The sequence below is a fragment of the Streptomyces sp. NPDC056948 genome, from assembly GCF_042674225.1.
GTDB classification, from domain to species: Bacteria; Actinomycetota; Actinomycetes; order Streptomycetales; family Streptomycetaceae; genus Streptomyces; species Streptomyces purpurascens.
This window is the reverse complement of record NZ_JBHUQX010000015.1, coordinates 1-45075: the sequence shown is the minus strand read 5'-3', so window position 1 is coordinate 45075 and position 45075 is coordinate 1. Positions and strand designations below refer to the sequence as shown.

The following is a 45075-nucleotide window of genomic DNA, read 5'->3' as shown; positions in this document are numbered from 1 at the left end:
GCGCAGCGCGCTGAGCGACCGTCTGCGCACGGACTCGGGCCTGCGTCTCTTCGCGGTGGCGGATGGGCTGCCCGATGCCCTGGACGATCTCGTCTTCCAGGCGACCCGGACCGATGTCAATGATCGCCTAGGCTCGGTGGAGGAATTCCTCGACCTCCTCGACGAGGCCGAACGCGCCAGCGTGCTGCCGGACTCCCCGGCCTCGACCGGTGTCGACCCGTTGGAGGCGCTGCCCGGTCAGTCACTCGACGCCGAATGGTCGGTCCGGCGGGTTCTCGGCACCGGGGCCACTGCCCGTGCGCTGCTCGTGGAGCGCGCGACCGAGGACGAGGACGGGCACGTCCAGATCGACGAGCACGTCTTCAAGGTGGCGCTCGACGAGGAGCGTGCGGGCAGACTGCGGGCCGAGGAGCGAGTGCTCGGCACGGTCGGTGGTGGAGCGGTCGTCCAGTTGCGCGGACAGGGCCTGCGGGAGATCGGCGGGCGTACGGTTCTGGAGCTGGAGTACGCCGGCGAGCAGTCTCTCGGTGAGCGACTCCGAGGCCAGGGCCGTCTCACTTACCACGAGCTGGAACGCTTCTCGGACGATCTGTTCCACGCCCTTGACCAGCTCGCCGGTCATGGGGTGCGCCACCGTGACATCAAGCCGGACAATTTCGGTGTCCAGCGCCGCAAGGACCGTACCTGGCAGCTGAAGCTCTTCGACTTCTCACTCACCGATGCCTCTGACCGGGACATCAAGGCCGGTACCCGTAATTATCTCGACCCGTTCCTCGGGTCGATGCGCCGCGCCCACTACGACGATCACGCTGAGCGGTACGCGGCGGCCGTCACCCTTCACGAGATGGCCAGTGGCGAGCGACCGGTGTGGGGCGACGGGCAGAATGACCCGCTCACCAACGAATCGGCAGCCCTCCGCATCGCGGTCGAACTCTTCGAACCGGCATTGAGCGAGGGGCTCGCACGCTTCTTCCGTAGAGCCCTGCACCGCGACACCGAGCACCGCTTCGAGACCCTCACACAGATGCGGGACGAGTGGCGGCAGGTGTTCCGCACCGCGGACTCGACTGGCCCCACCACCACTCCGACCACGGTCGGCGCCACCTCCGAGGACCCGGAGAGCGACCGGGACAGGGCAGCGGCAGCCGCCGACACCACGACACTCCTGGAGGCCGCCGGTCTGTCTCCCCGGGCGGTGTCCGTCGCGAACGACCTGCACGCCTACCGTGTCGGTGATCTGCTGAACCTTCAGCCGTACGTCATCTCCCGGGCGCGCGGCGCAGGTGCGCTGGTCCGCAAGGAACTGAACCGGCGGCGCAAGCAATGGGCGGCAGCGCTCCTTCCGGCCTCCGACGGAAGGTCTCCGCGGACCGCGTCCGTCGATCGCGCGGTGGCGGATGTCGTCACGGCGGACGGCTCGGCTCCGGAACGGATCCTGTCGATAGACGAGATGGCAGCCCTGCTCACCCCCGAGCCGGGACGCAAGGGTTCGCACCGCGAGGGCGTGGTCCGGCTCACGCTCGGGCTTCCGCCCGAGGAGGGCGGGCTGTCTCCGCTGGGCGCCTGGCCGGTGCAGGCACGCATTGCCGAGCACCTGGGTATCAAGCAGCCGCCGGTCTCGCGGCACCATCGGATGGAGATCAAACAGTGGGCCGAGGCGGCCTGGCTCGCACCGGTACGGGCTGAGCTGGTCGACATCGTCACTGCCGCCGGGCGCGTCATGACCGCTGTGGAGGCTGCCGCCGAACTGCGTGCCCGCCACGGAGCGGACAGCGACACCAGTGAGCGGATCCTGGCCAGATCACTCGCTGTGGTCCGGGCCGCCGTCGAGGCCGAGACCGCAGATGTGGTGGGAGGGGGCGACAGTGCGGGGACCGAGAGCGCGGTACCGCATGAGCCCCGGCTCGCGGTGCACCGGCGTGGCGAAGCGATCCTCATCGCGGCCGAGTCGCTTCCCGGAACCGAGGATCCGAGCCCCCGTGAACTGGCCGACTACAGCGCTCTATTGGGGGCTTGTGCCCATCAGCTGGCCAGGCGTGACCCATTGCCCAGCCGTACCGAGGTCCTGCGTGATCTGCGTGCAGTACCGGTTCCCGACGGCTTCGCCCCACTCGCGGACACCCGACTCGTGGCACTGGCCGCCGCGGTCGCCGCTCGGACCGCGGTCACCCCGCGCCTTGAGCTGTACCCGCAGGATCTGAGTCTGGAGCGGGCACTTCGCATCTCCCAGGCGGGAGCCGGTGTCCGGCACGACCGGGGCATCATGGTCCCCGGTCTGGTCGCACGGTTGCGGGCACGGTTCCCCGACCTCGACCTCCTCGCGGGCGGCCGCGAGCCGACCCATGTGGAGCTCGAGGACGCGCTCGAAGCGGCACGCTTCGATCTGCGGTACGACCACACGACCTTGACGTTCTTCCCGCGCAGAACCGCACCGCCCGCGGGCCGCACCTCAACCGGCTTCCACACCAGCTATCTTCCGCCCCGCCCGATCTCGCGCTCGGACCGGGAAGACCCGCACGGTGCATTGCGTGCCAGCCTCACCGAGCGGGCCGCGCGCGGCGGCTTCCTCGCCTTGACGGTGAAGCGCGACGTGCTCGTCGGGACGGCGGAGCGGGTGGCGGCGACCTTCGAACCCGAGGGTGTCGTCGCGGTTGATGTCGCGGGCATGTTCCTGCGTATGCTGCGGGAGCTGGCGGACGAGAAGGGCCAGGACTGGCAGAAGTTCCTGCGCGCCGACAGCAGTTCGGCCCCCGGCCGCATCAAGCCCGGCCTTGCCTCTTTCGCACGCGTCGTCTGGCAGCGGATAACGGACGCCCTCCTGGAGCGGGCCGCCGAGCCCCGGACGATCCTCTTCCTTTACGACGCCGGCCTCGTCGCCCGCTACTGGGACGAGGGCGGCCATGGCTTCCTGACCCGTCTTCAGAGTGCGGCACGCCGACCGGCGACCGTCCCGTACGGCCTGTGGCTGCTGTGTCCGGTCGAGACACGGTCGCAGCAGCCGCGCCTGGACGGGCGGACGGTCGAGGTGATTGCGGGCGATGGAGAGAAAGAGCACCTGGATGCGGAGTTCGTGAAGGCGCTCGGGGAGCCGCTCGGTCAGGACGGCTGAACTGTCGGGTGCCCGGCTCGGGAGCGCTCAGACCTTGCTGCGTTTGACGCCGCCCTTGCGGCCGATGTTGAAGGCGAGCCGGTAGATGTCGGGGAGGTCGACGGAACCGTTGGTGCGGTAGGTGACCACACCGAGTGTCTCCAGTTCGGCGAGGAGCGCGACAGGGCTGTCGGGGTGCTGGGGCCCGCTTCCTGCCTTCTCACCCTCCAGTACCTTGCGGAGTTCGGCCGAGAAGCCTCCCGAGCTCCATGCGTACTGGACGTTGGACGGTTCCATCGGTACCTGTGTGCCGGAGAGGAGCTTGATCGACAGTGCTGCCCAGGCGAGGTCGTCCTCGAGTTCCCGGACCCGGGTGTTGGCCGCATGGCTGAGGCTCTCGCGGATGGCTTCGTAGTACAGAGGTAGCGGATGGGTGGCATGTGCTTCGGCGGTGATCTGAGCTGCTTTCCGTAGCGTGGAGAGCAGGGTGCGTGGACTGATCCGGCCGAGACCGTCCTGCAGATGGTTCGGGATCCAGGTGTAGGTGTGTCCCTTGCGGCGGTCCGTTCCCATGAAGGGGCCGGCCAGCGTGACGAAGAGGCGTTCCTGCGCCTTCTGGTCGGCGAGTACCTCGACCGGGGCGATGTGGCGGCCTTCCTCGAAGCGCCATTTTCCTTCGGTGGAGTCCCTGAACGCCTTGGCCTGGTCCGAGGCGTGGTTGCCGAGCTGGTGGAAGAACAGCCCGTAGAGGTTCTCCCGGCTCCAGGAGAGGTCGGCGGCGTTCGCGTCCAGTTTCGAGGCGTCGGCGAAGTTGCGAGGTGCGCTGTCGTACATGTCAGGGCGTACGAAGATCTTGGCGCGCAGAGCGGTGGTGGAGAGGCGGAGTTCCAGGGCGACCTCGAACAGTCCGGAAAGGAGCAGATCGATGTGCCGGCGTTCCGAATGGAGATGGTCCAGGTCGTCGAAGAGGAGGATCAGGGTCTTGTTCTGCTCACGGGCTTCTCGGTCCGCCTTGCGCAGCGCGCTCTCGTACGCGTCTCCGTTTCGGGCGGTCCATCGGATGCGCTCGATCCAGCTGTCGAGTGCGACGACCTGAGGCACCTTCAGTGCCATGAGGACGACCGCGGACCACAGATCCTTCGGCTCCAGGTTGTCCTCCTTGCCGAAGTCCTGGACGAGGGAGGCAATGGCACGCTTCCCGGGGAAGACCGGCTCGTCACCTCCGTTGAGGCCGAAAGCGGTGAGGACCTCGGTGTGGCTGAGCCTGGGCATGATGTAGGAGCGGGCGGCCACTTCGCGAAGGACTGGGTCGGTCAGCGCCTTCGCCCAGTACGTCTTGCCCGTTCCGCGTGCTCCGCGCACCACGGTGACATCCGGGGCCAGCGCCTCCCGGTGGGATGACGGCGTGAACATGGTGTGCAGGTCAGGGGTGGTGGTGTTGGCGTCCGGTGCGCCGCGGAGCGCCTCGACGATGAGGTTGCGGCGGGCCAGGGTCTTCGGGTCCGTCATGCGAGATCCTCGTACGGGTCGTGGACCAGTTCTTCCACTGCGCTGAGGAAGTCCCGATAGGCGGCACGGACGAACGGGAGTTTCGTCCAGTGGGGGCTGCGCTGCGGATCGAGCCCCACGAGGTCGTTGCCGAACAAGATGGGGACGGGGGCGTACGGCTTGTCGTCCACGTCGCCCTCGACCGGGAGGTACGGCTCGGGGGTGTCGTCGTCGGGCAGGTCGTACAGGGTGGCCACGAACGCGTCGTAGGCGTGTCGGCGCAGCGTGTTCAGACGGTCTATGTCTCCGGCGGAGTGGAACATCGCTGCCACGATGTGCAAGCGGTCTCGCATGACGCGCGCCTGGTCGGGCTGTTTCTTCCACTGTTCGAAGAGCATGCGGTAGCCCTCCCAGGTGGAAGGGTTGTCGACCGCGAAGAGCAGGGCGTGGTCGCAGAGCCGGGTCAGTGTCACGGCAGCGATGTCGTGGATTCCTGCCCTGCTGTCGAGGAGCACGACGTCGGGAAGACGACCGTTCTTCTTCTCGGTCTGCTGCTCGCAGGCGGCGATCGCATCCTCAAGACGCTGTGCGAAAGGCCTGGGCTTTGCGCCCGGAACCTCGGGAGGGAGGTCGCTGTAGATGCGGTTGAGCTTGGCGAGGTAGTCGTACGGTTCCGCGTTGCGCGGGGTGCCCGAGGCCGAGGCGAGCCAGATTTCTCCGTTGCCGTCCTTCGGGGTGAGGGAGGATTTCGCGAGTAGATCGAGTCCGTCCGCGTTACCGACTGCCGACTCCACCAAGTGGTCCACGATGCCGTGCCGGGAGGCCGCACGCGGGTCGGCGAGCAGGTTCGAGACGCCTGGTGATTCGAGGTCGAGGTCGACCACGAGCACGCAGTTGCCCAGTTCGGCCAGGTGTCGGGCCAGCACTGCGGTCGCGGTGGACCGGCCCACCCCGCCTTTGAACCCGTACAGGGCGATACGGGGCCATGCTCGCGAAGAGACCGGCTCCGGGCCTGTGCCGGGGCCGGACCAGTCGGCGCCGACAATGGTGCGCTCCAGCACGCCGACGCGGCCTTGAAGGTCCTCCCCCCGCTCCTCGAGGACGATCAGTTCGGGTGCGTCGAAGAACGTGTCCGCGGAGAACATGGCGGCGGCCGTCTGTACGGGATTGTGCGCGGCGAAGGGGCCGAGCTGCTCACGGAACGCCTGTCGGAGCTGAGTGAGGCGGTCGGAGTCCGGTGCGAGCTCGTCGTCCCGGTCGTCGATCAGCAAGGTGGAGCGGCCGGACAGGTCCCGTACGAGCACGACGTCGTGACCGTCCGCGGCAGTGGTTCGGGCGAGAGTGCACGCCTGCTCCCACGCGTCGTCGAATCGGGTGGATTCCGTCATGACGTCCAGTCGCTTCCTTGGGTCACTTCGCCGAGTCGTAGGCATTGATCAGGCCGAGCACAGTCGCCAGGTGGCGGGGAAGCCGCCCCGAGGGGAAGCCGTCACCGTCACGGTATCGGTGGTAGACGTCCCATTCGTCGGACGGGGTGCTGAACGGGTTCTGGGCCGGAAGCTGCTGACGGATCAGGCTTCCCCGATGGCCCGACGCTATGAGCTGGAGATGGTCCCAGACCTTGGGCATGTGCTCGTGCCAGGTGCGCCTGTCCTGCGGAGTCTTCTGGGAGTACGGCTTCCCGTACGGGGTGTCCTGCTTTGCACCGAAGAAATCCATCAGCATCGCCTTGACCACGCACTCCGCGGCCAGGCCGGCGAGGTGGTCGGCGGGACCGGTGAGCTTCGCATCCTTCGACAACTGCAGCGCTGCCTTGTAGTGGTCGTGTCCCGCCTTGAGGAAGGTGTGCGGGGGAGGCATCGGGATGGTCGGGGCCGTCACGGCGATCACTTTAATGGTGAGGGCAGAGGGTACGGGGAGGTTTTCCGCACGTGGGGCACCTGGCCCGTTATCAAGGCTGGCAGGATTGAAGGGCCTGGCCGCGGGATGCGCGGCGGGCAATGATGCGGTGCGGTGAGAAAGAAGCGGAACGTGACTGTGGAGACGGCGGGTACGGCAGGCCTGGACAAGGAGGCCCTGGTCAAGGACCTCAAGCGGCAGGTCCTCGACCTGGAGGACGACCTGCGTGCCCGCAGCGAGACGGTCGACGAGTTCCGCGAACGTCTGGAGGAGGAGTACCAGCAGGCCAAGAAGGCCAAGCGGATCGCGGCCCCCTACGCCGCCTGGCGCGACGAGCGGGTCACGCAGGCCGCGGCGGCCTGGGTCCTCGCCTGTGTCTTCGTCCGCTTCTGCGAGGACAACCGACTCATCGAGGAGCCCTTCCTCGCCGGCCCGGGTGAGCGTCTTGCCGAGGCGGAGGCCCGCCACGACCACTTCTTCCGCGAGAATCCCCAACTCAACGACCGCGACTGGCTGATCGCCTCTTTCCGTCACCTTGCCGGAACGAACGCCGCCGCTGCGGGCCTCTTCGACGAGAACCACAACCCGCTGTGGAGCATCACCCCCAGCTACGACGCGGCGACGAAACTGCTCGCGTTCTGGCGCAGGTGGGGCGCGGCGGGCGAGATCCGTTACGACTTCACGGACCCGGACTGGAACACCCGGTTCCTCGGCGACCTGTACCAGGACCTGAGCGAGCACGCCCGGAAGACGTACGCGCTGCTCCAAACCCCGGAGTTCGTCGAGGAGTTCATCCTCGACCTGACCCTGGAGCCCGCGATCGAGGAGTTCGGCCTCAACGCGGTACGGGAGGACCCCCTGGAACCGGACGGTGAGCCGCTGCGCGGGCTGCGGACCATCGACCCGGCGTGCGGGTCCGGGCACTTCCTGCTCGGCATCTTCCACCGGTTGTTGGACAAGTGGCGTACGGCGGAGCCGGGTACGGACGACTGGACCCTGGTGCGGCGCTCCCTGGAATCCGTCCACGGCTGCGACAAGAATCCGTTCGCGGCGAGCATCGCGCGCTTCCGGCTGCTCGTCGCCGCGATGAAGGCCGCTGGTGTGCACAGGCTCGCGGAGATGCGGCCCTTCCCGATCAACGTGGCGGTCGGCGACTCGCTCCTTCACGGGCGGGGCGCGGCCGGCATCCAGACCGAGATCGACCTGGACTCGCTGTTCGCGGAGGCGGTCGTGGGGCGTGAGGACGGGGAGGCGTACGCGTACGCGACGGAGGACGTGTGGGAGTACGCGAAGCGGGCGGATCTGCTGGGGCGGGGCTCGTATCACGTGGTGGTGGGGAACCCGCCGTACATCACGGTGAAGGACAAGCAGGAGAACGAGAACTACCGGGCTGCGTACAAGGACGTGTGCGCGGGGACGTATGCGCTCTCCGTGCCGTTCGCGGCGCGACTGTTCGACCTGGCGGTCAGGGGGCCAGGCGGACGGCTCGGAGGGGGCGGGTTCGTCGGGCAGATCACGGCGAACTCCTTCATGAAGCGGGAGTTCGGCAAGAAGCTCATCGAGGTCTTCTTCCGGAACCGGGTCGAGCTGTCGCATGTGATTGATACGTCGGGGGCGTACATCCCGGGGCATGGCACGCCTACGGTGATTCTGGTAGGGCGGAACCGGATTCCTAGTCCCGAGCGGACGGTTCGGGCGGTGTTGGGGGTTCGGGGGGAGCCAGTGCAGCCGAACAAGGGGAAGGAAGCGGAGGGGCACGTATGGCGGGCCATTGTGGAGCAGGTGGGGCGGCCGGGGAGTGAGTCGGACTGGGTTTCGGTGGAGAACACGGTCCGGCTAGGGTTCGCAAAATATCCTTGGTCACTTGCTGGCGGCGGTGCTGGCAGCGTCTTTGATGCAATTGATGCAGAGCGAGTAAGGCTTTCAGATTGGGAAGCCGACCTAGGATTTGTGAGTATTACTGGCGACGATGATTCGTTCGTTGTTCCGCGACACGTAGCTTCGCGGGATGAACGGTTCATGAATCGCCCCTTGGTTTCCGGAGAGGTGGTTCGCGACTACAGAGTGCTTGATAAGGATGTCGTCCTTTGGCCTTACAGCCAGAAGCTAAAGCCGGTAGATCTACCTGCCGAATCCCCGATGGTTCGTCGTCTGTGGCGGACGCGCAGCTACCTTAATTCGCGCAAGCGATTCGGTATCGCCATCCAAGACATTGAAGGGATCCAGTGGACCGAGTTTCGAGAATTCTACTCACGCCGTCTGGATCCGCCCGTCTTTCTTACTTATCCATTCGTTTCCACTCATAACCACTTTTCCCTCAACCGGCGAGAGGTGGCATGTATTCGAACAGCTCCCGTGATCAAGTTGCCAGTTGGGGTGATCGAGGATCGATACCTGGAGCTACTGGGGGTGCTCAATTCGTCGACGGCTTGCTTCTGGTTGAAGCAGGTTAGCCATGATAAGGGGAGCCAGTCAGGAACTGGTGGATTCATGCATGACGAATGGGAGCGGTTCTACGAGTTCACTGGAACCAAGCTTCAGGGGTTCCCCCTTCCAGGAGCTCTGCCGCTTGAGCTTGGGCGCTCCCTGGACCTTTCGGCGAGCGAGCTGGCGGACAGCGAGCCGGATGCTGTAGCTGGGCGCGAGACTCCACTTCGCGCCAACCTTGATCAGGCGCGTCGGGGTAGCGAAGCTGCCAGAGGGCGGATGATCGCACTTCAGGAAGAGCTCGATTGGACTGTCTACGGCCTCTACGGCTTGCTGACTCCGGCTGAAGTGGACCGGGTGACTCTGCCCGCCTCCTACGAGGTTCCCGAAGTCGCTTTGGGCGAGCGGGCTTTTGAGATCTCGCTTGCCAGGCGCGTGGCTGAAGGAGAGACGACAACTGTCTGGTTCGACCGCCATGGTGCGACCCCGATCGTGGATATCCCTGGGCATTGGCCGGACGAGTACAAGACTGTGGTGCAGGCGCGGCTTGACATCATCGCCTCGCGAACAAAGGACATTGGCCTGATCGAGCGGCCTGAGTGCAAGCGACGGTGGGCCGCCGAGTCGTGGGAGAAGAAGGAGCGAGCCGCGCTGCGGACCTGGTTGCTCGACCGGTGCGAAAGCAGTGAGCTCTGGTACGAGCTGCGGGACGGGATGAAGCAGCCGCGGTCGATGACGGTCAATTACCTTGCTGACCGATTGAGTTCGGATGCGGACTTCGTGTCTGTAGCGGCTCTGTACGCCTCTGACCATCTCGGCATGCCGGATCTCCCGCTTGCGCAGGTACTCACCGAAGTCATCGCCGATGAACACGTGCCGTTTCTCGCGGCCTTGCGCTACAAGGACTCAGGGCTACGCATCCGCGCACAGTGGGAGCAGGTCTGGGCGGACCAGCGGGAAGAGGACAAGGACGGTGTGGGCAGGGACATTGACCCGCCGAACAAGTACAAGACGTCCGACTTCCTGCGGTTCTCTTACTGGACGAACCGCGGCAAGCTCGATGTGCCCAAGGAACGCTTCATCTCGTATCCCGATGCGAGCCCGGACGGGGATCCGACGCTGATGCTCGGGTGGGCCGGGTGGGATCACAAGGATCAGGCGCAGGTGCTGTCGCAGTTGATCGATGCCCGGACCAAGAGGGACGGCTGGGGCACCGAGCGGATCGTTCCGCTGCTCGCGGGGCTGCGGGAGGTCATGCCGTGGGTGAAGCAGTGGCACGGTAAGCCGGACGCGGAGTGGGACGACGAGGTGCCGGCCGAGGTGCTTGAAGCCGACTATGAGGCGCTGTTGCGCAGGCACGGTGTGGGTGAGGCGCAGTTGGAGGCGTGGCGGCCGGTGAAGAAGCCGCGCGGACGGAAGGCTGCCGCGCCGAAGAAGGAGCCCGTCGAGCAGGTCGAGTTGGGCGAGGAGTAGGGGAGCAGGAGCCTCATGAGGCGGCAGGGATCTGCCGCCTCACCTGCCCAGGCGTCAGGATCCGGACGCGTACGTAGTGAAGGCCGACCAGGCATCGGGCGTCACGGTGAAGGGGCGGAGGGCGGTGTCCTTGGAGTCACGGACGTGGACCCCGTCCAAGCGGACGGCGACCTCGATGCAGTTGTCGCCTTCGCTTCCGCTGTAGCTGCTCTTGAACCAGTCCAAGTCTTCAGTAGTGCTCATAGCGCTCCTCGCATCTGTTCCAGCAGGCTCACCGTAGCCCGGCAATCCAGGGCCTGGGAACGCAGCTTGCCATAGCGTTGGAGAAGCACGCTCACGTCGTCCGGAGCAGTGATCAGGCTGCTAGAGCGCTGGCCTTCGACGTAGCCGATCCACTGGTGGCCAGGCCGCTCTGCCAGGTACATCTGACCGTCGACGCCGGTGTGGTCTTCCTGGCGAAGGGGCATGACCTGGATCTCCACGTTGCGTTGGCTGCCAATGTTGAGCAGGTGGTCGATGACATTGCGTGTGACCTCGGCTCCTCCCAAGTGACGTTCGAGGAGCGCTTGTTCGATGACGAAACTGAAAGCAGTGTTCGGCCGCTGAGCGAGGAGCTGCTGACGGTCCAGCCGAGCGGCGACCTCGCGTTCAAGCTGCTCCTCGGTCACAGGTGGCAGCCTGCGGTCGAAGATCGCCCGGATATACCCCTCCGGCTGCAACAACCCCGGAATCCCCCGGCACTCATACGCGTACAGCGTGATCGCTTCCTCCTCGATCCCCGCCCACTGCAGGAACCACGACGCCAGCCCGGCCTTCCTCCGCAGGCTCCTCGCCGTCGCCGTCAGGACCTTCTCCGCGACCGGTCCCAGCACCTCGCCGGCCCGGCATGGCAGGTTCTCCGGCGGGAACCGCTTGCCCTGCTCGAACTTGGCGATGTACGCCGCCGAGTACCCCACGCGGGGTGCGAACTCCTCCTGGGTGAGGCCCCCGGCCTCTCGGAGGGCCTTCAGCGCGGCCCCGAACGTCTTGAGGCCGTCGGACAGTTCGGGGCCACCGCCTGCCGATGTGCCGCTGTCGTGGTCCGCCGTCATCGCCGCCCCGCCTTTCGCGCCCGGTCAACCTGTCCATGGTTACGGGGAGTTACCCGACCAGTCCAGTGTGTGAACCCATACAGATGGATCTGTACCAGTGGCGTTCCTGTCACCTGCGGTGAATTGCCCGGAAGGCTGGGCCCATGACAGCTCCGCAGGCTCAACCGCCTGTAACCGTACGTGTGTTCACCCAAGCGTTCCCCGCGACTTCCCTCGGCGCGAGCCTCGCGCGCCGGTTCGCATTGGCGCAGCTCGGCGACTGGGGTATCCCGCCCGGCGCTCCGCTCCACGACACCGTCGCCCTGCTCGTTGCCGAGTTCGCGGCCAACGCCGCCCGCCACGGGCGGGTGCCGGGGCGGAACTTCGAGCTGCGCCTGCTGTACGAGCACGAGACCGCCGTCGTACGGATCGAGGTCTCCGACACTCACCCGCGACGCCCCGATCCCTCGGCCGTCGGCATGGCCGACCTGGACGCCGACGGCGGCCGGGGGCTCGCCCTCATCGAGGCCGTCGCCCACCGCTGGGGTGTCGACGACCGGACGGGGCCGGGCAAGACCGTATGGGCGGAGACCGAGCCGGTCGGGTCGTGAAGAGCGACAACGGCAGGGAGCGGATCAGGCGGACCGCCGCACCGCGGGCGCCTGTGCGACCAGCGCCCGCAGTTCCTCCCGCCCGCTCTCGACGACGGCCAGGAGTTCCGCGGGGCGGACCTCCGGCGGCAACGGGACATCGGCCACCAGGTCGAGCACCGTGCACGGCGTGTCCAGCCAGCGCCTCAGGGCCAGCCAGTGCTCGGCGAGGTCCGCGTCCAAGGACGGGTCCCACGGGTCGGCCGCGTACGGAGTGCGGTCCTCGCCGTATGCGTGCAGCAGGCCGGAGCGGCGGACCAGGCAAGGGAAGCAGAGGCCGCAGTGCGGCAGGCGACGCAGCCGGGACCGCCCGTGTTGCCGCACGGGAGACGTGCCGCAGCTCAGCGTCGCCTCCAGGGCTTCCTGCGGCAGGCCGGCGTCCCGGGCCGCTTCGCACACCTGACCCTTGGTGAGTGCCGCGAAGGGGTTGACGACCCGGACCGCCTGCTCCGGCCGGTCCGCGATCGTCTCGATGATCCGGTTGAGATGGTGCAGCGTCCACGGATGCACCGAGCGGGTGGAACAGGCGCCCCAACGGGCGGCGGACAGAGGCGGGTTGAGGGCGAGTTGGCCGTTCTCCGGGATGTGGACGAGAGGGACGTGCTCGGCCGCGGCCGCATGTACGGCCGTGGCGGCGTACAGCAGACCGCGTGAGCGGGTGGAGCGTTCGAGGGCGAAGGTGGCGTCCTTGGGCTTGCGTACGGTCTGGCTCTGCTCAAGGCGGCGCAGGTCGCGTTCACGCCGCCGGGACACGGCTTCGAACACGTAGTCCTGGAGCGACTCGAAGTTCCGCTCCTCGAAGGTGACCAGAAGCAGGGCGCGCGGGCTGCGTACCGTGGCGCGCTGGGCCGCCCACCCGAGGGAGTCGAGGCCGCCGGAGAACAGAGCCACCTCACCGGCGTACTCCTCGGGGCCGAACGGGAGCGGGCGGGATCGGGGCCGCGCGTTGGCGTCGTAGGGGCGGAACTCGACCTCCCAGCGGTCGCCCGTCACGGTCGTGAGCAGCGCGGTGAGGTGCGGGAGAGCGCGGGTCCACGCGTCGGGAGCGGTGACCGGGACGGAGAGGCGGATGTGCCGGGTCCAGCGGTCGAACGTCTCCTCCCGCGAGGTGCAGCGGTCCGCGGCGAAGACGGCACGGGCCACCCGCTGGAGGTCGTCCGCCCAGTCCGGGGCGGGAGCGAGGAGGTGGCGGCGGTCGGGTGCGCGGGCAGGGGACTCCCAGTACAGGGCGTCGCTCAGCGGCTGCCAGCCGGGGCCGGGCGCCGGAGCACCAGGGTGGGAGAGCCAGAAGTGGAAGGCCGGTGTCTCGGTCATGCGGCAGGTGTCCCCTCGCTCGGTGCAGCGTCCGGACCCTCTTCCAGGGCGGAGCCGGACGGGGTCACCAGGCCGAGCGCGGCGCCCACCGCCCGAGGGACCAGACCCCGCGCGACCTGCGCGAGCGTGCCGACCGCCGGATCCTCGAAGGCGGTGACCGCGTCCTCGGCCTGCTCCACCGCGTTCTTGAGATGTTCAGCCTCCTCGCACGGATTTGGCACCAGGTGCAGTACCTGTTCGGCGACCCAGTCCGCGACGTGGTCCTCGGGATCGGCCAGCGGCAGCACCGGGACCACGATTTTGATCTTCTCGGCGATGACGCCGCGCAGGAACTCGGCCACGACGTCCGCGAAGAACCACTGGTAGATCAGGCAGAGCAGGTCGCCGGACCAACCCTTGCCGTCTGCGGCGAGCGCCTCTGGATGCTGTGCGGCCAGCCGGTCCGCGGTTGCCGCGGCCGCCCGCCGTACTGCCGCGTCAGCGACCGTGCCGCCCTCACCGCCCACGGCTCGGACGAGCCGGGCCGCGAAGCCCGTACGGGCGTCACTCCCGTCCGGATCAGGCGGACCGCCTTCAGCGGTGTCCCGGCCCGCTGCGAGGGTGTCCATGACGGTCGTCAGCCGTTCGCCGGCCGCGCAGGCGGCGTCCCGCAGACCGAAGGCGGACGGGTCCGCTCGCAGAGTGCGATGCAGGACGCCCAAGCAGTCCTCGGCTATCACCTCCAGATCCTCAAGGCGGCCAGAACGCCATGCCGAGAGACGCCTTCCGACACGGCTCCACTCGCCGGCCGGCGTACCGGGGTTCCCTCTCGGCCCCGGCCACCGTGACGACGTACCCATCAGCACTCCCCCTCGTAGGGCGCCGACAGCCCTTTCTCCAGGGGAGCAGCAAGGTGGAGCGCCGGGTAGGGCGCGAGTCGGCCATGGCTGGAGAGCTGGCCCTTGGCCCCGGGTGCAACGCTGCGTGAGGTGGAGTGGCCTCCGGGGTACGAGAGGTTGCGCAGAGTGATCGACAGGTGCGTGAAGGGTACGAAGGGCCGGTTCCGCACACGTATGGCCTGGCAAGATTGGCGGGGGCGCGCAGCAGCAGCGTGTCACCGGTGCAGCCGGGGTCCAGCCGAGTGAGGGAATGATCGCCTGATGTCGACCAGAGAGCTCGTCCTGCGTGACGTCATCGCCGTCAAGGAAGACGTCCACGCCGGAAACTTCAAGGTCGACCTCTCTCAGGGCTTCAGCGAGACCGATGAGCGGGTGGGCGAGTACGTCGTCACCGAGCAGCTGCAGAAGCAGTTCCGCAAGGCGCTCGGTCTGGTCGCCGACGCCGTGCGCACGGGCGACTCGCACGCCGCCTATCTGCACGGTTCGTTCGGTGCCGGTAAGAGCCACTTCCTGACCGTGCTGCATGCGGCGCTCAACAACCACCCGGCGGCCCAGGCCAAGCGCCGCCTCGCTGAAGCCCTGGCCGAACACCAGGACTGGCTGCCGAGCAGCCGCTTCCTGATGGTGCCCTACCACCTGGTCGGCTCCGCGGACCTGGACTCCGCGCTGCTCGGCGGATACGTGCACACCGTGCGTCAGCTCCACCCCGAAGCGCCGACCCCCGCCGTCTACCGGGCCGATGCGCTGCTCGCCGATGCGCAGCGGCAGCGCGAGTTCCTCGCCGATGACGACAAGTTCCGGCAGTGGCTCGGAGTCGGAGCGCCGACGGCGCAAGCCGCCGTGGCGAACGAGGACGATGCCGACGATGTGCCACTGATCGACGCGGGCACGGGCGAGATCGCCGTCCCAGTTGACTGGAGCACCGCCGAGCTGGACGAGGCCTTTGCGGCGAAGGCCGGCGATCCAGAACGTGACCGTTTGGTGTCCGCGCTGGTCAGCGGCCCCATGGCGGCGTACGCCCAAGCGGCCCGCGGTGACAAGGACTCCTTCATTCCGCTGGAGAACGGACTGAAGGTCATCTCACGGCATGCCAAGGACCGCGGCTACGACGGCGTCGTACTCTTCCTCGACGAGCTGATTCTCTGGCTCCAGGCGCACATGGGGGAGCAGGACTTCGTCCGGGACCAGGTGCAGCGGCTGGTCAAGCTGATCGAGTCCGGCGACGGGGACCGGCCGGTGCCGATCGTGTCGTTCATCTCCCGCCAGCGTGACCTGTCCCAGTTGATCGGTGCGGACGTCGCGGGCGCCGAAGTGCAGAACCTCGAGCAGCAGATCGACTACCTCGCGGGGCGGATCGACGTCGTCGAGCTGGAGGACAGCAACCTCGTCGAGATCATCAAGCACCGGGTCCTCGCCCCGCGGCCCGGTATGGAGCAGGCGCGCGACGACGCGTTCAAGCTCGTCGAGTCGTCCCGGGACGAGGTGCGGCAGGTCCTGCTCGACGCACAAGGCCGCACCGAGGCGAACTGGGACGACTTCCGCACGCTCTACCCCTTGTCGCCCGCCCTGCTCAACGTCCTGGTCGACCTCTCCGGGGCGCTGCAGCGAGAGCGGACCGGTCTCAAGCTCGTACAGGAACTCCTCGGGCGCCGCCTCGACGACCTCAAGCTCGGCGAACTCATCCCGATAGGGGACCTGTGGGACGTCATCGCACAGCGCACCGGCGAGGCGTTCACGGCCAAGCTGAAGGCGGAGGCGGAGACCGCCCGGCGCTTCCATGAGCGGGTACGCGACCACCTCCTGACGAAGTACGGCTCGGCCGACGACAAGCGGTTCCAGACTGACGACCGGCTCGTCAAGACGCTGCTTCTCGCCGCCCTCGCCCCGCACGTGCCCGCCCTGTCCCGGCTCACCGGCGGCAAGCTCGCAGCCCTGAACCACGGAACGATCCGGACCCGGGTCGGGGACGCGGGCTCGGTCGCGGTCAAGCGACTCCTCGAGTTGCAGTCGGAGGGCTTCGACGGTGAACTGCGCAGCGAGGGCGACAGCACCGATCCGGTGTTCCATCTGCACCTGTCCGACCTCGACGTCGAACCGCTCCTCGAAGAGGTGCAGGGTGTCGCCGACCAGCTCGGCTACCGGCGTCAGTGGATCAAGGACCAGCTGTGGGCTGCGCTCGGAGTCCCCGACACCCAGGCGTTCGTCTGCATACGGGACGTCGTGTGGCGCGGGACGAAGCGCACGGCCGAGTTCGTCTTCGGCAATGTCCGCGATCCCCATCTGCCCGACGAGCAGTTCAGGCCGCAGCTGGGCAGCGACCTGAGGATCGTCATCGACTACCCCTTCGACGACGGCGACCACTCGCCGATGGACGACGTACAGCGGGTCGACCGGATGAAGCGGGCCGGAAAGTCCGCCCCCACCGTCGTCTGGCTGTCCGACTTCCTCTCCGAGCAGAAGAGCCGCAACCTCGGACGCCTCCTCAAGATCAACTACCTGCTTGAGCGGGACCGGCTCGAAGAGCACACCGCCACGCGCCCTGCCGACGAACGCGCCCAGATCCGTAACCAGCTCAAGGCGTCCAGGGACAATCTCACCGGTCAGCTCACCGAGGCGCTCCAGCAGGTGTACGGCATCGCCCGGGCCGAGCCCGGCACCACAGGAGCCGAGGTGCCCGAAGGGAAGCACCTGCTCACCCTCCAGCCCGGTTTCACCCGCACCAACCCCGAGGCAGCCGTCAGCTTCGAGGAGAACCTGTACTTTCTCGCGGACGGCATCCTCGCGGCATGCCACCCCAAGCACCCGGACTTCGACCCGCGCCTCACCCGCAAGGCCATCACCAAAGCAGAGCTGAAGACCACGCTGACGTGGATCAACCGGGCCATGGCGGACGGCAGTCGCCGCGTCGTCGTCGACGGACACCAGCTGGCCGGCGTACGGAAGATCGTCCACGCCCTTGGTCTCGGCGAGGTGCACGACGGACCGCTCAACGTCACCAACGACTGGCGGCTGCGGATCAACAAGAAGGCCGCGGAGAACCCTGACGTCGGCCCCGACCTGTCGGTGGAGGACATCCGTACCTGGATCGAGGAGCTCGGCTACACCGGCCTGGACCGCAACGTCAGCAACCTGATCATCGCGACCTACGCCCTGCTCGACGACCGCACCTGGGTCTACCAGACCTCGCCCCTGACCGAGGCCCCCGACCTCGAACGGATCGGCCAGGGATACGGGCTCCGAGCAGTGGAACTCCCGAGTGAGGACGAGTTCACCACCGCCCTGGGACGCGCGGGGAAGATCTTCGGCAAGACCGTCTCACGGGTGTTGTTCGCCCGTAACGTCGCCACTCTCGCGGAGAAGGTCCGTAAGGTCGCCGAGGACAATCAGCGGGCGGTCGGCGATGCTCGCACCCTGCTGCAGGACAACGCGGCACGTCTCGGCCTGGCAGGGCCGGGGGGCGCGGACGCCCCGCGCATCAAGTCCATGAAGGCGGCGGCCGATCTCGTCGCGCGCCTGTTGCGCGCCGATTCCCCGGCCGCCCTGGTGAGGGAACTGGCTGCCGCGGCGTATGACGTCACAGACGGAGAGATCGGGGCAGCGCTTGTTCAGGCCCCCGAAGTGCTCACCGCGCTGCGCTCGCCCGACTGGACAGAGGACCTCGACACGGTCCGCTCCCTCACGAACCGGGGCGACAGCGTCGGTGAGCGAGCCGCCCGGCTCCTCGACCAGGTGTCCCGGACCGCGAACGAGCACGAGGAGGAGTCCTCGCTCGTTCCCGTACTGGACGGGCTGCGGGACAGCACGAAGGCGCTGATGCGCGAGGTGGCCCGGCTCGCACAGGCAGCCCCGCCCGTCGTACCTCCGGAGCCCGCGGTGTCGTCGGAGCGCACCGCCCAGGACGTCAGTCTCACCGAGCACGGGAATCCGCGCGTCCCCACGCCGCCCGTCACGGCACCTCCCGCCGACGGTGCGGGCACCGGGTCCGCGCCCGCGCACCCGGGCCTCTCGGATACCTCCCACCCTGTGCATGTGGTGGAACCGAGGCGGCTCGAAGCGACTCTGGCCGCCACGGTCACCCGCATCGAGGACGAGATCCGCACCTTTCTGGTAGCCCACCCCGACAGCCGGGTCCAGGTCACCTGGAAGCCGATCGCCGCCGAGGGCAGCGACAATGAAGGGACCGGAGACTGATGGCCCCTGCCGCGCCGCGGGTCGGGCGACGCACCGTCGAAGCGCTCCTGACCGCGCACAAGGACAGCCTGCGCGAACGCAGCCTGGTCTTGATCCACGGCTGCTACCTCCCAGGAGCGCCCACCCGGTTCACGACGGCCGTCGAGGACGAGCCCCGCCGCGTGCAGGTCCGGGACGAATCCTCCGTCCTCGGCGTGACGGCCGCCTGGCACGATCACCGGGACACGGCCGGACCGGGCGACGTCCTCGTGGTCACCACCGGGGTCGACGACGAGCAGCTCGGCTGGGACCTGCGCGGGCAGGCCATTCTTCGCCGCACGCTCACTGTCGAGAACGCGGAGGTCGTCACCCAGCGATTCGGCGCCACCGGCCTTGATGTCCGCATGTACGGCATGGAGTGGCTCCTCGAAGCGCTCCTGGAAGCCGAACCCTCCGACACCGGTTGGCCGCGCGTCGGGGGGCTGCTCACTCTCGACACGGCACTGCGTGTCCTGGCCGTACAGCGGCTCGGCCTCGGCTCCGGCGAGGGCGGACCCGGGGCCGGCCCCCAGGCGCAGCCGCCCACGCTCGACACCGACACCCTGCTCGCCTGGTCGCGTACACCGGCGGGCCCACTCCGCTTTGCCGAACTCCCCGTCATCGAACGCACCGAACTGAAGAAGTGGCTCGGCGACACGGCGGGCCCTGCCGCACCAGTGCTTCTCTCCCTCGCGGAAGCCGGACTCGGCCACGACGCCATGGCGCTCGGCGTCCTCGCGGCGGTCCTGAGGGACCCTGCTGTGGCTCCCGACACCGCCCTCACGATCGGCAGCCTCTTCGGCCAGGTCATGCCCCGCCGGGCAGCCCTCAGCGCCTTCACCGACGCGGTGGAAGGGACGCTGACCCGCTGGATCGCCCAGGCCAGGACCAGCCCGGCCGCCCGGCGACAGGTCTTCGCCGTACTGGATCGTGCCGACCAGCTGGCCGAAACAGCAGGCCTGGCCGAGACCCTCACCAGGAGCCGGTTCCTGCCCACCGGATTCGCCGCGCAACTCGGCAGGACCGTCGCCGAAGCACGCCGTTCCTCCACGGCAGGAGAGACGGCGCTCGCCGACCTGGCAGGACACGGCCTTGCCGCGCTCTACCCGGACCGGGTGCAGGTGGCGGAGATGGCGGTGCGCATCGCCCGCTGGCTGGAACAGCCCGAACCGGCCGTGCCCACGGTGGAGAGCGGCATCCGCTCCCAGATCACCGACTGGGGCTGGGCCGACCGCGCGCTCACCCTCCTGTGGGCAGGGGACCCCGGCGGCGATCTGGCCACAGGCCGCGAACTGCAGGGCCTCTACGAGCAGGGCCGGGCGCGCAGAGAACGCCTCGACGAGCAGTTCGCCCGCCACCTCGCGGCCTGGTCCGCGCACGCCAGCGCGCACCAGCCGAACGGCGCCCTGGTCATCGAGAACGTATTGGAGACGGCCGTACGTCCGCTGGCCGGTGCGGGAGCGCCCTTGGTCGTCGTACTCGACGGGATGAGCTGCGCGGTCGCCATACAGCTCGGTGAGGAGACGGAGCGCGAAGGCTGGCGGGAGGTCGTGCCGCGACCGGCCGACGGACAGTCGGCAGGCCGGATGGCCGCGGTATCCATGCTGCCCTCCGTCACCCGGACGAGCCGTGCCTCGCTCCTCACCGGAGAAGCAGTCCAGGGCGGGCAGTCCGTGGAGGCAGCAGGCTTCCGCGCCTTCTGGAAGCGGCACCGCAAGGAAGCCGCCCTCTTCCACAAGGCGGACATCGGTGGCGAGACGGGCCACGCTCTTGCCCACGAGCTCATGGGCGCACTCGCTTCCGACGCGGTCGTCGGCGTGGTCCTGAACACCATCGACGACGCGCTCGACAAGGGACAACAGGGACGCGGAACGACCTGGGGCCTCGACGACATCACCCACCTGCGGGACCTGCTGTCAGCGGCCAAGGGCTACGGACGCCCGGTCGTGCTGGTCGCCGACCATGGACACGTCCTGGAGCGGGGCAGCCGCAGCGGCAGCACGGAGGTGCCCGCAGCCGGAGCGGCCTCGCCGCGATGGCGGACCGGCGGACCGGCCCAGGACGGAGAGATCGAGATCCGGGGAGACCGGGTCCTCGAAGGAGGCGGCAGTGTCGTCCTGCCGTGGCGTGAGGACATCCGGTACACCGGACGCAAGGCCGGCTACCACGGAGGCGCGTCTCTCGCGGAGGTGACCGTCCCCGTGCTCACCCTTGTCGCCGTCGCCGAACAGACGCCCAAGGGCTGGGACGGGCTGCCGCGGGAGCGGTCGACCCCCGCATGGTGGAGCGAACCCCTGCCGGGAGCCGAGCCCACACGGGCGGCCCTTCCCGCAGCCGGGAGCGCGGGAGCCGCGGTGGAGACAGAGTCGCGTCAGGACACGACCGGCACCGAGGCCCGCATGAGTTCTTCGGCCGTCCCCCGAACCGCCGCCCCCCGAACCACCGTCGGCCTGGGCAGCGAGGTGGTGGCGAGTGAGGTCTATGCAGCGCAGAAGGAATATGTCCGCAAAGCGCCGGAGGCGAAGGTCGTCGCCGCGGTCATCGACGCTCTCGTCGCCGCAGGCGGCACCATGTCTCCGGCGGCGCTCGCGGCGGCGATCTCCGCGACCGGACGTGTCCGGCGCAACATCGAGGGTTTCGTCGCAACCGTTCAGCGATTGCTGAACGTCGAGGGCTATCCCGTCCTCGGATTCGTCGACGCCGGACACGCGGTGAAACTCGATGTCCCGCTGCTGAGGGAGCAGTTCCTGCCGCGACCGAAGCTGAAGGAGTAAACGACATGTCGCTCTCCGCCCCGGTGAGCGTGGCCAGACGCCGCGAGGTCATCGACGCGCTGCGACGCGGCACCGTACCGCAGGCCGGCCTCGATCTGTTCGCCGTGGGACTCGGCCGGTTCGAAAGCGCCCTCGACGACGACCTTGCCACGGTCACCCGCGGTGGCGCCGCCTTCCACGCGATCCGCGGCGACTACGGGTCCGGCAAGACGTTCTTCGCACGCTGGCTGACCGAGCGCGCCAAACGGGCCGGCCTGGCCACCGCGGAAGTGCAGATCTCCGAGACGGAAACACCCCTGCACCGCCTGGAGACGGTCTACCGAAGGCTCACCGAACGCCTGGCCACCGCCACGCACCAACCCAGCGCACTGCGTGCGGTGATCGACTCCTGGTTCTACACGCTGGAGGAGGAGGTACTCGACGGCGAGGACCTCGACGAGGAGGACGAGGCGGCGCTCTCCGAGGCTGTGACCGCACTGATGGAGCGACGGCTCTCCGATGTCGCGCGTACCACCCCCGCGTTCGCCGCAGCCCTCCGCGGCTACCGTGGAGCGGTCACGGAGGGGGACGGGGCCACCGCGGAAGCGCTGATCGCCTGGCTCGGCGGACAGAAGTCCGTCGCGGCGTCGGCACGCCGCTCGGCAGGAGTGCGCGGAGACCTCGACCACTTCGCAGCCCTCGGTTTTCTCCAGGGCCTGCTCACCGTGTTGCGGGACTGCGGCCACCCCGGTCTTCTCCTCGTACTCGACGAGATCGAGACACTTCAGCGGGTCCGCGGCGATGTCCGGGAGAAAGGACTCAACGCACTACGGCAACTCCTCGACGAGATCGACGCGGGCCGGTTCCCCGGGCTTTTTCTCGTCATCACCGGCACCCCTGCCTTCTACGACGGTCAACAGGGCGCGCAGCGGCTGCCCCCGCTGGCCCAGCGTCTGGCCACCGACTTCACCACCGACCCGCGCTTCGACTCGCCGCGCGCGGTGCAACTCCGCCTGCCGGGCTTCGACCTGCCCAGGCTCGGCGAACTCGGCCGGAACGTCCGCGACCTCTACCAGGCGGCAGCGACCCATCCCGACCGGGTGGCCGCACGCGTGGACGACCGTTACGTCGACGAGCTGGCCACAGCTGTCACCGGTGGACTCGGCGGCAAAGTCGGCGTCGCACCGCGCGTCTTCCTGCGCAAACTCGTCGCCGACGTCCTGGACAGGGTCGACGAGTTCGAGGACTTCGACCCGCGCGAGCACTATGCACTCACGATCGCGGAGGCCGAACTCAACAGCGTCGAGCGAAACGCCGCGGCCGGGGACGCCGACGACATCGCGCTGGAACTGCCATGAGCGCGGTCGGCGAACTGGAACCGGCGCTCGTCCACCACATCGTCAACACCCTTGGCTGGAAAGGCCTGCGCCCACTCCAGGAAGCAGCGGTGGAGCCGCTGTCCCGGGGCGAGGACGCCCTCCTCCTCGCCCCTACCGCCGGCGGGAAGACCGAAGCGGCGTGCTTCCCACTGCTGTCCCGGATGCACCGCTCCCGGTGGTCCGGCACGTCGGTGCTGTACCTCTGCCCCCTCAAGGCGCTGCTGAACAACCTGCTGCCCAGAGTCGAGACGTACACCTCCTGGCTCGGACGCGGTGCCGCACTCTGGCACGGCGACACCACCTCCGGAACCCGCGGGCACATCCTGGCGGGTCGGCCGGACGTCCTGCTCACCACCCCTGAGTCGCTGGAAGCGATGCTGGTGAGCGTCAATGTCGATCATGCATCGTTCTTCTCGGGGCTCCGAGCAGTAGTGGTCGACGAAGTGCACGCCTTCGCCGGCGACGACAGGGGCTGGCACCTGCTGGCCGTACTGGAGCGACTGCAGCGCGTGGTGGGACGCCCACTCCAGCGTGTCGGACTCTCGGCGACGGTCGGCAACCCCGGCGAACTCCTCACCTGGCTCCAGGGATCGGGGGCGGGCTCACGCCCCGGACAGGTCGTCGCCCCGCACCTGGACGCGCCGACGGGCGCAGCGAGTGGTGCAACCCCTGGTTCCGTACCGCCCGGGGACATCCAGCTCGATTATGTGGGATCGCTCGAGAACGCGGCGACCGTCATCAGCACCTTGCACCGCGGCGAAAAACGCCTGGTCTTCTGCGAGTCACGGCGCCTGGTCGAAGAACTGGGATCAGCGCTACGAGCACGAGGAGTGACCACGTTCCTCTCTCACGCATCGCTCTCGCTCGACGAACGCAGGCGGGCGGAAGCGGCTTTCGCCGAAGCGCGGGACTGCGTGATCGTGTCGACCAGTACGCTCGAACTCGGCATCGATGTCGGTGACCTGGACCGGGTCGTCCAGATCGATGCCCCGGCCTCGGTCGCGTCCTTCCTGCAACGGATCGGCCGTACCGGACGTCGCCCCGGGAGCTCACGGAACTGTCTCTTCCTCACCCTCGACCGCGCCGGCCTGCTGAGTGCGGCAGGGCTCCTGTTGCAGTGGTCGCGAGGCTGGGTCGAGCCGGTGGTCGCACCTCCCGAGCCGCGGCACATCGTGGCTCAGCAATTGCTCGCCCTCTGCCTCCAGGAGGGCGGCGTCGGAAACAATCTGTGGCATGAAGAGTGGAACGGCCTCGGGCCGTTCGGCCCGTCCGCGCAGCCGATCGTCAAACATCTGGTGGCAGAGGGGTATCTCGATCAAGACGACGGGCTGCTCTTCATCGGCCCGGAGGCCGAACGCCGCTTCGGGCACCGGCATTTCATGAACCTCACCGCGGTATTCACCGCCCCGCCCCAGTTCACCGTCCTGCAAGGCCGGACCGAGATCGGCCGTACCGACCCCAGCCTGCTAACCGAGCAGATCGCCGGCCCTCGTCGGCTCCTGCTCGCCGGGCGGAACTGGCAGGTCACCTATATCGACTGGAAACGGAAGCGGTGTTTCGTCGAACCGGTCGACGGAGGTGGCAAAGCCAAGTGGACCGGGGCCGGTTTCGGCCAGGGTGCGTCCTTCCGGCTTGTCCGCGCGGTGCGTGAAGTGCTCCTCGGCACCGACCCCCCGGTGAATCTGACCCGGAGAGCTCAGGGCTGCCTGGAGGAAGCACGGGAGCACTTCATGGAGCAAGTGCATCCAGGAGGAACTCTGATCGTGCGGCAACAAGGAAGAGCAGACCATCTGCGCTGGTGGACATGGGCCGGACACAGGGCGAATGCCACTCTGGCAGCCACCCTCGGTGGCGTCGCAGTGCCAGGACAGCGTCTCAATGATCACTGGGTACGCCTACGGGACGACCTCACTCCGACGGATTGGAGACTGGTCCGACAGGATATGACGGAGCGCCTGGCTTTGCCGGACATCGACGAGAAGGCTGTCCGAGGTCTGAAATTCGGGGATGCTCTTCCCTCGCGACTGGCCGAGGCGACACTGGCGATCAGACTCGCGGACCTCGAGTCTGCGGCTGCTGTGCTGTCCGAGCAGGTGCGCTTCACCGGAGGGGGCGTCTGACCTGCATGGTGCTGGGATGAAGCTCCCGTGCTGGGATCGTGCTGGGATGACCCCTCCAGAACCACGTTTCCTCAGGTGGGAGCCCCGCCTTGCGGATTCCGCTTCAACGTGTGAGTCCGGCGGCGAGGGCCGTCGCGTACTGCTCGTCCGTCACCGGCTCCAGCCAGGTGGTGCCGTCGCCGGTGCCGTCGCCCACGACGATGGCGATGTGGGCCAGGAGGTTGGTGTCGGTGGCGCCGTGCCAGTGTTCCTCGTTCGGGGGGGGGCACTTGACGGTTTCACCGGCGCTGACGCGGATGACGTTGCCGTCTCGGGTGCCGACCAGGCCCACGCCGTCGGTGATGTGCAGGACCTGGCCCAGGGCGTGGGAGTGCCAGTAGGTGCGGGCGCCGGGGGTGAAGCGCACCAGGGCGGCGGCCGGGCGGGCCGGTTCGGTGGGGGGCTCGATCATGTTGAGGTAGACGTCGCCGGTGAAGCGCGCCGCCACCGAGGAGGCGCAGTTCACCGGTGATCCCGCTGCCGCCCCCGACCCGCGGCAGGGCTGAGCACGCCGGACCGCGCGCGGCACCGGCCGGTCGGGACGGCAGTGGCCGCCGGTCAGCGAGGCTTGGTCGCGCGGACGATCGCCGAGTGCATGCCGTCGGCCACCGCCTGGGTCGGCGTGATCTCCACGTCGATGAAACCTGCGGCCTCCAGGCCCTGCCGGTACTCGGCGAAGGACAGCGCACCGGCGACGCAGCCGGCGTAGTCACCGCGCTCGGCACGCTGAGCGGGGGCGAGGGCGTCGTCGGCGACGACATCGGAGACGCCGATCCGGCCGCCGGGCCTCAGCACGCGGAACGTCTCCGCGAACACGGCCGGCTTGTCGGTGGACAGGTTGATCACACAGTTGGAGATGACCACGTCGATGGTGTTCGCCGGCAGCGGGACGGCCTCGATGGTGCCCTTGAGGAACTCGACGTTCGTCGCGCCCGCCTTCTCGGCGTTGGCCAGGGCGAGTTCGAGCATCTCGTCGGTCATGTCCAGTCCGTACGCCTTGCCGGCCGGGCCGACGCGGCGGGCGGAGAGCAGGACGTCGATGCCGCCGCCGGAGCCGAGGTCGAGCACGCGCTCGCCGGTGCGGAGTTCGGCGACGGCCGTGGGGTTGCCGCAGCCGAGGGAGGCGGCGACCGCTTCGGCGGGCAGGGCGTCGCGCTCGTCGGTGGCGTAGAGGGTGGAACCGAAGTTCTCGTCGACCTCGACCGGCTCGGGACCGCAGCAGCCGGTGTCGCCTGTGGACACCCGCACGGCTGCCTCGGCGTATCGGCGGCGGACGGTTTCGCGCAGGTCGGTGGAGTGTTCGCTCATGACAGTTGCCTCCGAACGGGCTGTATTGACGTTCGTTGATGCAACCTTGCGCCTTGAATCGAAAAACGTCAACATAGAGGCATGTCGAAACAAGAGCTCGAGGTGATCGGTCAGGACGCCGCCTGCTGCGAGGGCCTGGCAGCCGCGCCCCTGGACGAGGAGCGCGCCCGGGAGCTGGCGAAGGTGTTCAAGGCGCTGGGCGACCCGGTGCGGCTGCGGCTGCTGTCGATGATCGCCTCGCGCGGGGAGGGCGGCGAGGTCTGCGTCTGCGAGCTGACCCCGGCCTTCGATCTGTCGCAGCCGACGATCTCCCACCACCTCAAGCTGCTCCGCCAGGCCGGTCTCATCGACTGCGAGCGCCGCGGAACGTGGGTGTACTACTGGGTGCTGCCCGGGGTTCTGGACCGGATCGCCGCGTTCCTGAGCGCGCCGGAGTCCGCCGCCGGGACAGCCGCCATGGCAGCCACCGCAGCCACCGGAGCCGCCCCATGACCCCGCCCCTCGGCCGCCGCGTCGTCGCCGAAGCGCTCGGAACCGGGCTCCTGGTCGCCGTGGTCGTCGGGTCGGGCATCCAGGCCGCCCGGCTCTCGCAGGACGCCGGCGTGCAACTGCTCGCCAACTCCCTCGCCACCGTCTTCGGCCTGGCCGTGCTGATCACGCTGCTCGGGCCGGTCTCCGGCGCGCACTTCAACCCCGTCGTCACCCTCGCCGTCTGGTTCACCGGCCGCCGCGACGGCACCGGGCCGACCTGGCGGGAGGCCGCCGCGTACGTGCCCGCGCAGGTCGCCGGGGCGATCGGCGGTGCGGTCCTGGCCGACGCCATGTTCGGGAAGCCGCTGGTGAGGTTCTCCACCCATGACCGCTTCGCCGGGCACCTGTGGCTGGGCGAGGTCGTCGCCACCGCCGGGCTGATCCTGCTCGTTCTCGGCCTGGGCCGCATCGGCCGCACGGCCCTGGCCCCCGCCGCCGTGGCCTCGTACATCGGGGCCGCCTACTGGTTCACCTCCTCCACCAGCTTCGCCAACCCCGCGGTGACCGTCGGCCGTGCCTTCACCGACACCTTCGCCGGTATCGCCCCCGCCTCCGTCACCCCGTTCATCGCGGCCCAGTTGCTCGGTGCCGCGCTCGGGCTGGGCGTCGTCGCGGTCGTCTACGGACGTCCCGCTCGTGCGGCGCACGGCGTCGTCCCGCACGGCGTCGTCCCGCACGGCGAGCCCGAAGCCGCCCACTCCTGACCGACCGTCCCCGTCTGCAAGGACACCGCCATGAGCGCTGCCGCCCCGCGTCCCTCCGTACTGTTCGTCTGCGTCCACAACGCCGGCCGCTCCCAGATGGCCGCCGCCTTCCTCACCCGCCTCGCCGGGGACCGGGTCGAGGTGCGCTCGGCGGGATCGGCACCTGCCGCGGCCGTGAACCCGGCCGTCGTGGAGGCGATGAACGAGGCCGGTGTCGACATCTCCGCCGAGACCCCGAAGGTCCTCACCCCCGAGGCGGTCCAGGCGTCCGACGTGGTCATCACCATGGGCTGCGGGGACACCTGCCCCGTCTTCCCCGGCAAGCGGTACCTGGACTGGCAGCTCGACGACCCGGCAGGACAGGGCGTCGACGCCGTCCGCCCCATCCGGGACGCCATCGAGCAGCGCGTGCGCGGCCTGCTCGCCGAACTCGGCGTCCCGGCCGGGGCGTGACGCCGTGAGGACGGGCCTCGTCCTCACGGCCTGTCAGGGAATCCAGGTTCAGAACTGAAGCGCCCAGGCGTCGATCCGCCCGGTGTCCAGGCGGGCGTTGTCGCTCACCCGGAGGGTCCACGTCCCGTTCGCGGCCTCGGCCGAGGCGTTCACGGAGTACGTGGTGTCGATGTTGTCCGCACTGCCGCCGGTGCCGTACCCCTTCAGGGTGTACGCCGTGCCGTCGGGGGCGATCAGCTGGACCTGGAGATCGCCGATGTACGTGTGGACGATGTGGACCTCGACGGCCAGGGCCGAGGGCGCGTTGCCGGAGACGCCGGAGACGGTCACCGGGGACTCGGCGGTGGCGTTGTCGGCGATGGCCTGGTCGGCGGTGTTCTCGAAGCGCGGGCCGGGCGGGGTGGTCGTACCGCCGCCGACGTTCAGGAGCCGGTTGGGGGAGCCGCTGCCGGGGCTGGTGACGACGCCGGTGGTGGCGGCGGCCGTCAGCGCGGCGGAGACCTGCGCGGGAGTGGCCGTCGGGTTGTCGGCCAGATGGAGGGCGGCGGCTCCGGCGACGTGCGGGCTCGCCATCGACGTACCGGAGATGGTGTTGGTCGCCGAGTCGCTCGAGTTCCAGGCCGAGGTGATGGACGAGCCGGGTGCGAACAGGTCGAGGACCGTACCGTAGTTGGAGTAGCTCGCCTTCGCGTCGCTCGACGTCGTGGCGCCGACCGTGACGGCCTCGGTGACACGGGCCGGGGACCGGGTGGAGGCGTTGGTGGACTCGTTGCCGGCCGCGACCACGAAGGTGACGCCGGAGGTGACGGCGTTGCGTACGGCGGTGTCGATGGCCGTGTCGGCGGGGCCGCCGAGGGACATGTTGGCCACGGCCGGCTTGACCGCGTTCCCCGCGACCCAGTCGATGCCCGCGACGACCTGGGCCGTGGTGCCCTGGCCGGAGTTGTTCAGCACGCGGACACCGACGACCTTGGCCTGCTTGGCGACGCCGTAGGCGCTCCCGGCGACGGTGCCGGCGACATGCGTACCGTGACCGTGGCCGTCCTGGGCGGTGTTGTCGTTGTCGACGGCGTCGTAGCCGTAGGAGGCGCGCCCGCCGAAGTCGCCGTGGGTGATGCGGACGCCGGTGTCGATGACGTACGCCGTGACGCCCTGGCCGGCCGAGTCCGGGTAGGTGTACGAGCTGTTCAGCGGCAGGTTCTTCTGGTCGATGCGGTCCAGGCCCCAGGAGGGCGGGCTGGGTTGCGTCCCGGTGATGCGGTAGGTCCTGTTCTGCACGACGGAGGCGATGGCCGGGTCGGCGGCGAGGCGTTTCGCCTCGGACTCGGACGCCTCGACGGCGTAGCCGTTCAGGGCCTTGGTGTACGTCCGCTCGATGTCGGCGCCGTACTTGTGCGCGAGGGCACGGCCCGCGGCGGAACCGGCCTTCTCGGTCTTCAGGGTGACGATGTAGCTGTCGGCGACGGCGTTCGCGGCGCCCTCGTACTGGACGCGTCCCTCGGCGGCGACCGGGGCCGCGCCGGCGGGGAGGGCGGAGACGAGGCTCGCGACGAGCGCCGCGGTGGCCGTCGCGCCGAGCGCGGCCAGTCTTCGCCGGGTGGATCCGTGGGGAGTACGCATCACTGCCATCTGAGGGGTCCTCCTCGATCGGTGGTGCGCTGTGGGGTGTGGTGCACGCCCGTCGAAGCCACCCTGGAGTCATGGTCATGTCAACCCGAGGACGACTCCTGTGCGTCAGCCGAAAGATTGAGGCCTCCACAGGAATTGCACAAGGGCCCTGCACGCATGTACAGGGCCCTCGTGATGCGCCGTCAGTCGTCGAACGCCGTGTCGCGGCTGCGCTTCTCCCACGCCACGACCTCGTCCCGCACCTGGTCGAGATGGCCGAGGACCGCGCTGACGCCGTCGTCACCGAGAGGTAGGCGCAGCGGGGTCGGATCGGCGTCCAGGGCGGCCAGGATCAGGGCGGCGGCCTTGGCCGGGTCGCCGGGCTGGGCGCCGTCACCGCCGGCGACGGCCCCACGGGTCTCGCTGACCTTGCCGTACACCCCGGTGTCCGCACTGGCGCCGGCCCGCCCGGTCTCGAACAGACTGGTGCGGAAGGCGCCCGGCTCGACGATCAGCACCTTGATGCCGAAGTCCGCGACCTCGTCCGCGAGTCCCTCGGACATGCCCTCCAGGGCGAACTTCGTCGCGCTGTACGCCGAGAAGCCCGCGAAGGACAACTGCCCGCCCATGCTGCTCATCTGCACGATCGCGCCCGAGCGCCGCTCCCGCATGTACGGCAGCACGGCCCTGCTGAGGGCGGCAGGGCCGAAGACATGCACGTCGAACAGCGCCCGCAGCTCCTCCTCGGTGGTCTCCTCGAAGGCCCCGACATGCGTCCGGCCCGCATTGTTGACCAGGACGTCGATCCGCCCGTGCCGCGCCACGACGTCCCGTACGGCGGCCTCGGCGGCGCCGGTGTCGGCGACGTCCAGGCGCAGCGCCTCCACTCGGTCGGGGTGGGCGGCGACCAGGTCGTCCAGCGCCTCGGGGCGCCGGGCCGCGCCGACCACCACATCGCCCGCCGCGAGGGCCGCCTCGGCGATCGCCCGCCCGAAGCCGCTGCTCGCACCCGTGATCAGCCACACCTTGTTCATGACAGCTCCCCGTCTCGTGTCGTCACTCCCTCACCCTCTCGCCGGACCTTCCGGCCCGTCCAAGACCTAGGGTGATAACCCATGGTTATGACCATGGACGTTCATGTACGGGACCTGCGCTACTTCGTGGCGGTGGCCGAGGACATGCACTTCACCCGCGCCGCAGAGCGCCTCTATGTGTCCCAGCCCGCCCTGAGCAAGCAGGTCCGGGCCCTGGAGCGGCAGTTGGGCGTCGAGTTGTTCCGGCGCGACCGGCACGGCGTGGCCCTCACCGGCGCCGGTACGGCACTGCTGCCGCACGCCCGGCGGGTGCTGGCGGACTGGGCGGAGGGAGCGGCCGCGGTGGAGTCGGCCCGGGCGGCGCAGCGCAGCACGCTGGTGGTGGGTATGAGCACCAGCCCGGTCCGCGGCGGTCTGCTGCCCGCGATCCGCTCCCGTTTCACGGTGGCGAACCCGGAGGCCGTCGTCCGGCTGCGGCAGGTGAACTGGGAGGACCCGACCGCGGGCCTCGCCGACGGTGCCGCGGACGTGGCCTTCGTCTGGCTGCCGCTGCCCGGCCAGGACCGCTTCGCCTGGACGGTCGTCGCCGAGGAGCCGCTCCTGGTCGCCCTGCCGGAGACGCACCCCCTCGCCGGCCGTACCGAGATCGACTTCGCGGACCTGCTCGACGAGCCGTTCCTCGCGCTGCCCGAGAGCACGGGCCCGCTGCGCGACTACTGGCTCGCCCTGGACGCGCGTGACGGCCGGCCGCCCCGGATCGGCGCCGAGATCGCCAGCACGGAGGAGACGTACGAGGCACTCGCCGCCGGCCTCGGCGTGTGCCTGGTGGCCGAGGGCAACGTCCCCCTGCTCACCCTGGGCGGCGTGACCGCCCGCCCGGTGCGCGGTGTCACCCCCAGCCGCTACGTCCTGGCCTGGCGCCGGGAGGACGGACGGCGGCCGCTGGTACGGGCGTACGCGGAGGCCTGCCGGCGGGTGACGGAGAGGGCGTAGCACCGGCCCTCACCGCCCTCGAAGCCCTCTGCGCCGAACGCGGCCGCCATACCCCGCCGCACCCGCTTACGATGCGCGCAGCCGTACGACAGACCCCGCCCACGCCTCAGCCAGGAGCTCCGTACCCGTGTCGATACCCCCGCCCCCTGGGAACCCGCACCCCCAGGACCCGTACGGCCGGCCTCCTGCCAACTGGCCGCAGGCGCACCGTCCGTACGGCACCCCGGTCTCCGTCAACGCGCTCGCCGTGGCCGCTCTCGTGCTCGGTGTGCTCTGCTTCCTGCCCGCCGCGGGGCTCGTCCTGGGGCTGGTCGCGCTGTGGCAGATCCGGCGGTCCGGGCAGAGCGGGCGGGGCATGGCGATCGCCGGGGTGGTGCTGTCGTCCGTCGGAGCCGTGCTGTGGGGGGTGGTGCTGGCCACGGGCGCCGCGTCCGAGGTCTGGGCGAAATTCGAGGACGGCGCGCGGGGCAACGAGAGCCTGTCGCTGAGCAAGGGCGACTGCTTCGACGCGCCCGACGGTCTGGAGGGCGACACCTACGACGTCGACCCGGTCTCCTGCCAAGACGGGCACGACGGTGAGGTGTTCGGGGTCGTCACGCTGCCGGGCGGCGCCTTCCCGGGCGACGGCAAGGTCACCGGCATCGCCGACGAGAGGTGCTACGCGCTCCAGAACCAGTACGCCATGGACTCCTGGGCGATGCCGACCGACGTCGACGTGTACTACCTCATGCCGTCCCGGGAGACATGGCGCTACGGCGACCGCGCGATCATCTGCGTCTTCGGCAGCACCGACGCGAAGGCCGAGCTGACCGGCTCCCTGCGCGGCGACCCCACCACGCTCGACACCGACCAGGTCGTCTTCCTGTCCACGGCCAACGCCGTCGACGCGGCGCTGTACGAGGAGCCGGAGGAGCCCCCGGAGGACGATCTCGCCGGAACCCGGGCCTGGGCCACGCAGGTGCACGATGTGCTCGGCGGACAGATAGAGGCGCTGCGCGGCCACTCCTGGCCGTCGGATGCCCAACAGCCCGTCGCCGACCTGGTCGAGGAGATGGAGGACGCCCGCGAGGAGTGGTCGAAGGCGAGCGAGGCCGCTGACGTGGACACCTACTTCACGCACTACGAGAAGGCGTACGCGTACGTCGACGGCCCGGCGACCGTCACCGCGCGCAAGGCCCTCGGGCTGGCCACCACCCCGCCGTCGTTCGACGACAGTGAGAGCGGGAACTCCGAAGCCGAGGTGTGACGGCGGCTATAGCGGGGAGAAAGTGCCTGCGTAAAGCCCCCAGGGCCACCATGTCATCACATCGAGTGATTCTCTGGCCTTTGCTTGCACCGCACAACCTACGGTTGCCACGCTGTTGCTGTCTGTACAACCTGATGGGAGCGGCCAGTGACATTCGGTGAGCAGCCGGCGTACTTGCGCGTCGCGGGTGATCTCCGCCAGAAGATCGTCGACGGTCAGCTGCCACCGCACACCCGCCTCCCCTCCCAGGCCAGAATCCGCCAGGAGTACGGCGTCTCGGACACCGTCGCCCTGGAGGCCCGCAAGGTGCTCATGGCGGAGGGGCTGGTCGAGGGCCGCTCCGGCTCGGGGACGTATGTGCGTGAGCGGCCCGTACCCCGGCGCGTCTCCCGCTCCGGATACCGCCCGCCCGGCGGGGCCACACCGTTCCGCCAGGAGCAGGCCGACGGGGAGGGGCGCGGCACCTGGGAGTCGAGCAGCGAGCAGTCCGAGGCGAGTGTCGCGGTCGCCGAGCGGCTGGACATCGAGCCGGGCGACCGGGTGATGTGCACGAAGTACCTCTTCCGCGAGGGCGGTGAGGCGATGATGCTCTCCACGTCCTGGGAGCCGCTCGCCGTGACGGGCCGTACGCCCGTGATGCTGCCGGAGGAGGGGCCGCTCGGCGGCATGGGCGTCGTCGAGCGCATGCGCGCGATCGAGGTGATCGTGGACAACGTCGCCGAGGAGGTCGGCGCCCGTCCCGGGCTCGCCGAGGAACTGCTCGTCCTGGGCGGCGTCCCCGGTCATGTGGTCGTGGTCGTCCAGCGCACGTTCTACGCCTCCGGCCGCCCCGTCGAGACGGCCGACGTGGTCATTCCGGCCGATCGGTACCGGGTCGCCTACCACCTTCCGGTCAAGTAGCGAACGCTCACATCAGCCCCGGGGCGCGCTCCTTGCGCGCCCCGCTCACACGATCACCGAGGCGGCCGTCGTCGAACGGGGCGGTCCGTATTCCCTGGCCGGTCGTCGTCTTCGCAGGTCGACATTGGTGTATGCGGTATGCCCGCGCCCAGGTGCAACGAGGCACTCAGACGGCGCGTTCATTGGCGCGCGCCCCCTGCGTTCTGGCTGGTTGCGTACCTCTTTGTGAAAACACGTATTCGCTCCGTGAAGGTTAGGCGTAGGCTCGGGCATATGCGCATTGCGGTTTCCTTAGCGGGTGGGGCACGGCACAGGCCGCGGGTGGGAAGTGGAGGGGCGCGATGAACGACAGCACGGTCACTCTTCCCTGGCTCGTGATACGAGAGGACGACAACGGCAACCGCTACCGGGTGGGCCGGTACGCGACCCGGTCCGAGGCCCAGAAGATCGCGGACAGCCTCGACGGCCGCGGTCACAAACAGCTGTACTGGGTCGAGCGGCTGGGGCAGAACGGGGCGGGCGTGACGCACGACTGACTCCCCGGCGCCTGCGCCCGGAGCCGTGGTCGGAGCCGGAGCCGGAGTCCGGCCGTGCTCCCGTAGGCTCCCCGCATGAGTGAGCGGATCGTCGTCGTAGGTGCCGCGCTGGTCGACGACGGTCGGTTGTTGGCGGCCCGGCGCAGTGCGCCCGTCGAGCTGGCCGGGCGCTGGGAGTTGCCCGGCGGCAAGGTCGAGCCGGGGGAGACGGCCGACGCGGCGCTGGTGCGGGAACTGCGCGAGGAACTCGGCGTCGACGCCGAGGCCGGCGGGCGCGTCCCGGGGGAGTGGCCCCTGAAGTCGCCCTACGTCCTTCAGGTGTGGACCGCACGGCTGCGACCCGGCTCCGCCGCCCCCGAGCCCCTCGAGGACCACGACGAACTGCGCTGGCTCGGCCCGGGCGAGATCTGGGACGTGCACTGGCTCGACCAGGATGTCCCGGCCGTACGGCAGACCCTCGCGCATCTCGGAGCCGCGGAAGGCCTCGGTTCTGCCGGTCCCGGCGCGGAGGAAGTGCCCGGCGCCTGAGGCCATCCGGGGGCGTACGGTGTGGGGCCGTTGTCGTACGGGCGCCCCCTATGCCTTTCGTGCCACTGTGCGCTGCCCCGCGCGGTACTCCGCCCCGGATATCGGGTATGTGCCCATTAACCCCATGAAACCGGACATGGGCGGGCCTCCTGGCTGGGAAGTGATCGGCGTGATCGACACCGAAGGTGACTGCGCCGAGTGGACCTTTCCCGCCGAACCGGGCGCCGTGCGCACCGCCCGCCAGGTCGTCCGCGGCCAACTCCGCGGCTGGAACCTCGACAGCCTGGCCGACCTCGCGGCGTTGCTGGTCAGCGAGTTGGTCACCAACGCCCTACGACACGCCACGGGACCCATCGGGGTCCGCCTGGTCCGCCCCTCCGACCTGGACGGCGTCCTCCGGGTCGAGGTCTCCGACCCACTCCCGGACCCGCCCCGCGAGCGCGCGGCCCGGCCCGAGGACGAGAGCGGCCGCGGACTGCAACTGGTGGCTTCCTCCTGCCGCCGCTGGGGCACCCGGCCCGGCGCGGCGGGCAAGACGGTGTGGTTCGAACTCACCGTGCCGGGGTGAAAAATCGGTGTACGTACGCCCTGTCGCTGTCGAGCGATTGGTTCAGGCCAGTGGCGGTTGTCGACAGACGTGATTCGACGACGTGTCCGCTGGTTAGAAGACTGGAAGTGTTGTCACGGTCCGGACCGAAAACCATCGGGACCGTGCTGTGATCGTGAACACCGTGTTGTGCGGCACCGTAGTGCTGGATACTGCGGGCAGCCGCCCCCGGTGACCGGTGCCGGACGCGGTGAGCTGGAGGGGACGGTTCGCGTGAGCGAGATACCAGCGAAGGCCACGGAGTCCGAGGACCCGTCGGAGGGCGCGAGGGCCATGGCCGTGGACGGCCTTGCTTCCGTGGTGGGAGGTGCGCTCGCGGCCGACGGGGTGCACGCCGGGGACGCCATGTGGCAGAGCAGTCCCCCGGGATCCATCTACGACTACATCAAGGTCGCGTCCTTCTCGATCGGCCCCGACGGGCTGGTCGACCAGTGGAGCCTGCGCGCCGAGCACCTCTTCGGCATCTCCGCCGCACACGCCGTCGGCATGGACCCCATCGAGGCCTTCATCGACCCGCGCCATCGCGAGCGGGGCATGCGCAAGATGGCCGAGATCCTCGACGGGCGCGAGTGGACCGGCGTGGTGCCCTTCCGGATGCCCGAGGGCGCCGAGGGCGAATGCGGCCATGAGGGACTCGCCGAGGTGTACGTCATGCCGACGCGCACCGAGGACGGCGAGAAGGCCGCCGTCTGCATCGTCGTCGACGTCCGCACCCTGCGCAGCATCGAGACCGACCTCGCCGCCTCGCAGGCCATTTTCGGTCAATCCCCGTTCGGTTTCCTGCTGATCGACCCCGATCTGCGGGTCCGTCGCGTCAACCATCGGTTCGCGTCCGTCTTCGGCGGCACACCCGACGACCACCGGGGCAAGGGCGTCCACGACTTCCTCCAGCGCGGTGAGGCCGAGCGGGTCGCCGCCACGATGCGCCGCGTGCTGGAGACCGGGAACTCCATCACGGACATGCACGTCACCGGTTTCGTCCCGGGCTCCGACGAGCGCCGCCACTGGTCCGTCAACCTCTACCGCGTGCACAGCGGTTCGGGCCGGCCCATCGGGATCGCCTGGCTCGGAACCGACATCACCTCGCGCCGCGCCGCCGCCCGCGAGGCCGCCGCCGCCCGGCGCAACCTCGCCCTGCTGAACGAGGCCGGCGCCCGCATCGGCAACTCCCTCGACCTGGAGACCACGGCCAGGCAGCTCCTCGACGTCGTCGTGCCCGGCTTCTGCGACCTGGCCACCGTCGACCTGTACCAGGGCCTGCTGGCCGGCGACGAGACCCCGCCCGGGCTCGCCGACGGCAGCGCCGAGTTGCGCCGGGTGGCGTTCGCCAGTGCCGTCTCCGACGAGCCCTTCGAGGGCACCGGCGTGCCCGTCTCGGTCGGCGCCGTCCACCACTACCCGTTCAACTCGCCCTGCGCGGACGCCCTGCGCACGGCGCGCCCCCAGTTCGTCCCCGGTGAGGACGGGGGGCTCGTGCAGTCCACGCTGGCCGTGCCGATGGTGGCCCACGACACCGTCGTCGGGCTCGTGCAGTTCGCCCGTACGAAGGGCAGCGAGCCGTTCGGCGAGCGGGACCGCGAACTCGCCGTGGAACTGGCGGCGCGCGCGGCCGTCTGCATCGACAACGCCCGCCTGTACCGGCGCGAGCACGAGCGCGCGTTGATACTGCAACGGTCCCTGCTCCCGCCCGGCGACCCGGAGGCCTCCGGCCTCGACATCGCCTGCCGTTATCTGCCCGGCAACGTCAACACCGGCCGGCCCAGCGAGGTCGGCGGTGACTGGTTCGACGTCATCGAACTCCCCGGGCACCGCACGGCGCTCGTCGTCGGCGACGTCATGGGCCGCGGTCTGCGCGCCGCCGTCGCCATGGGCGAACTCCGTACGGCGGTCCGGACCCTGGCGCAGCTCGACCTCGAACCGGCCGAGGTGCTCTCCCAGCTGGACGAGATCGCCCGCGGCCTCGGCGCCCCCGGGGGTGTCACGCAGGCGACCAGGGCGGCCCGCCGCCCCCGTGAGGCGGACCTCTCGGAGGTGTACCTCGCCACCTGCGTCTATGCCGTCTACGACTCCGTCACCCGGCGTATCACCTTCGCCAACGCGGGCCATCTGCCGCCCGTCCTGGTCGAACCGGGTGAGCCGGCCCTGATGCTCGACGTGCCGCCGGGCATGCCGCTCGGTGTCGGCGGCGAGCCCTTCGAGGAGGTCGAGGTCGAACTCCCCGAGGGCGCACTGCTCGCGCTCTACACGGATGGACTGGTCGAAAGCCGCGACCATCCCCTGGACGAGGGCCTCCAGGCCTTCGTGGCCGCTCTGTCCGACCCCGCCCAGCCGCTGGAGGACGTCTGCGACCACGTCCTCAACACCCTCGACACCCACCACGGCGAGGACGACATCGCGTTGCTGATGGCACGTGTACAGGGCCTGCCGAACGAGTCCGTGGGCGACTGGACGCTGCCGCGCGAGCCGCGCAGTGTGGGCCGGGCCCGTGAGTACGCGCGTGCCCAACTGATCAGCTGGGACATGGAGCCCCTGGTCGACACCACGGAGCTCCTGGTCAGCGAGCTGGTCACCAACGCCCTGCGCTACGGCGAGGGCGAGATCCGCCTCCGGCTGTTGCTCGACCGGACCCTGGTCTGCGAGGTCTGGGACTCCGGCCTGGTCCAGCCCCGCCGCCGCCGGGCCCGCGACACCGACGAGGGCGGCCGCGGCCTGCAGCTCGTCGGCCTGCTCAGCGCCGCGTGGGGCTCCCGGCGCACGCCCCGAGGCAAGACGGTCTGGTTCGAACTCCCCCTGCCCGGCGGCGAGACGCGCCTGACGGATCCGGCGGAGGCGCTGCTGAGCCTGTTCTGAGGACGGCCCGCCGCCACCGTACGCTCACCCCATGCCGATACCCACCGCACGGCTCCGAGCGACGGCCACACCGACGGCCCCCGCCCTGACCCTGCGCCCCTGGACCCCCGGGGACGCCGCGGGGCTGGCCGCGCTGGGCCGGGACGACGCCCTGCGGCGCTGGACGTCCCTCGCCGACGACGAGACGAGCGCCGCGCGGTGGCTGCGCGAGCAGCAGCAGGGCTGGGAGCAGGACCGCCGCTACGCGTTCGCCGTCGAGGAAGTCCAGCCCTCCGGCGCGCCCGGACCGCCGGCCGGCCACGTGGTCCTCAAGGACGTCGCCCCCGGCGCCGCGTCCGCCGCGGTCGGCTACTGGACAGCGGCGCACGCACGAGGCCGGGGCGTCGCGTCCCGCGCCCTGCACACCCTGACCGACTGGGCCTTCACCACCTTCGCCCCCACCGGCCTGACCCGCCTGGAACTCCTGCACCAGACGGACAACACGGCCTCCTGCCGAGTGGCGGACAAGGCCCGCTACACCCTCACGGACATCCGCCCACCACAGCCCCCCGACCATCCGTCGGAGGGCCATGTGCACGTACGGCACCTGGCTTGAGCGCGCCGGCCGGCCCTCAGCCTGCTGAAGAGCGTCTCCTGATCTTCGAGCCCAGCCAGACCAGGGGGTCGTACTTGCGGTCGGCCGCTCGTTCCTTCAGTGGGATCAGGGCGTTGTCCGTGATCTTGATGCCCTCGGGGCAGACCTCCGTGCAGCACTTGGTGATGTTGCAGTAGCCCAGGCCGTGCTCGTCCTGGGCGGTGGTCTTGCGGTCCAGGCCGGATTCGGACGCCGCGTCCAGCGGGTGCATGTCCAGTTCCGCCACCCGCATCAGGAAACGGGGACCCGCGAACGCCTGCTTGTTCTCCTCGTGGTCGCGGACGACATGGCAGGTGTCCTGGCACAGGAAGCACTCGATGCACTTGCGGAACTCCTGCGAGCGGTCGACGTCCTCCTGCATCATGCGGTACTCGCCGGGCGCGACCCCGGCCGGCGGCACGAAGGCCGGGACCTCTCTGGCCTTGGTGTAGTTGAAGCCGACGTCGGTGACCAGGTCGCGGACGACCGGGAACGCCCGCAGCGGCGTCACCGTGATCGTCTCCTCCCGGTCGAAGACCGACATCCGGGTCATGCACAGCAGCCGCGGCCGGCCGTTGATCTCCGCCGAGCAGGAACCGCACTTGCCCGCCTTGCAGTTCCAGCGCACGGCGAGATCGGGGGCCTGCGTGGCCTGGAGGCGGTGGATGATGTCGAGCACGACCTCGCCCTCGTTCACCTCGACCGTGAAGTCCTCCAGGCCGCCGCCCCCGACATCGCCCCGCCACACCTTGAAGCGGGCCTCGTAGCCGCTCACTCGTACAGCTCCTCTTCGGCCAGGTACTTCACCAGCTCCTCCTTGTCGAACAGGGCGAGCAGATCCGCACGGACGGGTTCGGTGGTCTCGCTGGTGAGGGTGATCTGGCTGCGGACCGGATCCGCCGCCAGCCCGCCGGTCGGGTCGGTGAGCGCGCACAGCAGGTTGATACGGCGCCACTTGCGGTCCATCGCCGGATGGTCCTCACGCGTGTGCCCGCCGCGCGACTCGGTGCGCTCCAGAGCGGCCCGCGCCACGCACTCGCTGACCAGCAGCATGTTCCTGAGGTCCAGGGCGAGGTGCCAGCCCGGGTTGAACTGCCGGTGCCCCTCGACCCCGGCCCGGCGCGCCCGTACCCGCAGCTCGGCCAGCTTCTCCAGGGCCTGCTTCATCTCCGGCTCGCGACGGATGATGCCGACCAGGTCGTTCATCGTCTGCTGGAGTTCCTGGTGCAGGGTGTACGGGTTCTCCGGCGGACCCCCGGCGGGCTCCTCGATCTCGGCCTCGGCCGAGAAGGGCCGCAGGGCCTCGGCGGCGGCGGAGTCGATCTGGACGTCGTCCACGACGGGCCGTGCCCCGGTCAGCCCCGCCGCGTACTCGGCCGCGTGCCAGCCCGCCCGGCGCCCGAACACCAGCAGGTCGGACAGCGAGTTGCCACCGAGCCGGTTGGAGCCGTGCATGCCGCCGGCCACCTCACCTGACGCGAACAGACCCGGCACCCCGCGGGCCGCCGCCGTGTCGGACTCGACCGCGACCCCGCCCATCACGTAGTGACAGGTGGGCCCGACCTCCATCGCCTCCGCCGTGATGTCGACGTCCGCCAGCTCCTTGAACTGGTGGTACATCGACGGCAGCCGGCGCTTGATGACCTCGGCGGGCATACGCGTCGACACATCGAGGAACACGCCCCCGTGCGGCGAGCCGCGCCCCTCCTTCACCTCGGCGTTGATCGCCCGCGCGACCTCGTCGCGGGGGAGCAGCTCGGGGGGACGCCGGTTGTTGTCCGGGTCGTCGTACCAGCGGTCGCCCTCGTCCTCCGACTCGGCGTACTTGTCCTTGAAGACGTCGGGGATGTAGTCGAACATGAACCGCTTGCCGTCCGAGTTGCGCAGCACACCGCCGTCGCCGCGCACCGACTCGGTGACGAGGATGCCCTTCACCGACGGCGGCCAGACCATGCCGGTCGGGTGGAACTGCACGAACTCCATGTTCAGCAGGGGAGCGCCCGCGAGGAGGGCCAGCGCGTGGCCGTCGCCCGTGTACTCCCACGAGTTCGACGTCACCTTGAAGGACTTGCCGATACCGCCGGTCGAGATCACGACGGCCGGTGCTTCGAGTACGAAGAAGCGCCCGGACTCGCGCTCGTAGGCGAAGACCCCCGCGACCCGTCCGTCCTCCTTCAGTACGCGCGTGACCGTGCACTCCTGGAAGATCTTCAGCCGTGACTCGTAGTCGCCGGTCTCCTTGAAGTCCTCCTGCTGGAGCGCGACGATCTTCTGCTGGAGCGTGCGGATCAGCTCCAGGCCCGTGCGGTCGCCGACGTGGGCGAGGCGCGGGTACTCGTGGCCGCCGAAGTTGCGCTGGGAGATCCGGCCGTCCTTGGTGCGGTCGAACAGCGCGCCCCAGGTCTCCAGCTCCCACACCCGCTGCGGCGCCTCCTGCGCGTGCAGCTCGGCCATCCGCCACTGGTTGAGGAACTTGCCGCCGCGCATGGTGTCGCGGAAGTGGACCTGCCAGTTGTCGCCGGTGTTGACGTTTGCCATCGCCGCGGCGATGCCGCCCTCGGCCATCACGGTGTGCGCCTTGCCGAACAGCGACTTGCAGATCACGGCCGTACGGGCACCCCGCTCACGGGCCTCGATGGCGGCGCGCAGCCCGGCCCCGCCCGCGCCCACCACGACGACGTCCCACTCCTGCCGGTCGACCACGGACATCAGTACGCACCCCTCATCAGAAGAACCGCGGATCGTCGAAGGCGCCGGACGCGACCAGATAGACGTAGAAGTCGGCGAGCGCCACGCTCACCAGCGACGCCCAGGCGAGCTGCATGTGCCGGGCGTTGAGCTTCCCGGCCCACTGCCACATCCGGTAGCGCACGGGATGCTTGGAGAAGTGCTTGAGCTTGCCGCCGACGATGTGCCGGCACGAGTGGCAGGAGATCGTGTACGCCCAGATCAGCACGATGTTGACCAGGAACACCAGCGTGCCGAGGCCCATGTGGCCCCACGCGTAGTTCTCGTCCCGGAAGGCGAGCACGGTGTCGTACGAGAGGATCCCGGCGACGACGATCGCGGCGTAGAAGAAGTACCGGTGGATGTTCTGCAGCACCAGCGGGAAGCGGGTCTCACCGGTGTACTTCTTGTGCGGCTCGGCCACCGCGCAGGCCGGCGGGGACGCCCAGAAGCCCCGGTAGTAGGCCTTGCGGTAGTAGTAGCAGGTCAGCCGGAAGCCGAGCGGGAAGATCAGGATGATGATGGCGGGCGAGATGCCCCACCAGCTACCGAAGATCTCCCAGTTCGGGCCGGCCTTCATCGGCTCGCATCGCTCCGCCAGGCACGGCGAGTAGAAGGGCGAGACGTACGGCGCCGCGTAGTAGTGCGCGTCGGCGAAGGCCCGCCAGGTCGAGTAGACGATGAAGGCCAGCAGGCCGGCGGCCGTGCAGGCCGGGGCCAGCCACCAGCGGTCGGTGCGCAGGTGCGGGGCGGTGATCGCGGCGCGCGTACCCGCCCGTACGCCGCCGCTTCTGGGTTGGGGTTCGGTGGCGGGAGGTTCCGTACCAGTGGCCACGTGACGACTCCGGTCGGGTTCGGGGGAGGTGCCGGTCGTACGACTCCTGACCGGTCAGGGAGCGCGCCGGTCCCGGGCGCCGAGCCCCTCGTCGTCCGAGTCGCTCCACAGGGCGGAGTCGTACGGCGCGTCCGAGATGGTGACGAGCTCGGGGCGCTTCGGTGCGGCCGGCGAAGCGGCGGCGTCGCGCAGCAGGGCGACGCTCTCGCGCAGATGGTTGGCGTCGGCACGGACGCGGCGCATCTCCAGGCCGCCGGTGCCGAGCTGCTTCTCCAGGCGCCCCACCGACCGGAACAGGTCGTCGAGGCTGCGCTGGACTGACGTCAGTTCGTCGTGAACGGACATGACTTGCCCTCACTTCCGCGGGTCCTTCGAGGCCCAAGGCGGCAACGTTCATGCGCCTGCGAGTGTTGCGCGTCACACCTTGTGCTGTGAAGGGATGTGCATCGATTGGCCGAGGCGCGTGGGTGCGCCGTGCCGTTTATTGCTCCGCACGGGTGACTCTCCGCCGGTGACCGCCGTGTCGCCCTGTGTTGCCGAACCCTTTCCTCTTCAGTGGGCCGCATACATCAGATGAAATCCAAATACCGCCAAAAGTGATCATAACGCCCGCGGCTTTCCGGAGGTAGCACAGATGTCCCAGCACGGCGTCGGCCCGCGTGCGGTCTCGCGCTCGGTCGCCTTCCTCCTCACCGCGGGAGTGCTCGCGGTGCCCGCGCTCGCCGGATGCGGCTCCGAGGACCCGGCCGGCAAGCCGCTCGCCGGGCAGGACATCCAGCCCGCCGCCCGCGACCGGATCACCGACGGCGGCACCCTGCGCTGGGCCGTCGACTCCGTGCCCGACACCCTGAACACCTTCCAGTCGGACGCCGACGCCACCACCACCCGCGTGGCCCAGGCCGTCCTGCCGTCGATGTTCCGGGTGAACGCCGACGGCCGCCCGGAGCGCAACCCCGCCTACCTGGAGTCCGCCAAGGTCGTCGAGACGGAGCCCAAGCAGGTCGTCCTGTACAAGCTCGACCAGCAGGCCGTCTGGAGCGACGGCCGGGAGATCGGTGCCGCCGACTTCGCCGCCCAGTGGCGCGCCCTGTCCGGCAAGGACACCGCCTACTGGACCGCCCGCAACGCCGGCTACGACCGCATCCAGAAGATCGAGCGCGGGGACAACGCCCTGGAGGTCCGGGTCACCTTCAGCCGCCCTTACGCCGACTGGCGCTCCCTGTTCTCGCCGCTGTACCCGAAGGACGTCATGGGCACCCCGGACTCCTTCAACGACGGAGCACGCAAGAAGCTCAAGGTCACCGCGGGTCCCTTCGTGGTGAAGAAGCTCAGCCGCAAGGACGACGAGATCACCCTCACCCGCAATCCGCGCTGGTGGGGCCGGCCGGCCAAGCTCTCCGAGATCGTGCTGCGCACGGTGCCGCGCGACAAGCGGGCCGCCGAGCTGGCCGCCGGCACCGTCGACCTGGCCGAGATCGCACCCTCCGAGGCCCGCCGCATCACCGTCGCCGCCCGCCCCCAGGGCTCCAGCAGCCCGGTGATGGGCCCCGAGGCCGACCAGAAGCCGCGCAAGGCGGCCGCCGAGTACGCCCGGCAGCAGCAGGCCCTGCGCGGCTTCGAGGTGCGCAAGTCCCTGGAGCCGGCCTTCACGCAGCTCGCCCTGAACGGGGCCGAGGGGCCGCTCACCGACGAGCGCGTCCGCCGGGCCGTCGCCCGCGCCCTGGACCGCAAGGAACTGGCCCAGGCCGTGCTGAAGCCCCTCGGACTGCCCGCCGTACCGGTCGGCAGCCACCTCGCCCTCTCCGGCCAGGCCGCCTACGCCGACAACAGCGGTGCCCTCGGCGGCCAGGACACCAAGGAGGCCCAGGCGCTGCTCGCGGACGCCGGGTGGGTGCGGGGCGGCCCGATCAAGGAACAGAAGAAGAAGGGGGAGAAGGCGGCCGGCGCCGAGGGCGAGAAGGCCGGCAAGTCCTCCGAGGACGAGTCCCGCAACGACGACGGCGAATACATCGTCGGCTCGGACGACAAGGGCCGGCAGGACGGCAAGGCGCACCGTGAGAAGGACCCGGCCCACCTCGCCCAGGACGGCAAGCAGTACAAGCAGCCGCACCAGGGCGGCGCCCCCGGCGCGTACGCCCCCATGGGCACCGCCGCCCCGGCGGGCCGCGAGGCCGCCCCGCTCGCCAAGAACGGCAAGCCGCTCACCCTCCGCTTCGTGCTCCCCTCCGGGCCCGGCTCCCAGACGCTGCGCACGGTGGCCGACCGCATCTCCCGCATGCTGGAGCGCGTCGGCATCGGCACGGAGATCTCCAAGGTCTCCGACGAGTCCTACTTCAAGGACCACATCGCGTCCGGCCAGTACGACCTCGCCCTGTACTCCTGGCCCGCCTCCGCGTTCCCCGCCACCGACGCCCGCCCCGTCTACGCCAAGCCCGTCCCGGCCGCCGACGGCTCGCTGAACGTCGAGCAGAACTACACCCGCGTCGGCACCGACCAGGTCGACCAGCTCTTCGACCAGGCCGTGGCCACCCTCGACGAGAGCGAGTCCCGCTCCCTGATCCGCAAGGCGGACTCCCGCATCTGGGCGGCGGCCGGCTCGATCCCCCTCTTCCAGCGCCCCCAGCTCATCGCCGCCCGCAAGAACCTGGTCAACACCGGCGCCTTCGGCCTCGGCACACCGATCTACGAGGACATGGGCTTCCTGAAGAAGGGCGCGAAGCCGGCATCGGGCCCCTCAGCGAAGGGCTCCGCCACCTCCTAGCTCCCTTGCCGTCCACCCCGGGCGCCCGCACCATGAACGCCACAGTGATCATGG

Annotated in this window: 34 protein-coding genes; 19 read left to right on the top strand and 15 right to left on the bottom strand. The window is 69.6% G+C overall.

What is annotated here, in order from left to right; genetic code table 11:
• Window positions 1-3109: BREX system serine/threonine kinase PglW (locus ACFTZL_RS03745; RefSeq protein WP_382577828.1), on the top strand; the 3109-nt coding region annotated here is incomplete at its 5' end.
• Between the two features lie 27 nt (window positions 3110-3136).
• Here ACFTZL_RS03745 and ACFTZL_RS03740 read toward each other — a convergent pair.
• Genes ACFTZL_RS03740 through ACFTZL_RS03730 form a run of 3 tightly spaced genes read right to left on the bottom strand, consistent with a single transcriptional unit; the run spans window position 3137 to window position 6457 of the window.
• A complete protein-coding gene (locus ACFTZL_RS03740) occupies window positions 3137-4597 on the bottom strand; it encodes a hypothetical protein (protein WP_382577825.1) in 1461 nt (486 codons plus the stop codon).
• Entirely contained in the window at window positions 4594-5964 is a 1371-nt protein-coding gene (locus ACFTZL_RS03735; RefSeq protein WP_382577824.1) for a KGGVGR-motif variant AAA ATPase, read from the bottom strand. The genes ACFTZL_RS03740 and ACFTZL_RS03735 overlap by 4 nt, the downstream gene beginning before the upstream one ends.
• 22 nt (window positions 5965-5986) lie before the next feature.
• Entirely contained in the window at window positions 5987-6457 is a 471-nt protein-coding gene (locus ACFTZL_RS03730; protein ID WP_382577823.1) for a hypothetical protein, read from the bottom strand.
• Between the two features lie 150 nt (window positions 6458-6607).
• Here ACFTZL_RS03730 and pglX point away from each other — a divergent pair, with 150 nt between their 5' ends.
• A complete protein-coding gene (pglX, locus tag ACFTZL_RS03725; RefSeq protein ID WP_382577820.1) occupies window positions 6608-10375 on the top strand; it encodes a BREX-2 system adenine-specific DNA-methyltransferase PglX in 3768 nt (1255 codons plus the stop codon).
• Window positions 10376-10429: 54 nt separating this feature from the next.
• Here pglX and ACFTZL_RS03720 read toward each other — a convergent pair whose 3' ends face one another.
• Entirely contained in the window at window positions 10430-10618 is a 189-nt protein-coding gene (locus ACFTZL_RS03720) for a DUF397 domain-containing protein (RefSeq protein WP_382577818.1), read from the bottom strand.
• Window positions 10615-11466, bottom strand: coding sequence for a helix-turn-helix domain-containing protein (locus tag ACFTZL_RS03715; protein ID WP_382577815.1), 852 nt, complete (start codon window positions 11464-11466; stop codon window positions 10615-10617). Before ACFTZL_RS03715 ends, ACFTZL_RS03720 begins: the two co-directional genes overlap by 4 nt.
• A 143-nt stretch (window positions 11467-11609) precedes the next feature.
• Here ACFTZL_RS03715 and ACFTZL_RS03710 point away from each other — a divergent pair, with 143 nt between their 5' ends.
• Complete coding sequence (locus ACFTZL_RS03710; protein WP_382577812.1) at window positions 11610-12056, top strand: ATP-binding protein; 447 nt, start codon at window positions 11610-11612, stop codon at window positions 12054-12056.
• A gap of 24 nt (window positions 12057-12080) precedes the next feature.
• On the opposite strand, the gene ACFTZL_RS03705 is transcribed toward ACFTZL_RS03710, so the two are convergent.
• Together ACFTZL_RS03705 and ACFTZL_RS03700 are read right to left on the bottom strand one after the other, a co-directional pair.
• Complete coding sequence (locus ACFTZL_RS03705; RefSeq protein ID WP_382577810.1) at window positions 12081-13409, bottom strand: 7-cyano-7-deazaguanine synthase; 1329 nt, start codon at window positions 13407-13409, stop codon at window positions 12081-12083.
• On the bottom strand, window positions 13406-14128 hold the full coding sequence (locus ACFTZL_RS03700; RefSeq protein WP_382577807.1) for a hypothetical protein: 723 nt from the start codon (window positions 14126-14128) through the stop codon (window positions 13406-13408). Before ACFTZL_RS03700 ends, ACFTZL_RS03705 begins: the two co-directional genes overlap by 4 nt.
• A 420-nt stretch (window positions 14129-14548) precedes the next feature.
• Here ACFTZL_RS03700 and ACFTZL_RS03695 point away from each other — a divergent pair, with 420 nt between their 5' ends.
• From ACFTZL_RS03695 to ACFTZL_RS03680, 4 genes are read left to right on the top strand one after another with little or no spacing between them, the layout of a single operon-like run.
• Entirely contained in the window at window positions 14549-18478 is a 3930-nt protein-coding gene (locus ACFTZL_RS03695) for a PglY protein (protein ID WP_382577805.1), read from the top strand.
• Complete coding sequence (gene pglZ, locus ACFTZL_RS03690; RefSeq protein WP_382577803.1) at window positions 18478-21270, top strand: BREX-2 system phosphatase PglZ; 2793 nt, start codon at window positions 18478-18480, stop codon at window positions 21268-21270. The genes ACFTZL_RS03695 and pglZ overlap by 1 nt, the downstream gene beginning before the upstream one ends.
• A gap of 5 nt (window positions 21271-21275) precedes the next feature.
• Window positions 21276-22607 carry a BREX system ATP-binding protein BrxD gene (brxD, locus tag ACFTZL_RS03685; RefSeq protein WP_382577801.1) on the top strand — a complete coding sequence of 444 codons (1332 nt, stop codon included), beginning with the start codon at window positions 21276-21278 and terminating at the stop codon, window positions 22605-22607.
• Window positions 22604-24748: a DEAD/DEAH box helicase gene (locus ACFTZL_RS03680; RefSeq protein ID WP_382577798.1), complete on the top strand. Its 2145-nt coding sequence runs from the start codon at window positions 22604-22606 to the stop codon at window positions 24746-24748. The genes brxD and ACFTZL_RS03680 overlap by 4 nt, the downstream gene beginning before the upstream one ends.
• Before the next feature lie 103 nt (window positions 24749-24851).
• Here ACFTZL_RS03680 and ACFTZL_RS03675 read toward each other — a convergent pair whose 3' ends face one another.
• Together ACFTZL_RS03675 and arsM are read right to left on the bottom strand one after the other, a co-directional pair.
• Complete coding sequence (locus ACFTZL_RS03675) at window positions 24852-25199, bottom strand: cupin domain-containing protein (RefSeq protein ID WP_382577831.1); 348 nt, start codon at window positions 25197-25199, stop codon at window positions 24852-24854.
• A gap of 146 nt (window positions 25200-25345) precedes the next feature.
• Entirely contained in the window at window positions 25346-26095 is a 750-nt protein-coding gene (arsM, locus tag ACFTZL_RS03670; RefSeq protein ID WP_382577795.1) for an arsenite methyltransferase, read from the bottom strand.
• Window positions 26096-26176: 81 nt separating this feature from the next.
• On the opposite strand from arsM, the gene ACFTZL_RS03665 reads away from it, so the two are divergent.
• Genes ACFTZL_RS03665 through ACFTZL_RS03655 form a run of 3 tightly spaced genes read left to right on the top strand, consistent with a single transcriptional unit; the run spans window position 26177 to window position 27783 of the window.
• On the top strand, window positions 26177-26587 hold the full coding sequence (locus ACFTZL_RS03665) for an ArsR/SmtB family transcription factor (protein ID WP_382577793.1): 411 nt from the start codon (window positions 26177-26179) through the stop codon (window positions 26585-26587).
• On the top strand, window positions 26584-27330 hold the full coding sequence (locus ACFTZL_RS03660) for an aquaporin (protein WP_382577790.1): 747 nt from the start codon (window positions 26584-26586) through the stop codon (window positions 27328-27330). The genes ACFTZL_RS03665 and ACFTZL_RS03660 overlap by 4 nt, the downstream gene beginning before the upstream one ends.
• 30 nt (window positions 27331-27360) lie before the next feature.
• A complete protein-coding gene (locus ACFTZL_RS03655) occupies window positions 27361-27783 on the top strand; it encodes an arsenate reductase ArsC (protein ID WP_382577787.1) in 423 nt (140 codons plus the stop codon).
• Between the two features lie 48 nt (window positions 27784-27831).
• On the opposite strand, the gene ACFTZL_RS03650 is transcribed toward ACFTZL_RS03655, so the two are convergent.
• Both ACFTZL_RS03650 and ACFTZL_RS03645 read right to left on the bottom strand, forming a co-directional pair.
• Window positions 27832-29412, bottom strand: coding sequence for a S8 family serine peptidase (locus ACFTZL_RS03650; protein WP_382577785.1), 1581 nt, complete (start codon window positions 29410-29412; stop codon window positions 27832-27834).
• 182 nt (window positions 29413-29594) lie between these two features.
• Window positions 29595-30425, bottom strand: a complete 831-nt coding sequence (locus tag ACFTZL_RS03645; RefSeq protein WP_382577782.1) for an oxidoreductase — start codon at window positions 30423-30425, stop codon at window positions 29595-29597.
• Between the two features lie 87 nt (window positions 30426-30512).
• Between ACFTZL_RS03645 and ACFTZL_RS03640 the strand changes: the two genes are divergently transcribed.
• The 8 genes from ACFTZL_RS03640 (at window position 30513) to ACFTZL_RS03605 (ending at window position 38680) form a co-directional block, all read left to right on the top strand.
• Complete coding sequence (locus tag ACFTZL_RS03640; protein WP_382577779.1) at window positions 30513-31418, top strand: LysR family transcriptional regulator; 906 nt, start codon at window positions 30513-30515, stop codon at window positions 31416-31418.
• A 127-nt stretch (window positions 31419-31545) separates the two neighbouring features.
• Entirely contained in the window at window positions 31546-32664 is a 1119-nt protein-coding gene (locus tag ACFTZL_RS03635) for a septum formation family protein (RefSeq protein ID WP_382577776.1), read from the top strand.
• A 147-nt stretch (window positions 32665-32811) separates the two neighbouring features.
• Window positions 32812-33564 (top strand): GntR family transcriptional regulator, encoded by a 753-nt coding sequence (locus tag ACFTZL_RS03630; protein WP_382577773.1) that lies wholly within the window; start codon window positions 32812-32814, stop codon window positions 33562-33564.
• A gap of 341 nt (window positions 33565-33905) precedes the next feature.
• Window positions 33906-34100, top strand: coding sequence for an SPOR domain-containing protein (locus ACFTZL_RS03625; protein ID WP_382490312.1), 195 nt, complete (start codon window positions 33906-33908; stop codon window positions 34098-34100).
• A gap of 75 nt (window positions 34101-34175) precedes the next feature.
• Entirely contained in the window at window positions 34176-34628 is a 453-nt protein-coding gene (locus tag ACFTZL_RS03620; RefSeq protein WP_382577770.1) for a (deoxy)nucleoside triphosphate pyrophosphohydrolase, read from the top strand.
• Between the two features lie 124 nt (window positions 34629-34752).
• Window positions 34753-35196: an ATP-binding protein gene (locus ACFTZL_RS03615; protein ID WP_382577767.1), complete on the top strand. Its 444-nt coding sequence runs from the start codon at window positions 34753-34755 to the stop codon at window positions 35194-35196.
• A 252-nt stretch (window positions 35197-35448) separates the two neighbouring features.
• Window positions 35449-38085 carry a SpoIIE family protein phosphatase gene (locus ACFTZL_RS03610; RefSeq protein ID WP_382577764.1) on the top strand — a complete coding sequence of 879 codons (2637 nt, stop codon included), beginning with the start codon at window positions 35449-35451 and terminating at the stop codon, window positions 38083-38085.
• Between the two features lie 31 nt (window positions 38086-38116).
• Window positions 38117-38680 (top strand): GNAT family N-acetyltransferase, encoded by a 564-nt coding sequence (locus ACFTZL_RS03605; RefSeq protein ID WP_382577761.1) that lies wholly within the window; start codon window positions 38117-38119, stop codon window positions 38678-38680.
• 16 nt (window positions 38681-38696) lie between these two features.
• Here the strand turns inward: ACFTZL_RS03605 and ACFTZL_RS03600 are convergent, their stop codons facing one another.
• Genes ACFTZL_RS03600 through ACFTZL_RS03585 form a run of 4 tightly spaced genes read right to left on the bottom strand, consistent with a single transcriptional unit; the run spans window position 38697 to window position 42605 of the window.
• A complete protein-coding gene (locus ACFTZL_RS03600; protein WP_382577759.1) occupies window positions 38697-39473 on the bottom strand; it encodes a succinate dehydrogenase/fumarate reductase iron-sulfur subunit in 777 nt (258 codons plus the stop codon).
• Entirely contained in the window at window positions 39470-41407 is a 1938-nt protein-coding gene (locus ACFTZL_RS03595) for a fumarate reductase/succinate dehydrogenase flavoprotein subunit (protein ID WP_382577756.1), read from the bottom strand. Before ACFTZL_RS03595 ends, ACFTZL_RS03600 begins: the two co-directional genes overlap by 4 nt.
• Before the next feature lie 16 nt (window positions 41408-41423).
• A complete protein-coding gene (locus tag ACFTZL_RS03590) occupies window positions 41424-42260 on the bottom strand; it encodes a hypothetical protein (RefSeq protein ID WP_382577753.1) in 837 nt (278 codons plus the stop codon).
• 54 nt (window positions 42261-42314) lie between these two features.
• A complete protein-coding gene (locus ACFTZL_RS03585; RefSeq protein ID WP_382577750.1) occupies window positions 42315-42605 on the bottom strand; it encodes a hypothetical protein in 291 nt (96 codons plus the stop codon).
• A gap of 289 nt (window positions 42606-42894) precedes the next feature.
• Here ACFTZL_RS03585 and ACFTZL_RS03580 point away from each other — a divergent pair, with 289 nt between their 5' ends.
• Window positions 42895-45021, top strand: a complete 2127-nt coding sequence (locus ACFTZL_RS03580) for an ABC transporter family substrate-binding protein (RefSeq protein WP_382577747.1) — start codon at window positions 42895-42897, stop codon at window positions 45019-45021.
• Window positions 45022-45075 lie beyond the last annotated feature (54 nt).

Excerpts from the sequence above, each read along its gene's own strand:
- ACFTZL_RS03740 (WP_382577825.1), bottom strand. The coding sequence starts at position 4,597 with ATGACGGACCCGAAGACCCTGGCCCGCCGCAACCTCATCGTCGAGGCG.
- ACFTZL_RS03735 (WP_382577824.1), bottom strand. The coding sequence starts at position 5,964 with ATGACGGAATCCACCCGATTCGACGACGCGTGGGAGCAGGCGTGCACT.
- ACFTZL_RS03720 (WP_382577818.1), bottom strand. The coding sequence starts at position 10,618 with ATGAGCACTACTGAAGACTTGGACTGGTTCAAGAGCAGCTACAGCGGA.
- ACFTZL_RS03715 (WP_382577815.1), bottom strand. The coding sequence starts at position 11,466 with ATGACGGCGGACCACGACAGCGGCACATCGGCAGGCGGTGGCCCCGAA.
- ACFTZL_RS03710 (WP_382577812.1), top strand. The coding sequence starts at position 11,610 with ATGACAGCTCCGCAGGCTCAACCGCCTGTAACCGTACGTGTGTTCACC.
- ACFTZL_RS03705 (WP_382577810.1), bottom strand. The coding sequence starts at position 13,409 with ATGACCGAGACACCGGCCTTCCACTTCTGGCTCTCCCACCCTGGTGCT.
- ACFTZL_RS03695 (WP_382577805.1), top strand. The coding sequence starts at position 14,549 with ATGTCGACCAGAGAGCTCGTCCTGCGTGACGTCATCGCCGTCAAGGAA.
- pglZ (WP_382577803.1), top strand. The coding sequence starts at position 18,478 with ATGGCCCCTGCCGCGCCGCGGGTCGGGCGACGCACCGTCGAAGCGCTC.
- brxD (WP_382577801.1), top strand. The coding sequence starts at position 21,276 with ATGTCGCTCTCCGCCCCGGTGAGCGTGGCCAGACGCCGCGAGGTCATC.
- ACFTZL_RS03680 (WP_382577798.1), top strand. The coding sequence starts at position 22,604 with ATGAGCGCGGTCGGCGAACTGGAACCGGCGCTCGTCCACCACATCGTC.
- ACFTZL_RS03675 (WP_382577831.1), bottom strand. The coding sequence starts at position 25,199 with ATGATCGAGCCCCCCACCGAACCGGCCCGCCCGGCCGCCGCCCTGGTG.
- arsM (WP_382577795.1), bottom strand. The coding sequence starts at position 26,095 with ATGAGCGAACACTCCACCGACCTGCGCGAAACCGTCCGCCGCCGATAC.
- ACFTZL_RS03665 (WP_382577793.1), top strand. The coding sequence starts at position 26,177 with ATGTCGAAACAAGAGCTCGAGGTGATCGGTCAGGACGCCGCCTGCTGC.
- ACFTZL_RS03660 (WP_382577790.1), top strand. The coding sequence starts at position 26,584 with ATGACCCCGCCCCTCGGCCGCCGCGTCGTCGCCGAAGCGCTCGGAACC.
- ACFTZL_RS03655 (WP_382577787.1), top strand. The coding sequence starts at position 27,361 with ATGAGCGCTGCCGCCCCGCGTCCCTCCGTACTGTTCGTCTGCGTCCAC.
- ACFTZL_RS03650 (WP_382577785.1), bottom strand. The coding sequence starts at position 29,412 with ATGGCAGTGATGCGTACTCCCCACGGATCCACCCGGCGAAGACTGGCC.
- ACFTZL_RS03645 (WP_382577782.1), bottom strand. The coding sequence starts at position 30,425 with ATGAACAAGGTGTGGCTGATCACGGGTGCGAGCAGCGGCTTCGGGCGG.
- ACFTZL_RS03640 (WP_382577779.1), top strand. The coding sequence starts at position 30,513 with ATGACCATGGACGTTCATGTACGGGACCTGCGCTACTTCGTGGCGGTG.
- ACFTZL_RS03625 (WP_382490312.1), top strand. The coding sequence starts at position 33,906 with ATGAACGACAGCACGGTCACTCTTCCCTGGCTCGTGATACGAGAGGAC.
- ACFTZL_RS03620 (WP_382577770.1), top strand. The coding sequence starts at position 34,176 with ATGAGTGAGCGGATCGTCGTCGTAGGTGCCGCGCTGGTCGACGACGGT.
- ACFTZL_RS03615 (WP_382577767.1), top strand. The coding sequence starts at position 34,753 with ATGAAACCGGACATGGGCGGGCCTCCTGGCTGGGAAGTGATCGGCGTG.
- ACFTZL_RS03605 (WP_382577761.1), top strand. The coding sequence starts at position 38,117 with ATGCCGATACCCACCGCACGGCTCCGAGCGACGGCCACACCGACGGCC.
- ACFTZL_RS03595 (WP_382577756.1), bottom strand. The coding sequence starts at position 41,407 with ATGTCCGTGGTCGACCGGCAGGAGTGGGACGTCGTCGTGGTGGGCGCG.
- ACFTZL_RS03585 (WP_382577750.1), bottom strand. The coding sequence starts at position 42,605 with ATGTCCGTTCACGACGAACTGACGTCAGTCCAGCGCAGCCTCGACGAC.
- ACFTZL_RS03580 (WP_382577747.1), top strand. The coding sequence starts at position 42,895 with ATGTCCCAGCACGGCGTCGGCCCGCGTGCGGTCTCGCGCTCGGTCGCC.